General features: G+C 71.9%; 44 protein-coding genes and 1 pseudogene (2 of these 45 cut by a window edge). 12 read left to right on the forward strand and 33 right to left on the reverse strand.

The window, feature by feature from the left end; all coding sequences use genetic code 11:
- The 7 genes and pseudogenes from ACYVF7_RS36405 to ACYVF7_RS36435 form a co-directional block, all read right to left on the reverse strand.
- A protein-coding gene (locus ACYVF7_RS36405) for an NEW3 domain-containing protein (protein ID WP_460358325.1) crosses the window boundary here: on the reverse strand, positions 1 to 873 show its 5' portion. 84 nt of this gene lie to the left of the window's left edge; the window shows 873 of its 957 coding nt (coding positions 1–873); the start codon lies at positions 871 to 873; its stop codon lies beyond the left edge, outside the window.
- A gap of 36 nt (positions 874 to 909) precedes the next feature.
- Positions 910 to 1,571, reverse strand: a pseudogene (locus tag ACYVF7_RS36410) (GDSL-type esterase/lipase family protein); the annotation flags it as partial.
- A gap of 100 nt (positions 1,572 to 1,671) precedes the next feature.
- A complete protein-coding gene (locus ACYVF7_RS36415; RefSeq protein ID WP_460349653.1) occupies positions 1,672 to 2,073 on the reverse strand; it encodes a hypothetical protein in 402 nt (133 codons plus the stop codon).
- A complete protein-coding gene (locus ACYVF7_RS36420; protein WP_460349655.1) occupies positions 2,070 to 4,082 on the reverse strand; it encodes a glycoside hydrolase family 31 protein in 2,013 nt (670 codons plus the stop codon). Before ACYVF7_RS36420 ends, ACYVF7_RS36415 begins: the two co-directional genes overlap by 4 nt.
- On the reverse strand, positions 4,064 to 7,753 hold the full coding sequence (locus tag ACYVF7_RS36425) for a beta-galactosidase (protein WP_460349657.1): 3,690 nt from the start codon (positions 7,751 to 7,753) through the stop codon (positions 4,064 to 4,066). Before ACYVF7_RS36425 ends, ACYVF7_RS36420 begins: the two co-directional genes overlap by 19 nt.
- Positions 7,750 to 11,385 carry a beta-galactosidase gene (locus ACYVF7_RS36430; RefSeq protein WP_460349659.1) on the reverse strand — a complete coding sequence of 1,212 codons (3,636 nt, stop codon included), beginning with the start codon at positions 11,383 to 11,385 and terminating at the stop codon, positions 7,750 to 7,752. The genes ACYVF7_RS36425 and ACYVF7_RS36430 overlap by 4 nt, the downstream gene beginning before the upstream one ends.
- A gap of 70 nt (positions 11,386 to 11,455) precedes the next feature.
- Positions 11,456 to 14,437: a TIM-barrel domain-containing protein gene (locus ACYVF7_RS36435; protein WP_460349661.1), complete on the reverse strand. Its 2,982-nt coding sequence runs from the start codon at positions 14,435 to 14,437 to the stop codon at positions 11,456 to 11,458.
- A gap of 312 nt (positions 14,438 to 14,749) precedes the next feature.
- Here ACYVF7_RS36435 and ACYVF7_RS36440 point away from each other — a divergent pair, with 312 nt between their 5' ends.
- A complete protein-coding gene (locus ACYVF7_RS36440; protein WP_460349663.1) occupies positions 14,750 to 17,878 on the forward strand; it encodes an alpha-N-acetylglucosaminidase in 3,129 nt (1,042 codons plus the stop codon).
- A 175-nt stretch (positions 17,879 to 18,053) separates the two neighbouring features.
- On the opposite strand, the gene ACYVF7_RS36445 is transcribed toward ACYVF7_RS36440, so the two are convergent.
- The 13 genes from ACYVF7_RS36445 to ACYVF7_RS36505 all read right to left on the reverse strand — a co-directional run bounded on the left by ACYVF7_RS36445 (position 18,054) and on the right by ACYVF7_RS36505 (position 31,571).
- Positions 18,054 to 18,989: a Ppx/GppA family phosphatase gene (locus ACYVF7_RS36445; protein ID WP_460349665.1), complete on the reverse strand. Its 936-nt coding sequence runs from the start codon at positions 18,987 to 18,989 to the stop codon at positions 18,054 to 18,056.
- A gap of 10 nt (positions 18,990 to 18,999) precedes the next feature.
- Positions 19,000 to 19,851, reverse strand: coding sequence for an HpcH/HpaI aldolase/citrate lyase family protein (locus tag ACYVF7_RS36450; RefSeq protein ID WP_460349667.1), 852 nt, complete (start codon positions 19,849 to 19,851; stop codon positions 19,000 to 19,002).
- A gap of 122 nt (positions 19,852 to 19,973) precedes the next feature.
- Positions 19,974 to 21,161, reverse strand: a complete 1,188-nt coding sequence (locus ACYVF7_RS36455) for a CaiB/BaiF CoA transferase family protein (RefSeq protein ID WP_460349669.1) — start codon at positions 21,159 to 21,161, stop codon at positions 19,974 to 19,976.
- Positions 21,158 to 22,501, reverse strand: coding sequence for an ADP-ribosylglycohydrolase family protein (locus tag ACYVF7_RS36460; protein WP_460349671.1), 1,344 nt, complete (start codon positions 22,499 to 22,501; stop codon positions 21,158 to 21,160). Before ACYVF7_RS36460 ends, ACYVF7_RS36455 begins: the two co-directional genes overlap by 4 nt.
- Complete coding sequence (locus ACYVF7_RS36465) at positions 22,498 to 23,634, reverse strand: ADP-ribosylglycohydrolase family protein (protein WP_460349673.1); 1,137 nt, start codon at positions 23,632 to 23,634, stop codon at positions 22,498 to 22,500. Before ACYVF7_RS36465 ends, ACYVF7_RS36460 begins: the two co-directional genes overlap by 4 nt.
- Positions 23,631 to 24,656, reverse strand: coding sequence for an ADP-ribosylglycohydrolase family protein (locus ACYVF7_RS36470; RefSeq protein ID WP_460349675.1), 1,026 nt, complete (start codon positions 24,654 to 24,656; stop codon positions 23,631 to 23,633). The genes ACYVF7_RS36465 and ACYVF7_RS36470 overlap by 4 nt, the downstream gene beginning before the upstream one ends.
- A 15-nt stretch (positions 24,657 to 24,671) precedes the next feature.
- Positions 24,672 to 25,715: an ADP-ribosylglycohydrolase family protein gene (locus ACYVF7_RS36475; protein WP_460349678.1), complete on the reverse strand. Its 1,044-nt coding sequence runs from the start codon at positions 25,713 to 25,715 to the stop codon at positions 24,672 to 24,674.
- Positions 25,712 to 27,010: an ABC transporter substrate-binding protein gene (locus ACYVF7_RS36480; protein ID WP_460349680.1), complete on the reverse strand. Its 1,299-nt coding sequence runs from the start codon at positions 27,008 to 27,010 to the stop codon at positions 25,712 to 25,714. Before ACYVF7_RS36480 ends, ACYVF7_RS36475 begins: the two co-directional genes overlap by 4 nt.
- Positions 27,011 to 27,023: 13 nt before the next feature.
- Positions 27,024 to 27,842, reverse strand: a complete 819-nt coding sequence (locus ACYVF7_RS36485) for a carbohydrate ABC transporter permease (protein WP_460349682.1) — start codon at positions 27,840 to 27,842, stop codon at positions 27,024 to 27,026.
- Positions 27,839 to 28,780 carry a carbohydrate ABC transporter permease gene (locus tag ACYVF7_RS36490; RefSeq protein WP_460349684.1) on the reverse strand — a complete coding sequence of 314 codons (942 nt, stop codon included), beginning with the start codon at positions 28,778 to 28,780 and terminating at the stop codon, positions 27,839 to 27,841. The genes ACYVF7_RS36485 and ACYVF7_RS36490 overlap by 4 nt, the downstream gene beginning before the upstream one ends.
- The gene (locus ACYVF7_RS36495; RefSeq protein ID WP_460349686.1) at positions 28,777 to 29,784 is read right to left on the reverse strand and encodes a LacI family DNA-binding transcriptional regulator; all 1,008 of its coding nucleotides are present in this window, start codon (positions 29,782 to 29,784) and stop codon (positions 28,777 to 28,779) included. The genes ACYVF7_RS36490 and ACYVF7_RS36495 overlap by 4 nt, the downstream gene beginning before the upstream one ends.
- Before the next feature lie 259 nt (positions 29,785 to 30,043).
- Complete coding sequence (locus ACYVF7_RS36500; protein ID WP_460349688.1) at positions 30,044 to 30,670, reverse strand: TetR/AcrR family transcriptional regulator; 627 nt, start codon at positions 30,668 to 30,670, stop codon at positions 30,044 to 30,046.
- A gap of 55 nt (positions 30,671 to 30,725) precedes the next feature.
- Positions 30,726 to 31,571 carry a class I SAM-dependent methyltransferase gene (locus ACYVF7_RS36505; RefSeq protein WP_460349690.1) on the reverse strand — a complete coding sequence of 282 codons (846 nt, stop codon included), beginning with the start codon at positions 31,569 to 31,571 and terminating at the stop codon, positions 30,726 to 30,728.
- A 158-nt stretch (positions 31,572 to 31,729) separates the two neighbouring features.
- Between ACYVF7_RS36505 and ACYVF7_RS36510 the strand changes: the two genes are divergently transcribed.
- Both ACYVF7_RS36510 and ACYVF7_RS36515 read left to right on the forward strand, forming a co-directional pair.
- Complete coding sequence (locus ACYVF7_RS36510; protein ID WP_460349692.1) at positions 31,730 to 32,545, forward strand: SAM-dependent methyltransferase; 816 nt, start codon at positions 31,730 to 31,732, stop codon at positions 32,543 to 32,545.
- Positions 32,546 to 32,575: 30 nt separating this feature from the next.
- Positions 32,576 to 33,448, forward strand: a complete 873-nt coding sequence (locus tag ACYVF7_RS36515) for an ADP-ribosylglycohydrolase family protein (RefSeq protein WP_460349694.1) — start codon at positions 32,576 to 32,578, stop codon at positions 33,446 to 33,448.
- Positions 33,449 to 33,472: 24 nt separating this feature from the next.
- On the opposite strand, the gene ACYVF7_RS36520 is transcribed toward ACYVF7_RS36515, so the two are convergent.
- A complete protein-coding gene (locus ACYVF7_RS36520; RefSeq protein WP_460349696.1) occupies positions 33,473 to 34,345 on the reverse strand; it encodes a helix-turn-helix transcriptional regulator in 873 nt (290 codons plus the stop codon).
- Between the two features lie 166 nt (positions 34,346 to 34,511).
- On the opposite strand from ACYVF7_RS36520, the gene ACYVF7_RS36525 reads away from it, so the two are divergent.
- Both ACYVF7_RS36525 and ACYVF7_RS36530 read left to right on the forward strand, forming a co-directional pair.
- Positions 34,512 to 35,696 carry an RNA-guided endonuclease InsQ/TnpB family protein gene (locus ACYVF7_RS36525; RefSeq protein ID WP_460358327.1) on the forward strand — a complete coding sequence of 395 codons (1,185 nt, stop codon included), beginning with the start codon at positions 34,512 to 34,514 and terminating at the stop codon, positions 35,694 to 35,696.
- A 144-nt stretch (positions 35,697 to 35,840) separates the two neighbouring features.
- On the forward strand, positions 35,841 to 36,620 hold the full coding sequence (locus ACYVF7_RS36530; protein ID WP_460349698.1) for an NAD(P)H-dependent oxidoreductase: 780 nt from the start codon (positions 35,841 to 35,843) through the stop codon (positions 36,618 to 36,620).
- 68 nt (positions 36,621 to 36,688) lie between these two features.
- Here the strand turns inward: ACYVF7_RS36530 and ACYVF7_RS36535 are convergent, their stop codons facing one another.
- The 6 genes from ACYVF7_RS36535 to ACYVF7_RS36560 form a co-directional block, all read right to left on the reverse strand.
- A complete protein-coding gene (locus tag ACYVF7_RS36535) occupies positions 36,689 to 37,003 on the reverse strand; it encodes a hypothetical protein (RefSeq protein ID WP_460349700.1) in 315 nt (104 codons plus the stop codon).
- 671 nt (positions 37,004 to 37,674) lie between these two features.
- Positions 37,675 to 39,387, reverse strand: a complete 1,713-nt coding sequence (locus ACYVF7_RS36540) for a glycoside hydrolase family 6 protein (protein ID WP_460349702.1) — start codon at positions 39,385 to 39,387, stop codon at positions 37,675 to 37,677.
- A 115-nt stretch (positions 39,388 to 39,502) separates the two neighbouring features.
- Positions 39,503 to 42,424 carry a glycoside hydrolase family 48 protein gene (locus ACYVF7_RS36545; protein WP_460349704.1) on the reverse strand — a complete coding sequence of 974 codons (2,922 nt, stop codon included), beginning with the start codon at positions 42,422 to 42,424 and terminating at the stop codon, positions 39,503 to 39,505.
- A 77-nt stretch (positions 42,425 to 42,501) separates the two neighbouring features.
- Positions 42,502 to 43,530: a LacI family DNA-binding transcriptional regulator gene (locus tag ACYVF7_RS36550; RefSeq protein WP_460349706.1), complete on the reverse strand. Its 1,029-nt coding sequence runs from the start codon at positions 43,528 to 43,530 to the stop codon at positions 42,502 to 42,504.
- 242 nt (positions 43,531 to 43,772) lie between these two features.
- Positions 43,773 to 44,549, reverse strand: coding sequence for a CPBP family intramembrane glutamic endopeptidase (locus ACYVF7_RS36555; RefSeq protein ID WP_460349708.1), 777 nt, complete (start codon positions 44,547 to 44,549; stop codon positions 43,773 to 43,775).
- Positions 44,546 to 45,298, reverse strand: coding sequence for an enoyl-CoA hydratase-related protein (locus ACYVF7_RS36560; protein WP_460349710.1), 753 nt, complete (start codon positions 45,296 to 45,298; stop codon positions 44,546 to 44,548). The genes ACYVF7_RS36555 and ACYVF7_RS36560 overlap by 4 nt, the downstream gene beginning before the upstream one ends.
- A 162-nt stretch (positions 45,299 to 45,460) precedes the next feature.
- Here ACYVF7_RS36560 and ACYVF7_RS36565 point away from each other — a divergent pair, with 162 nt between their 5' ends.
- Positions 45,461 to 46,285: an alpha/beta fold hydrolase gene (locus ACYVF7_RS36565; protein ID WP_460349712.1), complete on the forward strand. Its 825-nt coding sequence runs from the start codon at positions 45,461 to 45,463 to the stop codon at positions 46,283 to 46,285.
- A 158-nt stretch (positions 46,286 to 46,443) separates the two neighbouring features.
- Here ACYVF7_RS36565 and ACYVF7_RS36570 read toward each other — a convergent pair whose 3' ends face one another.
- The 3 genes from ACYVF7_RS36570 to ACYVF7_RS36580 all read right to left on the reverse strand — a co-directional run bounded on the left by ACYVF7_RS36570 (position 46,444) and on the right by ACYVF7_RS36580 (position 50,509).
- Positions 46,444 to 48,369: an ATP-binding protein gene (locus tag ACYVF7_RS36570; RefSeq protein WP_460349714.1), complete on the reverse strand. Its 1,926-nt coding sequence runs from the start codon at positions 48,367 to 48,369 to the stop codon at positions 46,444 to 46,446.
- A gap of 3 nt (positions 48,370 to 48,372) precedes the next feature.
- Positions 48,373 to 49,971, reverse strand: coding sequence for an acyl-CoA carboxylase subunit beta (locus ACYVF7_RS36575; RefSeq protein ID WP_460349716.1), 1,599 nt, complete (start codon positions 49,969 to 49,971; stop codon positions 48,373 to 48,375).
- Positions 49,972 to 50,056: 85 nt separating this feature from the next.
- The gene (locus ACYVF7_RS36580; RefSeq protein ID WP_460349718.1) at positions 50,057 to 50,509 is read right to left on the reverse strand and encodes a MarR family winged helix-turn-helix transcriptional regulator; all 453 of its coding nucleotides are present in this window, start codon (positions 50,507 to 50,509) and stop codon (positions 50,057 to 50,059) included.
- Between the two features lie 100 nt (positions 50,510 to 50,609).
- Here ACYVF7_RS36580 and ACYVF7_RS36585 point away from each other — a divergent pair, with 100 nt between their 5' ends.
- Genes ACYVF7_RS36585 through ACYVF7_RS36595 form a run of 3 tightly spaced genes read left to right on the forward strand, consistent with a single transcriptional unit; the run spans position 50,610 to position 52,887 of the window.
- On the forward strand, positions 50,610 to 51,656 hold the full coding sequence (locus ACYVF7_RS36585) for an alpha/beta hydrolase family protein (protein ID WP_460349720.1): 1,047 nt from the start codon (positions 50,610 to 50,612) through the stop codon (positions 51,654 to 51,656).
- Positions 51,653 to 52,045, forward strand: a complete 393-nt coding sequence (locus ACYVF7_RS36590; RefSeq protein ID WP_460349722.1) for a PPOX class F420-dependent oxidoreductase — start codon at positions 51,653 to 51,655, stop codon at positions 52,043 to 52,045. The genes ACYVF7_RS36585 and ACYVF7_RS36590 overlap by 4 nt, the downstream gene beginning before the upstream one ends.
- A gap of 50 nt (positions 52,046 to 52,095) precedes the next feature.
- Complete coding sequence (locus ACYVF7_RS36595; RefSeq protein ID WP_460349724.1) at positions 52,096 to 52,887, forward strand: Clp protease N-terminal domain-containing protein; 792 nt, start codon at positions 52,096 to 52,098, stop codon at positions 52,885 to 52,887.
- Positions 52,888 to 52,958: 71 nt separating this feature from the next.
- Here the strand turns inward: ACYVF7_RS36595 and ACYVF7_RS36600 are convergent, their stop codons facing one another.
- Positions 52,959 to 53,726, reverse strand: coding sequence for a TetR/AcrR family transcriptional regulator (locus tag ACYVF7_RS36600; protein ID WP_460349727.1), 768 nt, complete (start codon positions 53,724 to 53,726; stop codon positions 52,959 to 52,961).
- A gap of 168 nt (positions 53,727 to 53,894) precedes the next feature.
- On the opposite strand from ACYVF7_RS36600, the gene ACYVF7_RS36605 reads away from it, so the two are divergent.
- Positions 53,895 to 54,188: an NAD(P)-dependent oxidoreductase gene (locus ACYVF7_RS36605; protein ID WP_460349729.1), complete on the forward strand. Its 294-nt coding sequence runs from the start codon at positions 53,895 to 53,897 to the stop codon at positions 54,186 to 54,188.
- Positions 54,185 to 54,532, forward strand: coding sequence for an NAD(P)-dependent oxidoreductase (locus tag ACYVF7_RS36610; protein ID WP_460349731.1), 348 nt, complete (start codon positions 54,185 to 54,187; stop codon positions 54,530 to 54,532). Before ACYVF7_RS36605 ends, ACYVF7_RS36610 begins: the two co-directional genes overlap by 4 nt.
- A gap of 35 nt (positions 54,533 to 54,567) precedes the next feature.
- On the opposite strand, the gene ACYVF7_RS36615 is transcribed toward ACYVF7_RS36610, so the two are convergent.
- On the reverse strand, positions 54,568 to 56,070 hold the full coding sequence (locus ACYVF7_RS36615) for an MDR family MFS transporter (RefSeq protein WP_460349733.1): 1,503 nt from the start codon (positions 56,068 to 56,070) through the stop codon (positions 54,568 to 54,570).
- 436 nt (positions 56,071 to 56,506) lie between these two features.
- On the opposite strand from ACYVF7_RS36615, the gene ACYVF7_RS36620 reads away from it, so the two are divergent.
- On the forward strand, positions 56,507 to 57,520 hold the full coding sequence (locus ACYVF7_RS36620) for a pectate lyase family protein (RefSeq protein ID WP_460349735.1): 1,014 nt from the start codon (positions 56,507 to 56,509) through the stop codon (positions 57,518 to 57,520).
- Positions 57,521 to 57,613: 93 nt separating this feature from the next.
- On the opposite strand, the gene ACYVF7_RS36625 is transcribed toward ACYVF7_RS36620, so the two are convergent.
- Positions 57,614 to 57,671, reverse strand: partial view of a glycosyl hydrolase 53 family protein gene (locus tag ACYVF7_RS36625; protein ID WP_460349737.1) — the end only. 965 nt of this gene lie beyond the right edge of the window; 58 of the gene's 1,023 nt are visible here — the last part of the coding sequence; the start codon falls outside the window, past its right edge — the gene reads right to left on this strand; its stop codon occupies positions 57,614 to 57,616.

The raw sequence follows: 57,671 nt of genomic DNA on the forward strand, positions 1-57,671 counted from the left end.
GGCGTCGCCGGTTCCGCTCGCCGAGGCGACCGTGGCCTCGCCGACCCGCTGCCACGTGGTGCCGTCCGCACTGGCGTCGGCGGTGTAGGCGGTGCCGGCGCGGGTCAGCCGCAGCCAGGCGGGGTGGTAGCTGGAGCCGCCGCCCGCCCAGGTGTCGAGCCGTCCGTCGCCGTCGGAGTCGGTCATGAACTCCACGCCGTTCTGGGCGCTCATGGTCAGGACCGCGTAGCCGCCCTTCTCCGGCGCGGTGAGGTCGTTGGCGACGGCGAGACCCGCCTTGGCCGAAGGCCCGCTGCCCTGCTGGCTCACGACGCGCGCCGTCACCGTGCCGGCGGGTCCCAGGACGCCGTGGCGGTAGACGACGGCCTTCTCATCGACCCAGCCGGACAGGTCCCGGCCGCCCGCCCAGATCGCGAACTGTTCGCCGTTCTGGGCGTACTGCCCGTCGGTCGTCGCATGGGTCAGGTACGGAGCCCGTACTCCGTTCGGGGTGGGGACGACGGTCGCGTCGATGCCGTCGGAGACCCGCTCGGTGCGGCCGGCCGTGTGGAACGTCGTCTCGGCACGGACCTCACGGGTGTCCCAGGCGGTGTCCGCCGGCGCCGTCAGCGTCCATTTGACGCTCGTGCTCGCACCGGCCTCGAGCACCGGAACGGCGGCCGGGCCATCCGGAACGGCCGTCCATCCGGCCGGCGGCCGAAGCGCCGTGCGCACGTGCGTCACCCGGGTCGTGGCGGTGACGGTCGTGGTCACCTGGACCGGCGTCCCCGGCCGTACGGTGACCTTCTCGGGGCCGATGCGGACGTCGGCCGTGGGGCAGTCCCGGGCGGCGCCGAGCGTCCGCAGGTCGACGGCCCGGGCGAACGCCTTCATGCCGGCGTCGTTCGGATGCAGGTGGTCGCCGGAGTCGTACACCCCGGCGATGCGCGCCGGGTCGGCCGGGTCCCGGACGGCGGCGTCGAAGTCGGCGAAGCCGTCGAACACCCCGCCCGAGTCGCGGACGAAGGCGTTCACCCGCTGCCGTGCGGCCTCCTTGTCCGCGGTCCACCAGTCGCCCCAGCCCTTGAACGGCACGACGGTCGCGCCGATGACCTTGAGTCCCCTGGCGTGGGACCGGGCGGCGATCTGCTTCATACCCGCGATCACCTGGTCGGCGGTGGCACCGCCCCAGCTGAGGTCGTTGACGCCCTCGAAGAGGATCACCGAGGTGGCGTTCGCCCGGCCGAGTACGTCACGGTCCAGCCGGTCGAGTGCGGAGGGATTGCCGTCGCTCCCCCCGGTGATCCGGTTGCCGCTGATGCCGGCGTTGAGGACTCCGGCCGCCGGCGGCACCGCTGGAGGCGCGCCGCCAGGTAGTCGGGCCAGCGCCGGTCGGCGTCCGAGGTCGACGCGGCGCCGTCGGTGATCGAGTCCCCGAAGGCGACCACGGCTCCGCCCGCGTCCTCCGGCACGACGTCCACCTCGGTCACGAACGGCCAGCTGGACGTCATGACCGGATAGGCGGCCCCGCCCGCGTCCGCCGCGTGGTCGCCCGCCCCGGACGCCGTCCAGTACACCGTCTGCAGGGCCATCCAGTGCTGGCTGACGTGCGTGAGGCGACCGGGGAAGTACAGGCTCACGTCCAGATCCGCCTGCGGCGGGACCCGCAGGCGCACCGGGTCGCTGACGACCTCACCGCCGGCCGGGACGGTGACCTGCCGCGCACCGCCGAAGCGCAGCTCGCGCAGCGAGCCGCCGGACCACGGCACCGCCGCTCCGCAGCGCCACGGTCGCGTGCCCGATGGTCAGCGGATCGGTCGTGAACCCGTTGGTCAGGTGGATGCGCACCTTCGACCCGCCCACGCTGACGTGCACGGGCATTCGCACGGTGGTCTCGGAGGTGCCGGGGTCGTACGAGGCGTGCTGGGCGGTCGCCCACGTCCCGGTCCACTCGCGGGAGGTCTTCGCCGTCCGCGCGTGCGGCGGGGATGCGGATCCCCGCCGGGGAGATGCGAGCGCGGACGAGGGCGACGATAGCGTCAGGGCGGTCACCACCGCCGCCGCCACGGCCGTCACGGTCCGATGCCAGGTCATGAGGCGGCTCCTTCATGGGTGGGCCGCAGCGCCGCGAGAGCCTTCGCGGCCCCCTTGGCGCCGAGGTCGACGAAGACCGGCGTCACGCCGAGCGGCGCCGGGTAATCCGTGAGGGTCGTGGGTCCGTGGACGATGACGCCGCGCCGGACGTCGCGCCAGACACCGGACGGCAGGAACACGTCCCGGGTGGTCCCCTCCCCGAGTTGCGGCGCGGCCAGCACGGCCGGGCCGAGCATCCACTCGTCGGAGACGGTGTAGGACGGGGCGTCCCCGGGGTGGTCGAAGAACAGCGGACGCATGATCGGATCGCCGGTGGCGATCGCGTTCTCGACCTGGTCCCAGATGTAGGGCGCGAGGCGTTCGTGCGTGCCGATGGCCGCCCGGAACCGATCGATGGTCTCCGGGTCGTAGGCGACCCATCGGCCGGTCGTGGCGTCCTTCACCCCGGCCGGCGAGGTGGAGGCGTACATCAGCGGCATCATGGACGCCGCCTGCGCCCACCGGACCAGGACCTCCTTGGTGGGCGGCGGGTACCCCAGCGAGCCGCCGATCATGTCGGTCTCGACGAACGGGTAGCCGATGGTGGAGACGGCCAGGTTCGCCGCGACCGCGGCGTGCAGGCCCGCGAACGTCGTCGGCTTGTCGGCGGTGCGGGTGGCGAACCCCTCCGCCTGCGCGGCGTTCCACGGCACCCGCAGGCCGGCGCCCTGCAGATCGAAGCCGTCGGCCAGTTCGGTGCCGTAGCGCACGTAGTCGGCGCGGGTGGCGCCGGGGTAGGCGGCGCATCGGTCGTCGAAGAACTCCGTGTCGAACTTGAACCCGGTGACCCCCTGGCGCACCTGGGCGTGCAGGCCGTCGGTGTACCACTGGCGCGCGGCCGGGTTCGCCAGGTCGATCAGCCCGGTCGGGCGGCCGTTCCACCAGGTGAACAGGCACGGCTTCGACGGGTCGGACGGGTCCTTGAGCAGGTAGCCGTGGTCGGCGGCGTAGGAGAAGTCCGCGGCGTACTCCGGCATGTACAGGCCGGTCCAGATGCCGAGATCGAGCTTGAGGCGCCGCAGCTGCCGGGACAGTCCGGGCAGGTCCGGGAAGCGCTGGGCGAAGTCCGGCGCGATCACGCTCTCCTCGATCTGCGCGGCGTGGCCGTCGAGGCCCGCCCGGCGCAGGCCGCGCGCCCAGTCCAGCACGTTCTGCCCGCTCTGCTCGCCGTAGAGCTGGGCCCAGGAGTTCCACAAGGGGGTGACGAACTGCGCGTACGGGGTGTCGGATCGCCGTGGCCGGCCGACGATCGCGATCTCGTCGTGGTAGACCTCGGCCGGGGTGTCCTCGACGAACACCGTCGAGGTCGCGGGCGCGCGGCCGGTGACGGTGAACTCCCCGAGACCGTTGCCGCCGGAGTTGATCCGCACGTCCATCGGCTCGTCGGTGTTCACTCGCAGCCCGGCCGCGCTGGAGGTGTACCAGAAGGGCGCCACCACCTGGTACGACGCGGGCCCGAACGCCGTGTCGACCACCTGCCCGGAGTCGAGCGGCCACGGCTGGACGGTCTGGTCGGTGTTCTCGCCGTGCCCGTACCAGTGCCCGGCGCTGCGCAGGTCGTACGCGGTGCTCAGGACGTCGCCGGTGGCACCGCGCAGCGACCAGCTCAGGTCATAGCGGTCCGAGCGCAGCGCGATCGTCAGGTCGACGGTCACGCCGGGCAGGTCGGTGGCGGCGGTGAGGCGCAGCGTGTCGCCGTGCCGTTCGCTGCCGGTGACCCGCCCCACGATGTGCCAGTCGGCGCCGATCCGGAACCGCAGTGCCCCCGGGGCGGTGGCCAGCACGGTCCGGCCGGCCCGGACCGTCGTGAGCGTGAGCGGGGCCGTCGCGACCTGGATCGCGTATCGGGTGTTGCCCAGGGTGATCGGCTCCGTGTCCGCGGCGGCGGGGACCACGCCGGTCAGGGGTGCCAGGAGCGCCGGGGCCAGGAGCGTCCGTACGGCCGCGCGCATCACGTGCCGCTCCCGCACGTCACCTTCGCGTCGGCCCAGTCGGCGTGGTCCAGCGCGTTGCCGTCATCGGCGTCCCCGGCGACGAGCTCGATGCGCTGGGCGCCGTCCACGGGAACGTCGACGACGCGGGTCGGCGTGTCCCGGTCGATGCGGCCGCTCTGGTAGACCGGCACCCCGTCGGCGAGGACGGTGTAGGTGACGGTCGCGGGCCCGTCGCCGCGCCCGTACGTCTCCTGGTCCAGGCCGAGCGCCGCGTGGAACGTCGTGCAGCGGCCGCCGAGCCACACCTGGACACTGCTGGGGGCGTGCACGCCGAGGCCCTTCCGGTACACCGTGTCGTGCAGCGTGAGGGGCTTGCCGTCACCGGCGGCGTCCTCTCCGTTGCTCTGGTCCCGTTCGACCGGGCCCCAGCCGTTGCTCGCGGACTGGAACGGCAGGTCGCTGACGTAGTGCTCGCCCGGTGACAGCGGGGGCAGCGGCACCGCGACGACGCGTTCGCCGGTGGCCGACGCCTGTCTTCCGGCCCTGGTGAAGGAGGCGCGGGCGCGGACGACGCCGACCACGCCGGTCTTCTGCCCGGCCGGGACGGTGACCGTCCAGGCGGCGGAGGCCGACGTGCCCGGCCGGAGGGTGCCGAGGCGGACCGGCTCCGCCGGGGTGGCGGTCCAGCCGTCCGGCAGGCTGAGGGACACGGCCGCGCCGGTCAGCGAGGGGCCGTTCTTCGGCGCCGTCACCGTCGCGGTGACCTTCTGGGCGCCTCCCGGCGTGAAGGCGTCGGGCGCGTCCACGGACACCTGGGCGGGCGTCGTGGGGTCGGCGTACTTCCGGGCGTCGTACCCGGGCCCGGAGACGTCGGCCACGCGCAGCGGTGCGGTCTCGTTGCCGAGCACGGTGAGGCCGACCTTCCCGAGACCACCGCTTCCGGCGTCCGTGCTCCAACTCGCGATCGCGACGGTGTTGGTGCCGCGCGGGCGGAGGATGCCGGTCGGGAGGGGGAAGGTGTGCTGCGGGCCGGTGTCGTTCACGTACTGGCCCATCAGCCAGCCGTTGACGTAGATGAGCGCCCGGTAGTGCCGGGACGGGTCGTCGTCGATGGTCAGGCCGACGGACGTGTCCTGGCCCTTCGGCAGGTCCAGCCGGAAGGTACTGCGGTACCAGGCGACGCCCGGCGTGGCGTCCGCCTTGGGCAGCGAGACGTTCGCCCACGACCGGTCGGGGTGGCCGGGCAGCGTCCAGCCCGCCCGCTCGCCGTACAGCCCGCCGGTGTTCATCGGCCCGCGCGCGGTGTCGACGGGCCGCTCACCGCCGCGCTGGCCCTGGATCCGCCAGGTGATCTGCGCTCCGGACCCACCGAGGTAGGCCTCGGTCAGGCCGCGCGGCTGCTTGTGGTCGTCGCTGTTCCAGGTGAAGTCCTCGTTGTGGCCCATCGTGCCGACCAGGACGGCGACGACGTTGTCCTGCCCGCTGCGCAGCGCGCCGTCCGGCAGGCTGAAGGCGTGGTGGCCGGTCTGCGCGGTACCGAGGAACCTCCCGTTGAGCCACACCGAGTAGGCGCCGACCTTCCCCGACGGAGCGCTGGGGTTGGTCGCGAACGCGGAGAGCGAGAGGGACTTCTCCGTACCGGTGGCGCGGAAGTGGCCGCGGTACCAGGTGTAGCCGTGGTGGAAGCCGTACTCGTCCTGGTACAGCACGGGGAGGGTCCCCGGTTGGGTGGGGCTGTCGGTGCTCAGCTTGTCGGCGAACGTCCAGGAGGAGTCGTCGAAGGAGGGGTTCGCCTCGGGCGTCTCGGGCGCGTACTTCCAGCCGAGCGTGGGCAGCGTGACCGGGCGCGGGCCCGGCACCTGGCCGAGGAGGCCGCCCGACGCGGTGGGCTTCACCGGCAGCGGCGCGCCGTTCCACGTGACCCGGCGGACCGTGGCGGGCGCGAAGATCTCTAGCGGACCGGCCTGGCCGGCGTCACCGCCGAGCGCGAGGGTGCCGCCGGTGATGGACGCCGAACGGACGAGGTGCGTTCCGCGTTCGAGCACCGGACCGGCCGCGGTGTCCTGCCGCCAGAACCGGGCGGCCTCGTCATCGCTGCCGAGGAGGAGCAGCAGGTCGGGGCGGCCGCCACCGTGCACGAGCACCCGGGTGAGCCCGGAGTGGGAGTAGTCCAGGCGCAGGTCGCCGCGGGCGGGGTCCCAGGCGGCCTGGGCCTTGCCGTCGAGCACGGTGACCGTCGGCTCGCTCGTGTACCGGAGCACGGTGCGTCCGTCCGTGCCGTCCTGGCCGTACAGGACGACGACGTCGCGGTCGCCGACGTGGGCGCCGGTCATCAGCTCGCTGGTGGAGTACACGAGGCGCTGACCGCCGAAGTCGTACCCGGCGAGCAGGACCTTGGCGTCCTTGCCCTTCAGCCGGGCCGTGACGTCGTACGTGCCGTCCGGGGTGTCCCAGGAGAACGTCGTGGTGTCGTCGGACCCGGCGTTCGGGTCGGCGTGCCGCAGGTAGAGGAACCGCGTCTTCGTCTCGGGATTCACGCGGGCCTCCAGGTGGACGTCCGCGTTCGATGAGGCGGGCGCCGTCGCCGGGTCGGTCCGGGCGAGCGGCGCGGTCGTCGTGTAGAAGAGCCCTTGGCGCTTCAGCTCGTCGTAGTTGACGCCGGTCTGCCGTGCCTCGCTGATCGGCGCGCCGTAGTCGTAGGACGTGTAGACCTGGCGCGGGTCGGCGAGCCAGCCCCAGTTGGTGCCGCCGTAGGCCATGTAGAGGTTCTCGATCGTCGTGCCCTGCATGACCTCGTGCTTGTAGACGACCTTCTGGAACGGCGGGCCCATCGTCTGACGGCAGCCGTCGTACCCCTTGTCGCCCCAGGTCTGGAACCAGCCCGTGCCCGACTCGAAGACCCCCAGCGGCGCGCCGGGGGTCTGCCGGTTCAGGGTCGGCAGCCACCAGGTCCCGTTGCAGAACGAGACGTACTGGTCGTACTCCCCGGCGAAGTCGAGCCCGTCGCCGCCCGCGAACTGCGGGGACGGTTCGTTGCCGACGAGCGGCACGGTGACGCCGTCGTGACGTACCTGGTCGGCGAGCCGCACGATGTGCGCCCGCCCGTCGGGGTCATAGAACTCGTTCTCGACCTGGTCGAGCAGCACGGGACCGGTGCCGTTGGTGACCTGGTGCCGGGCGAGGATCCGGTCGATCTGGGACAGCCACTCGCGGGCCGCCGCCAGGTAGTCCGGGGCGTTGGAGCGGGCCTGGCCCTTCTGCGTCAGCAGCCATCCGGGGAATCCGCCGCCGTCGGTCTCCGCGTTGATGTACGGGCCGGGCCGGGCGATGACGTACAGGCCCGCCTCCTGCGCCATGTCGAGCAGCCGGTCCACGTCGCGTACGCCGGTGAAGTCGTAGACCCCGGGCGCCGGGGAGTGGTAGCCCCAGTCGAAGTAGATGGACACGGCGTTGAACCCGGCCGCCTTCATCTTCTGCAGCACGTCACGCCACAGGTCAGGGCTGGGCAGCCGCCAGTAGTGGAACTCCCCCGACCATAGGAAGACCGGTTTCCCGTCGATCTTCACCGCGTACTTGTCGTAGGTGACGGTGTGGGCGCTCGGCGGCTCGGCCAGGGCCGGCGCGCCGGGCGCCATCGCGGTCAGGGTTCCGGCCGCCAGGAGCAGCACGGTCATCAGGAGACGGGTCCAGCGGAGTAGGGCGGTCATGAGCAGCTCACCTTCGCGTCGGCCCAGTCGGCGTGGTCCTGGGTGGCGTCGTCGCCGCCGTTGGTGACCACAAGGTCCAGCCAGCGGGTGCCGGTGACGTCGACGCCGATGTCGGTGCCGGGATCGGAGCCGCGCACGACCGGGCCGTCGTAGCGGACCTGGCCGTCGGCGACCACCTGGAAGGTGACGCTGCCGCCGTCGCCGACCTCGTCGTCCACGCCGACGGTCGCGGTGAACCGCGTGCAGCCGCCGCCGAGGTACACCCGGACCTGGCTCGGGCCGTGCACGCCGAGTCCCTTGGCGAACGTCCTGCCGCCGAGCGACAGCGTCCGGCCGTCGCCTGCGGCGTCCTCGCCGTTGGACTTGTCGCGTTCGACCGGGCCCCAGCCGTTCACGGCACGGACGAGGGGGAGGTCGCTGACGTAGGCATCGCCCGTCGGGCCGGCGGGCGGCACCTGGACCGCGGCCTCGCCGGTCAGGTGGCCGTGGCCGGTGTCGGCCGTCGCGGTCAGCACCGCGTAGGAGACCGGATCGGCCGGTGGTGTCACCGTGAAGCGCGTCGTCACGCTCCGGCCCGCGCCGACGCCGGCGAAGCGCGCCGGGCCGTCGGGGCGTACCGTCCAGCCGTCCGGGGCGGTCAGCGTCAGGTCGACGTTCCCGGCCCTCGCCGCGGTGAACGTCACCGGCACGGACACCGGTGTTCCGGGCCGCAGGAACGCGTCGGCGGACACGGCGACGCGGCCCGCCGCCGCGGGCATGGCGTAACGCGACGCGCTGTACGAGGGCGCGGCCACGTCCCGCACCGGGACGCCTCCGGCGTGCGCCCCGTCCTCGACGAGCTTTACCGAGCCGGGGCCGGAGCCGTCGCCGGACCAGACGGCCAGCGCGATCGTGTTACGGCCGTGCTCGTGCAGGATGCCGTTCGGGACGACGAACCGGTGCTGTGGGCCGACGCCCGGCAGGTACCGCCCGATGAGCCAGCCGTTGACGTAGATCGCGGTGCGGTGGTCCTTCCCGGTGTCGCCGCCGAGGTCGAGGGCGACGGCGGTGTCCTGGCCGCGCGGCAGGTCGAGGGTGGCCGTGGTGCGGTACCAGCGGACGCCGGGCCCGGTCGCGTAGGGCAGGGTGACGCTCCGCCACCGGCCGTCGGGATACCCGGGCAGCGACCAGCCGGCGCGTTCGCCGTACAGCCCGCCCGCGTTGAACGGGCCGCGTGCCGCGTCGACCGGGTCCTCTCCCCCGCGGTTCCCCTGGATCCGCCAGCCGATCGTGGTGGCCCCGCCGAGCAGGTCCGCCGACAGCAGGCCGCGCGGTTCCTTGGAGTAGTCGTGGCCCCATTCCTCGTTGTGGCCCATGTTCTCGACGAGGACCGCGACGACGTTGTCGGCCTTGAGGGTCCCCGCCGGGATGTCGAACGTGTGCCGGCCGTTCCCGGACTCGCCGAGGTAGCGGCCGTTCAACCACACCGCGTACGTGCCGTGCGCGCCGGTCGCGGCGTTCAGCGCGAGCGCGGTCTCGTGGCCTCCGGCGCGGAATCGGCCCCGGTACCAGACGTCGCCGTGGTGGAACCCGTACTCGTCCATGGCGAGCACGGGCGGGGAGCCGGCGAGCGACGGATGGTTCGCGGTGAGGTGGCCGGCGACCGTCCAGGTGGAGTCGTCGAAGCCCGGCGCCGCCTCGGGTGCCTCCTCGCGATACTTCCAGTCGGTGAGGGTGGGCAGCCGCACGGGCCGCGGCGCGTCGCCGAGGCGGCCGGTGAGGGATCCGCCGGCCGCGGCGGTGACGGCGACCGGGCGGCCGTTCCAGGTGACCTTCCGGGCCGGGGCGATGACCTCGATCGGCCCGGCGCCGCTGGTGTCGCCGGTCAGGGCGAGGGTGTCGCCGTCGAGGGCGGCGGTGCGCACCAGATACGGTCCGCGCACGAGCACGGGCCCGGCGGCGGTGTCCTGCCGCCACCACGCCGCCGTCTCGGCGTCGTCGGCGATCAGCAGTTCGAGGCCGCCGACCAGGACCCGGGCCAGTCCCTTGTGCGTGTAGTTCAGCCGAAGGTCGCCGCGTGCGGCGTCCCACGTGGCGGTGACGTCACCGGCCAGCACCTTCACGTCGGGGCGCTTGGCGTAGCGCAGCACGGTCTCACCGGCCTCCCCGGCGCGGCCGTACAGCAGCGCGACGTCGCGCCCGCCGATCCGGGCGTGCGTCATGATCTCGGAGGTGGAGTAGACGAGGCGCTGCGCGCCCAGGTCGTAGCCGGCGACCAGCAGCTTGGCGTCCCGGCCGCCGATCCGGACGGCGCCCTGCTGCGGCACGCGGGGATAGTCGCCGTCCCGGCCGGACAGCGACAGTGTCGTCTCGTCGGTGTCCTTCGCCCGTGTGTCGGCGTGGCGGACGACGAAGAACTGCGTTCCGGTGTCGGGGTTGACGCGGCGGTCGATCCGCAGCGCCGGGTCGGTCGGCTGCGGAGCGGCGGCCGGGTCGGTGCGGGCCAGCGGGGCAACGGCGTTCACGAGGTACCCGAGGCGCTTGAACTCGGCGTACTTGTCGGTGAGCTGCCGCGATTCGGAGATGGCCGAGCCGTAGTCGTAGGAGCTGTAGACGGCGTTCGGGTCGGGCAGCCAGCCCCAGCTGGTGCCGCCGTAGGTCATGTAGAAGCTCTGGCCGGTGATCCCGGCGGCGATGTTCATCTTGCCGAACACGCGCGTGAAGTCGGTGCCGGTGAGGGTGCGGCAGCCGTCGTAGCCGGTGCCGCCCCACGGGTCGAACGCCCCGCCCTGGGCCTCGGGGATGAGCAGGGGCCGGTCGGCGGCGTAGGCGGTCTTGACCCAGGAGTAGTCGGGAAGGTCGTTCCACTGGTCCGGCTTGGTGCAGTCGAAGCCCTGCGGGTAGGCGTCGAAGCCGTACAGGTCCGGCGCGCCCTTGCCGCTCACCCAGTTGCCGTTGGCGCCGCCGTCGTTGACGAAGGTCGGCACGTCGATGCCGTCCTCGCGGGCCCAGGTCTTGAGGTCCTCCATGTAGTCGGCGTCGTGCCGCCCGCCCTGGTACTCGTTCTCGACCTGATAGAGGACCACCGTTCCGGTGCCGTGGGTGAGCTGGTGCCGGGCGACGACGGCGTCGATCCGGCTCATCCACTGCCGGGCCGCCTCCAGGTATCCGGGCTCGGAGGTGCGGTTCACCCCGGTGCGGGTGTTCAGCCAGGACGGGAAGCCGCCGCCGGACAGCTCGGCGTTGATGTACGGCCCGGGGCGGGCGATGACGTACAGGCCCGCCCGCTCGGCCTCGCTCAGCAGCCGGTCCACGTCCCGTACTCCGGTGAAGTCGTACACGCCGGGCTTCGGGGAGTGGTAGCCCCAGTCGAAGTACAGCGACACGGCGTTGAACCCGGCCGCCCTGATCTTCTGGAGGACGTCGCGCCACTCGTCGGGGCTGGGCAGCCGGAAGTAGTGGAACTCGGCGCCCCACAGGTACAGCGGCCGTCCGTCGATCTTCAGCGCGTACTTGTCATAAGTGATCGTGTGGCGGGTGGTGGTCGAGCGCGGCGGGGAGTCCGCCCGTGCGCGCGCCGCCGGAACGAACAGCGCGGTCACGAGCAGGAGCAGGGCGAAAAAGGGCGTGAGAAGCCGAGGCTTCCGCGTCATCGAGGTTTCCGATCTCCCCCGAGCGGTAATGCCGGCGGGCCGGGCCCCTCGGCCCGCCGGTAGGGGCCGGTCAGGAACTGACCGAGAAACCGGTGAAAACGGCCTGGGTGGTCTGGCCGGGGTAGTTCAGGTTGACGGCGCTGGCGACCAGGCCGGCGTCGCCGGTGCCGGCGGCGGAGGGCACCTGTGCCGTGCCGACCTGGTCCCAGCTCTGGCCGTCCTTGCTCGCGTACGCGGTGTACGTCGCGCCGTCGCGGGTCAGTTTCAGGTAGGCCGGATGGTAGGTGGCGCCGCCGCCTGCCCAGGTGTCGAGCTTCCCGTCGCCGTTGGAGTCCGTCATGAACTCCAGGCCGTACTGGTTGGTCATGATGAGGACGGCGTAGCCGCCCTTCTCCGGGGCGGTCAGGTCGTTGGCGATCGCGATGCCGGCCTTGGCGGACGGGCCGCTGCCGTTCTGGCTCACCACCTGCGTCTGCACGGTGGCCTTCGGGCCCGCCGCGCCGGGCCGGTAGATGACGCCCTTCTCGTCCTTCCAGCCGGACAGGTCCTGGCCGGACGCCCAGATGGCGAACTGGTCACCGGCCTGGGCGTACTGCGCGTCGGTGGTCGCGAACGTCCGGTATGGGGCCGCCACCGCGCCGGGTGCGGGCTTGACCTCGGCCTGCACGGTGTCGGAGACCTTCTGCCCCTTGCCGTACGTGGCTGTCGCGCCGATGCCGTGCGGGCCCCAGGCGGCGCCGGCGGCCGGGGTCACGGTCCAGGTGGTGGTCAGCGTCTTGTCGTAGCCGAGGGAGCGGGCGGTGGCGGGGGTGGTCGCCTTCGCCGTCCAGCCGGCGGGCGGCGACAGGCGGGTCGTGACGTTCGCCAGCTTCGGGTTGCCCCAGTTGGTCACCTGGGTGGTGAGGGTGAACGGCTTTCCCGCGCCGGTGGACGGCGCGTCCGGAGCGATCCGGATGCTCGCGGCCGTGACGCCTTTGCGCTTGAGGGCGCGGATCGCCGTGCCGGCGCCCTTGGCCTTCAGGTTCACGAACGCCGGGGTGACGTCGAGCGGGGCGCCGTAGCCGCGGAGGGTCTTCGGGCCGCGGATGACCGTGCCGTGGTTGACGTCGAACCACGCACCGGTCGGCAGGAACACGTCGCGCGTGACGCCGCTGCTCAGCTTGGGCGCGGCCAGCACCGCCGGGCCGAGCATCCATTCGTCCTTCACGGTGTACGCCGGGGCGTCGTTCGGGAAGTCGAAGAACAACGGGCTCATGATCGGATCGCCGGTGGCGACGCTGTTCTTCACCTGGTCCCAGATGTAGGCGGCGAGCCGGCCGTGCGCCTGTACGGCGTCGCGGTAGCGGTCGATCGTCTCCTGGTCGTACGCGACGGGCTTACCGGTCGTGACGTCGTTGGTGCCGGCGGGCGAGGCGGAGGAGTACATCAGCGGCATCAGCGCGGCCGACTGCGCCCAGCGGATAAGGACGTCTTTCTTTGGCGCGGGCTGGCCGCCGGAACCACCGATCATGTCGGTCTCGACGAACGGGTAGCCGATCGTGGAGATGGCGAGGTTCTGGGTGGCCGAGGCGGCGAGGGAGTTCCAGCCCGTGCCCTTGTCGATCTGGCGGATGACGAAGCCGGTCTTCTGGGATCCGCTCCAGTGCGTCCGGATGCCCGCGCCCTGCAGGTCGAACTGGTCGGCGAGCTCGGCGCCGAGCCGCTGGTAGTCGGCGCGCTTGTAGCCCTGGTCGGGCGCGCACGTGTCGTCGAAGAAACGGGTGTCGAACTTGAAACCGTCCACCCGGTAGGTGCTCATCAGCTTCTTGAGGTTCGCTACGTACCAGGCCTTGGCGTCGGGGTTGGCCAGGTCAACGATGCCGGCGGTGCCGTTCCACCAGCTCACCTTGCAGGGCTTCGTGCCGTCGGCCTTGTCCTTCAGCAGGTAACCGTGGTCGGCGGCGTACTGGTAGTTCGTGGAGTCGAGGTTGATCCAAAGCGTGACCCAGATGCCGAAGTCGTAGCCCATCGCGTGGATCTTGTCCGACATCGCACGGGCGTCGGGGAAGGTCTTCGGGTCGAAGGTCAGGTTGCCGTAGTTGGACTCCCACTTGTCGTCGAGCTGGATGGTGTGCCCGGGGATGCGGTTGTCGTGCAGCTTCTGGGCCCAGTCCAGGATCTTGTTCTGGTCGTCCTTCGTGTAGAACTGCGCCCAGGAGTTCCACAGCGGCTTCGCGTACTGGGTGTAGGTGGCGTCGCTCTTCGCGGGCTTGCCGACGACGCCGGTGTGGTCGCGGTACACCTCACGGGGGTTCGCCTCGACGAACACGGTCGCGTTGTACGTGCCGCCCGAGTCGATCGTGAAGCGGCCGAGGCCGTCGCTGCCGTCGTTGATGGCGACGTCCATGACCTCGCCGGTGTCGACGAGCAGGCCCGTGGCGCTGGAGGTGTACCAGAACGGGTCGACCATCTGGTACGACGCGGGCCCGAACGCGTTGTCGTGCACGTGGCCGGTCTCCAGGGGCCAGGGCTGGTCGGTGCCGGGGCCGCCCTGCGGGGTGGTCGTCTCGCCGTGGCCGTACCAGTGCCCGGCCGACTTCAGGTCGTACGCCAGCCCGAGCTGATCGGCGGTGCCGCCCTTGACGCTCCAGGACAGAGCGTACCGGTCGGCCTTCGGGGTGAGCACCGCCTCGGCCGTGACGCCGTTCTGCGTGGTGGCCGCCTGGACGCGCAGGACGCCGTTCTTCCAGGTCCAGCCGGTGACCTTGGTCGCCCGCTGCCAGGCGCCGCCCGAGTGGAAGCGCAGGCCGCCGGTGGTACCGCCGGCCGTGGCCAGCACCGTACGCCCGCCGCGCGCGGTCGTGATGTTCAGGGACCCGGTGGCGATGTCGACCGAGTAACCCGGCGCGCCGGACGACGCGGGCACGGTCACGGTGACGGAGTCGTGGGTGACGCGCGGGCCACCGGCCGGTCCGGCCGTGGCGTGCGCGGGTGATACGGCGATCAGGCCGCCGAACGCGAGTGACGCGAGGGCGAGGCCGATCCTGGCCAGCCGGTCATGCCATGACAGCACCCGATGCCTCCTAGCGGGGTTCTGCGGGCTGGCCACCCCGAATCCGGCCCTGCAAGGTCGTGATTTTTTCTGCTCATACTTCGGTCCGAGCGATCACATGTCAACACCCCTCGCCGAGACGGCCACTCGCGCCAGCAATCCATTTATGCCGCTCACCTCCCAAAAAGCGCCCGATATGCCGATTTAACATCTCGCCTAGTTGACGAGGAGACTGCTTGGCGGCGTACGATCATGCTCGATACGGCACTGAATCAATCACATATGAGCACGGCGGCCGGGGGGCCGGGCCCTTGAGACTCCCCAGGAGCTTCGATGCGTGCATCACCGTCCACCTCGCGGACCGCTGTCGTCCTCACCGCGCTGCTCGCGGTGCTCGGGGTGCTCTCCCCCGCCGCGCGCGCCGCATCGCCGCCCGCCGGAATGCGTGCGGCGCGTGCCAACGGCTCGTTCGACGTCAGCCCCGCCCACGCGGCGCTGGCCCGTCTCATCCCGGGGCACGACCGGCAGGTCGAACTCGTCCCCACCGCTCGCGGCGCCGAGGACTCCTTCCATGTCTCCGGCCGGGCCGGGCACATCGTGATCGAAGGCACCAGCTCCGCCGCCCTGCTCACCGGCTTCGGCTGGTACCTCAAGAACGTCGCCCACGCCGACATCTCCTGGAACGGCGAGCAACTCGCCCTGCCGCGCCTGCTGCCCGCACCGTCCGCGCCGGTCACCCGCGCGGCGAACGTCCCGCACCGGTTCGCGCTCAACGACACGGACGACGGCTACACCGGGCCGTACCGGACCTGGGCGGACTGGCAGCGCGAGATCGACGTGCTGGCCCTGCACGGCATCAACGAGGTCCTCGTCTACACCGGCGCCGACGCGACGTACTACGACACCTTCCGCGACTTCGGCTACTCCGACGCCGAGATCCGCGCGTGGATCCCGGCCCCGGCGCACCAGCCGTGGTGGCTGCTGCAGAACATGTCCGGCTTCGGCGGCCCCATCTCCAAGAGCCTGATCGAGCGGCGTGCCGCCCTCGCCAAGAAGATCATCGGGCGGCTGCGTGAGCTCGGCATGACCCCCGTGCTGCCCGGCTTCTACGGCACCGTGCCGCCGGGCTTCGTCGCCAAGAACCCCGGCGCCCGGGTGGTCCCCCAGGGCACCTGGGGCGCCTTCACCCGCCCCGACTGGCTCGACCCGCGCAACCCGTTGTTCGCCCAGGTCGCCGCGGACTTCTACCGGCGCCAGAGCGAGCGGTACGGCGACAGCACGATGTACAAGATGGATCTCCTGCACGAGGGCGGGCAGCCGGGCGACGTCCCGGTCGGCGAGGCCGCGCAGGCGGTGCAGGCGGCGCTGGAGAAGGCGCACCCCGGAGCGATCTGGACCCTGCTCGGCTGGCAGACCAACCCGCGCCCCGACATCCTGTCCGCGGTCGACCGGAGCAAGGTGTTCATCGTCGACGGGCTGTCGGACCGGTTCCCGTCGGTCACCGACCGGGAGAAGGACTGGCAGGGCACGCCGTACGCCTTCGGCAGCATCTGGAACTTCGGCGGCCACACCACCATCGGCGCGAACACCCCCGACTGGGTGAGCCTGTACCCGCAGTGGCGCACCAAAACGGGCAGCAGGCTCGCCGGGATCGCGATGATGCCCGAGGGCGCCGACAACAACCCCGCGGCGATGGCGCTGTTCACCGAGCTGGCCTGGACGACCGACCCGGTCGGGCTGGACGCATGGTTCGCCGGCTATGCGAAGGCACGGTACGGCGGCGACGACCCGCACGCCGCGGCCGCCTGGCAGGTGCTGCGCCGCACCGCGTACGGCACCACGCGCGCCGACTCCTGGAGCGAGGGCCAGGACGGCCTGTTCGCGGCGCGGCCGAGCCTGAGCGCCGCGACCGCCGCCGCGTACTCGCCACAGCAGATGCGCTACGACGCCACCGCGTTCGATCAGGCGCTCACCGAACTGCTGCGGGTCGCGCCCGCCCTGCGGAACAGCTCGGCGTACCGGTACGACCTCATGGACGTCACACGGCAGGTGCTGTCGAACCGCAGTCGCCTGCTGCTGCCGCAGATCAAGGCCGCGTACGACGCCGGGGACCGCTCGCGCTTCGAGGAGCTGACCTCGGTCTGGCTGCGCTGGATGACGCTGATGGACCAGGTGGTCGCGACGGATGGTCAGCACCTGCTGGGCAGCTGGCTCGCCGCCGCCCGCGCGGCCGGATCGACCGCGGCGGAGAAGGACCGGCTGGAGTACGACGCCCGCTCGATCATCACGACCTGGGGCGGCCGCGACAGCAGCGAGCAGGGCCTGCACGAGTACGCCAACCGCGAGTGGGCGGGCCTGGTCGGCGGACTGTACCGGCAGCGCTGGAAGACCTACTTCGCCGAACTCGACGCCGCCCTCGCAGCCGGACGCGCCCCGAAGAGCATCGACTGGTTCGCGATCGACGACGCCTGGACCCACGGGCACCAGCGGTACGCCACCCGCACGACCGGCGACATCGGCCGCGTCGCGCGGACCGTGGCGGCGACGCTCGCCCGGGACCCGCACCAGACGGCGCTGACCGCGTCCGCCGACAGGACGTCCGTCGCCGTCGGGCAGACGGTCACGCTGACCGCGTCCTTCACCGATCGCAACGGCTTCGCCTCGGCGCAGAACGTGAAGCTGTCCCCAGCGCTGCCGGCCGGGATGACCGCCGAACCGCTCGGCACGGTCACGACGGCCTCGGTCGGGCCCGGTGAGACGTTCACCGCCCGCTGGAAGGTCACCCTGACCGGCGGCGGCGATCAGGTGGTCGCGGCACTGCCGGTCACCGCCACCTACACGACCGGCGGGACCAAGGGTTCGACGTCGGGGGCGGCGAAGGTCATGACGGCCACCGGCGTACGACCGCCGCTGAAGACGGTCTCGTTCAACGACGCGCTCTTCGGGCAGGCCGGCGACGACCTCGCGATCGAGGGCGCCGGGGCCGACCTGTGGGGCGCCACCAACGAGTTCGGCGCCGCCTACCTCGACGACTCCCTCGGCGCGGACGGCACCGTCACCACGAAGGTCGTCACTCAGGACCGGACCGGAGGCTGGGCCCGCGCCGGGATCATCGTCCGCGACGACCTGACGCAGCAGGGTGCGGCGGGCTACCTGAACCTCGCGGTGACCCCGGACAACGGCTGCCTCCTGTCCTGGGACTCCGACGGCGACGGCCGGTTCGACTCGATCAAGCAGGACACCTCCATCGCCGCCCCGGCCTACCTGCGGCTGGTCCGCAAGGGCTCGGAGTACACCGCACAGTGCGGCACCGACGGCACGACGTGGCGGACCCTCGGAACGGTCACCGTCGCCGGCGTGACCGCGACGCAGGACGCGGGAGTGTTCATGACCGCCGCGAACGGCTGGACGGGCACACGGGGCATGGCGCAGTTCCACGGCCTGAGCGTCACCAGCGGCTGACTCCGGCCGCCGAGCGGCTCACCTCGACCATGTGTCCGGTCGAGGTGAGCCGTTCACATCCGCTCATTCGTGGCCGTCGCCATCTCGGCTCCCGGCCGGCTCCGCTCATCCTGGGCCTGGGGTGGACGAATCGGCCGAGTGCAATGGCGCGCGCGGTGAAGGCTCGGCGGCCGGGTCAGGACGGGTCGGGCAGTGCGTCCAGGTGGCGCAGGATGACGCCCTCCCGCAGCGCCCAAGGGCAGATCACGACCTCGGGCAACTGGTACAGGTCCATCGCGGCGTCCGCGACGATCGCCCCCGCCACGAGCTGGGGCGCCCGGCCCTCCGAGACGCCCGGCAGCTCGGCGCGCTCCGCGACGTCCATCTCGGCCAGCCGCCCGGCCCACTCGGTCAGATCGCGATGACTGAGCACCCGCCGGACCAGCGTGCCCTGGCCGGTGGGGGCGGCGCCGGCGATCCGCGCGAGCTGCTTGAACGTCTTGGAGGTCGCCACCGCGTGGTCCGGCATGCCGCGCCGGGTCACCCCGGACACCTCGCGGGCGATCGTGGCGCGGACGTACTTGCGCAGGGCCCGAACCTCGTCGGGCGACGGCGGGTCGGCGGTGAACCAGTCCCGCGTCAGCCGCCCCGCGCCCAGGGGCACCGAGGTAGAGAAGTCCGGGTCCTCATCGGCGCCCGCAGCGATCTCCAGCGAGCCGCCTCCGATGTCCAGGACGAGTAGGCGCCCGGCCGACCAGCCGAACCACCGCCGGGCCGCCAGGAAGGTCAGCCGCGCCTCCTCCTCCCCGGAGAGCACCTGAAGATCGACGCCGCTGTCGGCGCGTACCTTGGCGAGGACGTCCTCGCCGTTGGCCGCCTCGCGCACGGCCGAGGTGGCGAACCCGATGAGCCGCTCGACGCCCTTGTCCTCGGCGATCCGCATGGCCTCGTCGACGAAGCCCCCCAGCAGCCCCGCCCCCTCCTCGGACAGCCGGTCGCCGTCCTCCAGATGCGCGGCGAGCCGCATCTCCTCCTTGTGGGAGAAGGCCGGCAGCGGCGCGGCGCCGAGGTGCGCGTCGACCACCAGCAGATGGACCGTATTCGATCCGACGTCCAAGACACCCAGTCTCATGGTCCGCACGCTATCCAACCGTCGAAGCGGTGTGTCGCCCGCCGTTCACAAAACGGTCATCTGCCGCGAGCACGGCCCGCGCCTGCCGGACGATGGCGATGTCGACGAAACCACCGTCGGGGAGGGCGACGGCCCCCGTTCCCGTGGCCTGTCCCTCCTCGTAGGCGGCGACGATCCGGCGGGCGGCGGCGATCTCTTCTGGCGTCGGGCGGTACATTTCGGCGATCACCGGCAGCTGGGCGGGGTGGATCGCCGCCCGGCCGCGGAAGCCCAGGGCGCGGCCGAGACGGCAGGAGGCCGCGAGCCCGTCGAGGTCCCGGACGTCGGGGTGGACGGACTGCACCGGGGCCGGCAGGCCGGCCGCCCGCGCGGCGACGACGATCCGCGACCGCGCCCAGGCCAGGCCCGCCTCGTCGGTCACGCCGAGGTCCGCCTTCAGGTCCGCCTCGCCGAGCCCGACGCTCGCCACCGCCGGGTCGGCGGTCGCCAGCTCGTGGGCCCGCTCGACGCCCAGCGCGGACTCCAGCAGCAGGTGGAGGGCGGTGCCCGGGACGAGGGCCGCGATCTCCCGCACCTGCTCCACTGATTCGATCTTCGGCAGGCGGACGCCTTCCGTCGCCGGGAGCAGCTCGCGCAGGGCCGCCAGGTCGGCGCGGCCCCACGGGGTCCGGACGTCGTTGACGCGGACCTGGACCGGGCGCGGCGGGTCCGCCAGCAGCCCGGCGACGTGCTCCCGCGCCTGGTCCTTGTGCGCGGGAGCGACGGCGTCCTCCAGGTCGAGGATCACCACGTCGGCGGCGGTGGCGAGCGCCTTGGCCACCCGGTCGGGCCGGTCGGCCGGGACGTACAGCAGGGTCGGCATCTCAGACCACCCCCAGTCCCACAGCAGGGTCGATCCCTGGATCGCACGGCAACGTCGGCACCTCAGGTCACTCCCGGTCCCACGGCAGGGCCAGCCTCTTGATCACACGGCGGGTCGGCACTTCAGATCACCCCGCGGGCGCGCAGCGCGTCGATCTCGGCGGTGGTCAGGCCGGTCTCGGCGAGGACGCGGTCGGTGTCGGCGCCGTGCGCGCGCCCGGTCCACTGGAGCGCCCCCGGCGTGGCCGACAGACGGAACAGGACGTTCTGCATGCGCAGCGGCCCGAGGTCCGGGTCGTCCACGGTCGTGATCGCCTCCAGCGCGGCGAGCTGCGGGTCGGCCATGATGTCGCGCACGTCGTAGATGGGCGCGACCGCCGCCTCGGCCTTCTCGAACTCGGCGAGGACCTCCTCCCTGGTCCGCTCGCCCACCCACCCGGCGACCGCCGCGTCCAGTTCGTCGGCGTGCTGCGCCCGCCCGGCGCCGGTGGCGAACCACGGCTCGTCGACGAGCTCCGGCCGGCCGACGAGCCGCATGACGCGCTCGGCGATGCTCTGCGCGGAGGTGGAGACGGCGACCCAGGAGCCGTCCGCGCACCGGTAGGTGTTACGCGGCGCGTTGTTGACCGAGCGGTTCCCGGTGCGCGGCGGCACGAGGCCGAGCTGGTCGTACGCGGTCGGCTGGCCGCCGAGCACGGTCAGGATCGGCTCGAGGATGGACAGGTCGACGACCTGGCCGTTGCCGGTGAGGTCACGGGCCCGCAGCGCCGTCATCACCGCGTACGCCGTGGCGAGCGCCGCGATGCCGTCGGCCAGCCCGAACGGTGGCAGCGTCGGCGGCCCGTCCGGTTCGCCCGTCATCGCGGCGAACCCGCTCATCGCCTCGGCGAGCGTGCCGAACCCGGGACGCCGGGCGTACGGGCCGAACTGGCCGAATCCGGTGACCCGGGCGAGGACGAGGCCCGGGTTGGCCTCCTGGAGCCGCTCGTACGGCAGGTTCCAGCGTTCGAGGGTGCCGGGCCGGAAGTTCTCGATCACGACGTCGGCGTCGCGGACGAGGCGGAGCAGGACCTCCTGGCCCTCGGGCGCGGACAGGTCGAGCGTGATCGTGTGCTTGTTGCGGCCGAGCATCTTCCACCACAGGCCGACGCCGTCCTTGGCCGCGCCGTGCCCGCGCGCGGGGTCGGGCCTGTGGGGGTGCTCGACCTTGACGACCTCGGCGCCGAAGTCGCCGAGGAACATCGCGGCCATCGGCCCGGCGAACAGCGTCGCCAGGTCCAGGACGCGGACTCCGTCCAGCGGGCGGGTCATCGTCGCGGCTCCGCGAGCGCGGCCGTACGGGCGGCGAGGTCGCTGAGGCGCACGCCGTCGAAGCCGGTCAGGCTGCTGGCCACGCGGTCGCGCAGCGGCCGGGTCCACTGATCGGGCAGTCCCCCGGCGCCGAGCAGGGCCCCGGCGACCGACCCGACGGTCGCGCCGTCGGAGTCGGTGTCCCAGCCGCCCGCCACCGCCGCCGCGGTCGACCGGGTGAAGTCCCCGCCGCCGTGTACGAGGGCCGCGGCGACCAGGGCGGCGTTGTTGATCGAGTGCACCCAGTGCAGGTCGCCGTGGCGTTCGTGCAGCCCGTCGGCGACCCGCTCGAAGTCGGACTCCTTACGGGCGGAGGCGACGGCCTCCCGTACGGCCCGGGCCAGGCGGGAGTCGGGCGGCACGACCGCCAGCCCGGCCTCGATCACCTCGTCGACGGCGCCGGCGACGAGGGCGGTCGCGCACATCGCGGCGGCGAACATCGCGCCGTACACGCCGTTGGCGGTGTGGCTGAGCCGCGCGTCCCGGTGCGCCATCGACGCGGCGGCGGCCGGGTCGCCGGGGTTGACCCAGCCGTACACGTCCGCGCGGATCTGCGCGCCGATCCACTCCCGGAAGGGGTTCCGGTACGACGCGGTGCGGGGCGGCGCGACGCCGAGCAGCAGGTTGCGGTACGCGACCCGTTCGGCGGTGAACACCCGCCCGCCGGGCAGTTCGTCCAGCCAGGCCTGCGCGACGTCGCCGGTCGTGAACCCGCGCCCGTACCGCTCGAGGACGGCCAGGGCGAGCATCGGGAAGTTGAGGTCGTCGTCCTCCGGGGTCCCGTCCAGGTTCTCGGCGAGGCTGTTGACCGCGCTGCGGCGGTTCCACGGCCAGCGCTCGGCGACCTCCGCGGGCAGGCCCTCGGCGGTGAACCAGCCGCGGATCGGCCAGTTCCCCGTCGCCTCGGCGATCTCCCGGATGCCCTCGCGCGGGATCTTCTCCACGGGCTTGCCGAGCACGCACCCGGCGGCGCGGCCGAGCCACGCCCCGTGCACCCGGTCGTCCGCGGCGGGGCGCGGGTCGCCCGCCGGCCAGTCCGGGCAGGCGGCGACGATCTCGGACAGCTCGGTCGGCTCGTCGTACGGCGACGGCACCGCCGCGAGCTCGTCGAGCAGTTGCTCGGCCAGGGCGCGCAGCTGCGGCGACGCGGGGTCCGGCGAGGCGCCGGCGCGCGGCGGCGCGTCGTGGCCGCCGGCGGCGTGCCAGCGCGCCGCGATCTCGGCGGCGTCCCGGCCGTCCTGCGCGGCCTGGCGGAGCTCGTGCCCGATCAGGTCCTCGGGCTGGACCCAGGTCAGCCTCATGACAGCAGCTCCCCGAACGCCTGCTCGTGCGCGCGCCGCCGGGCCAGGTCGGCCTTGTGCACGCGCTCGGCCACGGCCGCGATCGCCAGGCCGGGCGCCTCCAGGTCCAGGCGGCTGGCGACGGCGACCTCGTTCCGCCAGTCGGCGGGCACGGCGGCCGCGCCGCCCAGCGCCCCGGCGATCGCGCCGCCCATGCTCGCGATCGAGTCGGCGTCGCGACCGTAGTTGACCGCCCCGAGGACGGTGTCGCGGTATCCGCCCCCCGCGATGAGCAGGAAGGCGAGGGCGAGCGGCAGCTCCTCGATGCTGTGCGTGCGGCTGGGCCGTCGCGCGCCCAGGCCCTGGTCGCGGTAGGTGTCGGCGACCGTGTCGAACGGCCGGACCGCGTCGCGCAGGCCCTCGAACGAGCCCTCCCAGTGCGCGACGCCGCGCGCCCGCTCGCACACCGCCTCGATCGCCGCCCTGGTGCCGTCCTTGGCCAGCCGCACCGCCGTCGCGACGACGGAGTCCGGCGTCGCCCCGGGCCGCATCGCCTCCGCCACGGCCGCCGCGAGCACCCCCGCCGCCTCCCGGCCGTAGCTGGACTGGTGCGCCCCGGCCAGGTCGATCGCCTCGGCGTACGCGCCGTCGGGATCGGCCGCGTTCACGACTCCGACCGGGGCCATGTACATCGCCGCCCCGCAGTTGACGATGTTGCCGACGCCCGCCTCGCGCGGGTCGACGTGGCCGTAGTGCAGCCGCAGCGCCAGCCACTTCTCGGCGAGGAACACGCGCTGCAGCGGCAGCGCCTCCGCCTCCAGCTCGGGGATCCAGCGCTTCTCCCCCATCATCTCCGGCACGAGGTACTCCGCGGCCGAGTACGCGTCCAGATGGCCGCCCGCCCGCTCGTACACCCGGACCAGGGCGTGCGTCATGAGGGTGTCGTCGGTGACGTGCCCGTCGCCCTTGTGGTACGGCGCGATCGGGCGCGCGTTACGCCAGTCGTCGAAGTACGGCGGCACGATCCCGGTGACCCAGCCGTCGTAGCGCTCCCGGATCTGCTCAGGGGTCCAGCCCTCCGTCGCGCCGCCGAGCGCGTCCCCGACCGCCGCGCCCACGAGCGCGCCGACGGCCCTGTCCTGCAACGGAGTCATTCCGATCCTTCCTGCTGAGCGGCCCCGAACGGGCCGCTGAGTCCGTCGGCGATGGCGATGAGGTCGGCGCCCCGCAGCTCCGGCAGGCAGCAGCCCGCCAGGTGCCGGGCGCGCTCCCGCCAGGTCTCCGGCAGGTCGGCCCAGCCGGTGGCCGCGCCCGTCAGCGCGCCGGTCAGCGCGGGCGCCGAGTCGGCGAGCGCGGCGAGGCAGGCGGCGGCCGGCACGGCCTCGGCCAGGTCACCGCCTGCCGCGCGCGCCAGGGCGAGCGCCACCGGCACGGTCTGCGCGGCCGCGACGCCATAGCTGTACACGTGGTCCTGCAGGGCCGCGTCCAGGCTCGGGACGAGCGCGAACGCGTCACCGGGCAGGTCGAGCGCGAGGGCCGCCGCCCGGTGGATCGCGGTGCCCTCGGGCAGTTCCGCGAGCGCGGCCGCGACGGCGTCGCCGACCGGCGCGCCCGCCACCGCGACGGCGACCGCCGCGGCCATCGCCCCGGCCCCGTGCACCCCGTCCTCGGCGTTGGTGATCTCCGCGTCGGCGCGGGCGGCCCGGGCCGCCGCATCCGGATCTCCCGGGTGCGCGGCCCCGAACGCGACCGCCCGCACGGCGGCGGCGTCGTCGAAGAAGTGCGGGTTGTCGTGGCCGCTGGCGGGCGGGCCGACTCCGCGCGCCAGGTTGTCCAGCGCGGTGCGCACCGAGATCCTGGCTCGCACGTCCTCGCCCAGCGCCGCGAAGGCCACGCGGCGGTCGGTGCCCAGCGTGCGGGCGGTCCAGGCGAGCCACTCGGCGTCGTCGGACGGGCCGACGGCGAGGGCGGCCACCGGCTGGTTCAGCGCGAACGGCACCGGCAGCGTCGTGACCCGATGGTCCTCGGCGAATCCGTCGAGTTCCCGGCCGAGCCGGCGGGTCCACGGCGCCAGCAGCGCCCAGCGGTGACGTGCGGCGGGCCAGCCGGCGGCGTCGCCGATGGCCAGGCCGGCGAAGGCCCCACGGATCCGATCGCGTCGGTCCCCCGATGACATCTGTGTCCTCCTCGCCTAGCCGTTCCGCGTGTCGGCGTCCGCCGACGGGCCGGGGACCTCCCGGGCGCCGGCGGCCTGCCGGGCGTCGGTCAGGGCGTCGGCGACCTCGCGGACGTCCCGGCCCGCCACGAACGGCAGGCAGGCGCCCCGGACCGGGCCGATCGCCCGCGCCCAGCGCTTCGGGACTCCGCTCTCGCCCCGCCCCGCGCCCGCCAGCGCCCCGGCGATGGCGGCGGTGGTGTCGGCGTCGCGGCCCAGGCTCACGGCCGTCACCGCGGACTCCTCCACGTCACCGCCGCCGGCGAGGTACGCGGCGAACGCCAGGGCGACCGCTTCGGGCGCCAGGTCGGTCCAGGGGTAGTGGCGCGCGACCACGGCGTCGTGCAGGTCGGCCGCCAGATGGTGCCGGTCGGGGGCCGCCGCGATCCGCACGGCCGCGCGGACGCTGCGGGCGGTCCAGGAGTCGTCCGGGACCGCGCTCAGCCCGCCGGCCACGACCTCGCCGGGCGCGGCGCCGGTCATCGCGACGGCGACCGCCGCCGCGACGGCCCGGCCGCCGTGGAGGCCCTCGCCGCTGTGGCTGACCGCGCCGTCGACGGCCACGAGGCGGGCCGCCTCGGCCGGGTCACCCGCCGCGAAGATCCCGTACGGCGCGGCCCGCATCGCCAGCCCGTCGGACCAGCCGTGCTGATGCCAGCGCCCGGTCAGCGGCGGAAGCAGACCCTGCCGCAGGGCCTGGGCCGTCCCCAGCTCGGAGAAGCCGGCGCCCTTCATCGGCCCGTCGATCGGCAGGACGTGCTCCCGGTAGGCGGCGACGACGTCCTCGGCGGTGAGCCCCGAGCCGTGCGCCCGCAGCAGCGACGCCGCGAAGATGGCGTACTCGGTGTCGTCGGTGCCCGCCGGGCCGCCGTCCGGCCCTGGTTCGAGCTCGGTGAGGCGGCCCCAGCGCCGGGTGATCTCCTCGGGCGTGAGGTTCTCCGCAGGCCGTCCGAGAGCGTCGCCGGCCGCCAGGCCGAGCAGACACCCCCGGGCGTGGTCCCGGAACTCCCCGTCGCTCACTTGTTGTAGCGCTCCAGGACCTTGTTGCCGTCGTCGGTCAGCTTCTTCGCCAGGTCGTCGAGGGAGATCTTGTTGGCGAAGTAGGACTGCAGCGCCGGCGTGGCGACCTTGCTCTTGAACTCGTCGAAGCCGTTGACCTTCAGGTACGGGGCCAGGACGAGGCTCTTGGCCGAGGCGGTGGCGACGTTCCAGCCGTACTTGTCACCGGTCAGCGTCGGGTCCTGCGCGGCCGTCTTGCTCGTCGGGATCAGCCAGTCGCCCTTGGCGAGGTCCGCCTGGTGCTGCCCGTTCAGGAACCAGGAGATAAACTTCATCGCCTCCTTGGGGTGCTTGCTGTCGGCGGCGACCGAGAGCGTCTGGGAGATCGCGCCCTGCTGCGTCGTCTGGCCCTTGAGCGGCGGGATCGTCACCCACTGGAACCCGTTGGGTGCCTGCTCGACGACCTGCTGGCGCAGGTAGATCCCGGCCGGCACCATCGCGTACTTGCCCGCGTAGAAGCCGGGCAGCGGGTCGGTGGTGCCCATGCCGAGCGTCGACGGGTCGGCCGTCTTGTCCTTGTACAGCTGGTCGTGGATCCGCTGCAGGACCTCCTTCTCCTGCGGGCCGACCTTGACGGTCGTCTTGCCGCCGGAGGTCTGGAAGAAGGTGCCGCCGAAGTTCAGCGAGAGGTTGAGCACCTTGTTCACCGGGGCCTTCAGCGGCCAGGCGATGCCGTACCGCTTGCCGACGGTGAGCTTCTTGGTGATCTGCTGGAACTCGTCCCACGTCCACGGGTTGTCGACGGTGGGGATGCGCACGTTCGCCTGGTCGAGCATCTTCTTGTTGGCGAGGATGACCTGCGACTCCTGCAGGAACGGCACGCCGTAGACGCCCTGTCCGCCCTTGCCGTCGAAGGTCGCGGTGCCCCAGGCGGCGTCCGGGATGTCGTTCTTCAGCGCCGGGGGGATGAGCTTGGTCAGGTCCGTGAGGTACCCCTGGGACGCGAAGCCCGCCAGCGCGGAGGAGTCGTCGTGGATGACGTCCGGCGGGTCGCCGCCCTCGAAGGCGGTGACCAGCTGATCGTTGACGGTGTCCCAGCTGCCCGGGGTGTACTGCACCTGGATCTTCGGATTGGCCGAGTTCCACTCGCTGACGAGCCGCTTGTTGGCGGCGATGGAGTCCTTCTGCCAGGCCAGGCTGAGGAACTTCAGTGTGACCGGCTTCCCGGAGTCGTTGCCGCTCCCGGAACACCCGGCGGCCAGGCCGATGGCGGTGGCAGCGGCGACCGCGAGCGCGGAGCGAAGACCGCGACGCATTGGGTACCTCCTGTTATCCCTTGACGGCGCCGGCGGTCAGGCCCGAACGGAGCCGGCGTTGGATGATGGCGAAGAAGACGAGACTGGGAATGGTGGCGAGCAGGGACGCCGCCGCCAGCGGGCCGAGCCGGGCGGCCTGCTCCGCGCCGGTGAACCGCACCAGCGTCAGCGGCAGGGTCGCCTGGTCCGGGTCCTTGATGATCACTAGCGCGAAGAAGAACTCGTTCCACGAGGAGATGAAGGAGAACAGCAGGGTGGCGACGACCCCGGGCGCGAGCAGCGGCGCGATCACGCCGGCGAGGGTCTTCCACCGTCCGGCGCCGTCGACCGCGGCGGCCTCTTCCAGCTCGCGTGGCACGTTCCGGACGTAGCCCTGCAGCATCCACAGCGCGAACGGCAGCACGAAGGTGGTGTGCACGAGGATCAGCCCGGTCAGAGTGTTCACCAGCTCCAGCCGGCGCAGGATGATGAACAGCGGGATGATGGTCAGCACCACCGGGAAGACCTGGCTGACCAGCACCCAGCCGATCGCGACCCGGTTCAGCACGGAGCGGCGGCGGGCCAGCGCGTACGCCGCCGGCAGCGCGATCACCACGGTGAGCGCCGCGACGGAGACGGCGACGATCAGGCTGCGGCCGGCGGCGCCGGTCAGGTCCTGCGCGGCGAACGCGTCGCTGAAGTTCCGCAGCGTCGGGTGGTGCGGGATCCAGCGCGGATGCAGGTTCGCCATCTCGCGCGGCGTCTTGAACGCCGTCGACAGCAGCCACAGCAGCGGGAACGCCAGGAAGACGAGGTAGCCGAGCAGCGCGAGGTACTTCAGGGATGTTCTCACCGGGCGCTCTCCCTCATCTGGCGCCAGAGGTAGAAACCGAGGACGACGAGCACGACGAGGGTGATCGCGACGCCGAGCGCGGCCGCGTACCCGAAGAACCCGTAGCGGAACGCCTCCTCGTACGCGAACAGCATCGGCAGGCGCGTACGGCCGCCCGGGCCGCCCTGCGTCAGCGCGTAGACCATCGCGAACTGGTTGATGTTCCAGACGAAGTCCAGCGACGTGATCGAGACGATCACCGGCCGAAGCTGCGGCAGCGTGACGCTCCAGAAGCGCCGCCACACGGTCGCGCCGTCGACGGCGGCCGCCTCGTGCAGTTCCTTGGGCACGCTCTGCAGACCCGCCAGGAGGACCACGGTGGTCTGCGGCATTCCGGTCCAGACGCCGACGACGATGATCGCCGGCAGGGCAGTGCCGAAGTTGTTCAGCCAGTCCACGTTGTGGTTCAGGAGATGCAGGTCCTGCAGCGTCGCGTTGAGGATGCCGGCGTTGGGGTGGTACACCAGCCGCCACATCAGCCCGATCACGATCGGCGGCATCGCCCACGGGGCCATCGCCAGCACGCGGGCGAGCCCGCGGAGCCGGAGGTTCTGGTTGAGCAGCAGCGCCAGGCCGAGGGCGGCGAGGAACTGCAGCACGGTGACGCTGACGGCCCAGATCAGGCCGATCTTGAACGAGGACCAGAAGTCCGTGTCGGCGAGGACGTCGCCGAAGTTCTTCAGGCCGACGAAGGAGATGACGGCGTTCCGGCCGCCGCGCGCGTCGGTGAACGACAGGTAGATGCCGTAGAGCAGCGGGCCGACGCTGAACAGCAGGACCGGCACGAGCGCCGGAAGCAGCAGGACGAGTGTCCCCCGGTCGCCGCTGCCGCGCGGCCTCGTCCGGGGCCCCGGGCGGCCGGTCCGCGTCGGGCGGACCGCGGTCTGCGTGGCGGTCACGCGGCTCCCTCCGTCGAGGCGCGCACGGCGAGCGTGGGCTCGATCGTGACGATGCGGGGCTCGGCGACGCCGTTGTCCAGCCGGTCGAGCAGCAGCTCGGCGGCGCGCAGACCGCGCTCGGCCGACCCGAGCCCGACGCTCGTGAGCGTCGGCCACGCGGCGGTCGCGAGTTCGGTGTCGTCCATGCCGACGAGCGCGACGTCCTCCGGCACGCGCAGGCGCTCCGCGCGCAGCACGTCGAGCGCGCCGAGCGCGATCAGGTCGTTGGCGCACAGGATGGCGTCCGGCCGGGACCGTTCCAGGAGGCGATGGGCCGCCGCGGCGCCCTCCGCGCGGTAGAAGTCGCCGACCTCCACCAGGTGCGGGTCGTACGGCAGGCCGAGGCCCTCGAGCGCGTCGGCGTACGCGGCGGCCCGCGCCGCTCCCGGGACCGTGTCGAGCGGGCCGTTGAGGAAGCCGATGCTCCGCCGCCCGAGGCCGTACAGATGTTCCAGCGCCAGCCGCACGCCGGCCCGCGAGTCGGTCCGTACGTTGTCGACCGGCGTCCCTTCGGGGATCGAGCCGATCACGACGACGGGCGCCCGTGCGGCGATCAGCAGGTCGAGATGCTGCTCGGTGATGCCGCGCAGCGGGCTGATGATGAGCCCGTCGGCGTAGCGCTCGCCCAGCCGCCGGAGCACGTCCATCTCGTCGTCGACGTCGCCGCCGGTCGAGTGCAGGACCAGCCGGTACCCGGCGGTCTTCAGCACGGGCTGGATCTCCCGCACCATCGCGACGTACGTCGGGTTGCCGATGTCGGCCATCGCGAACGCCACCTGGTGCGTGCGGTTGGACTTCAGCGAGCGGGCCACGGCGTTCGGCACGTAGCCCAGCTCGTCGGCCGCCGCCATCACCTTCCGCACGGTGTCCTCGCGGGTCGGCAGCCCGTTCAGCACACGTGACACCGACGCGATCGAGACGCCCGCACGCGCGGCGATCGTCGTGATCGTCGGCCCCTGGGCCACGGCGTCCTCCCCGCTCGTACGTGAGCCGAGGAAACGCTCACGAAGGTCGATCCGGTTGCCGTAAACGTTTACAGCTGGCCCGGACGGGAGCCGTAAACGTTTACGGAAGTGAGGAGTATGAAACCGGCCGGAAACCATCCCCGTCAAGGGGTACGCCCGAAATCAATGACACAGCGTCGCCGTACGGTGGCGGAGCAGAGGCCACGCGGTAGACCGGCACCCGCCTTTACGTAGTAAGTCCCGGCCGGATCGGCGCAGGTCAGCGGCCGATACCGGCGAGCACGGCGGCGACCAGCGCGTCGACCTCCGCCGGCTCGACCGGCATCGCCTCCGGCACCAGGCCGCCGCCGAACAGGAGCGACAGGACCGCCTCGTGGCAGACGCCGACGATCATCCTCGCCGCGGCGTCGACCTGCGCCTCCGGGGCCAGACGGCCCAGGTCCCGCTCCGCCCGCAGATAGCCGATCAGCCTGCCCCGCCAGTGCTCCCCCGACCCGACCAGGTCCCCGAACCTGGTCAGGGTCTCGGGCTGGGCGAGGAGACCGGCCATGGCCGGCAGGATCGCCCGGTGCAGCGCCATTCCGTGGGTGACGTAGGCCCGCAGATTGGCCTCGATCGCGCCACTGCCCGGCTCGGGGAGGGCCGGCAGGCCGCGTTCGACCGCCCGCACGCGGGCCCGCAGGGCGTGCGCCAGCAACTCCTCCTTGTCGGCGAAGTGGTTGTACAGCACGCCGTCCGCCACCCCGGCCGCGCGCGCGATCCCTCGTACGGTGAGCCCGATCGTCCCGCGTTCGGAGATCATGCGTTCGGCGGTGGCGATCAGGTGCTCGCGCAGGCTCTGCTCGCCGCCGCCGTCGCGGAGCACCGCGGCTTTTCTCGGTGACATCAGCAGGCATCGTACGGGCGGAGCGCCGGTGTCGGGGCCCGGCGCGGCGCCGGCGTCAGGATCCGGCGGGGCGGCGGGCGGTCACCAGCCATGCCGTCCCCCGCAGCCGGACGCCGTCGGGCCGGGCGAAGGGCACGAGGGCGGCCGTGAGCGCGTCCCGGGCCTTTGCCGCCGCCTCCGGGCCGGCCTGGTCCATGTGGTACTTGACGGGCCCCCAGCCGCGGATGAACTCGGCCGCGTCGGCGCCGTCCCGGCCCCAGACCTGCTCCGTCTCGACGCGCGTGCAGTCGACCTCACCGAACCCCGCGTCGGACAGGACCTCCCGGACACGCGCGGGGTCGGCGAACGACGTCGGGCCGGTGCCGTCCGGTCCCGTCGGCCGTGGCAGGTGGGCGGCCATCGCCCCGAAGACGGCGCCCAGGTCCGTGCCTTCCATCCGGGTCATGCACACGAACGCGAGCCGCCCGCCCGGCCGGAGCGCCCGGCCGATGTTGGCGAACGCGGCCACCGGGTCGGCGAAGAACATGACCCCGAACCGGCTGATCGCCGCGTCGAAGCCGCCCGCCGGGAACGGGTGGACCTGGGCGTCCGCCCGCTCGAAGGCGACGTTGGCCACGCCCTCCTCGGCCGCGCGGGCGCGCGCCGTGGCGAGCATGGGCGCGGACAGGTCGATCCCATGGGCCCGCCCGGACCGGGCCGTGCGGGCGGCGAGCCGGGTCAGCTGGCCGTTGCCGCAGCCGACGTCGAGCACCCGCGCCTCCGCGGTCATCGCGGCCGCGTCGAGGATGAACCGGTTGAACCCGCGGTTGACGGCGTCGTAGCGGTCGGCATGACCCGCCCAGTGCTCGCCCTCGTACCCGTTCCACGCCTCCGCCTGGGCGGTGTTGACGATCTGAGCCATCGAGGCCCCCTCACTTCCGAACGATATGAACACACGTTCATGAACGTGTGTTCATACTGATGTCGACGCTCGCCGCCGTCAAGGGGCAATAGCGGTACACGCGGAGAAACCGGCAGGATGGGGACTCCGTCCGTCGAACGGCATCGAGGAAGGGCACCGTGACCGACAGCTCATCCAGCACCGGACCAGCCCCCACGCCGGAGATCGACACCACCGTGCCGCACTCGGCGCGCGTGTGGAACTACTGGCTGGGCGGGAAGGACAACTACCCCGTCGACCGGGCCGCCGGTGACCGGTACCGCGAGATCTTCCCCGGGATCATCGACACGGCCCGCGCGTTCCGCCATTTCCTCGCCCGCAGCGTCCGGTATCTGGCCGGGGAAGAGGGCATCCGGCAGTTCCTCGACGTGGGGACGGGACTGCCGACGGTCGACAACACCCATGAGGTCGCCCAGCGGGTCGCGCCCGAGTGCCGCATCGTCTACGTCGACAACGACCCGCTGGTCCTCGCGCACGCCCGCGCGTTGCTGACCAGCTCGCCCGGGGGCCGGACCGACTACGTCGACGCCGACCTGCGCGAACCCGAGAAGATCGCTCAAGCCGCGGCCGAGACACTCGACCTGACCCGTCCCGTCGCGCTGATGCTCATGGGCGTCCTGGGCCACGTGGCCGACCACGAGGAGGCGCGGTCGATCGTGCGGCGGCTGACGGACGCCCTGCCTTCCGGCAGCTTCCTGGCGCTGGCCGACAGCATCGACGTCGGAGCGGCGCACCGGGAGGCGGCCCGCAGCTACGAGGACAGCGGCGCGGTGCCCTACTACCTCAGGACGCCGGACCAGATCACCGCCTTCTTCGACGGACTCGAGCCGGTCGAACCCGGCATCGTGCCGATCCAGCGCTGGCGCCCGGAACCCGACCCGTTCGGCCCTCCCGCCGAGGTGGCGACGATGGGCGGCGTCGCCCGCAAGCCCTGACGGCGGGAACGTCCGCTACGGTGGCGGGCGATGACCGTTCTGGACTCCCTTGCCGGACTCTCCGTAGGCGACGCGTTCGGCGCCCAGTTCTTCGCCGCCGAGAACAGACCGCTGATCCTCGACGAGACGGCGGTGCCGCCCGCTCCCTGGCCGTGGACGGACGACACCGAGATGGCCTGCAACCTGGTCGACGTCCTGCGTCGGCACGGGGAGGTGGACCGCGACGCCCTCGCCGCCGCGTTCGCGGATCGTTACGACCCCTACCGCGGGTACGGGCCGGGCACGGTGGTCCTGCTGCGGGCGCTGCGCGACGGAGAGTCGTGGCGTACGGTCTCCCCCGCTCAGTTCGGCGGCGGCGGTTCGATGGGCAACGGGGCCGCGATGCGGGCCGCGCCCCTCGGCGCGTACTATCCCGGCGACCTCGAACGGGTGGCGCTGGAGGCCACGGCGTCGGCCGTCGTCACGCACGCGCACCCGGACGGCATCGCCGGCGCCGTCGCGGTGGCGGTCGCGGCCTCGTACGTCACGCGCGGTGACGCGGACGGGCTGATGGACGTCGTCCTCGCGCACACCCCGCCCGGCGCCGTGCACGACGGCGTCCGCAGAGCGGCCGGTCTGCTCGGCCGGACCCGCGAGGAGGCGGCGTACGAACTCGGCAACGGTGCGCGCGTCCTCGCGCACGACACCGTGCCGTTCTGCCTGTGGGTCGCCGCCCGCCATCTCACCGACTTCGAGCGGGCGGTGCGCACCTGCGTCGCCGTCGGTGGGGACATCGACACGACGGCGGCCATCACCGGCGGCATCGTCGCCGCCCACACCGGCGCCGGCGGCATTCCGGAATCCTGGCTGGCGGCCCGCGAGCCCCTGCCGGGCTGGGTGACCGGGTCGGGCGCAAGCCCCTGATCCTGGCGGAGGTGTTCTCGGACGTTACCGGCGCCCGGCCCGCCGTTCGTCTCCGGCCGGTGCGATCCAGGCCTCCAGGAGTCGCAGCGCGGTCTCCGCGTCGCCGCCCTGCTCCGGCAGGTGGACGTAAAGCTGCTGGCCTGGCTGACCGTCCGACGCGGGAACGTGCAGCGTCTCGTACCGCAGCCGCAGCTCTCCCACCGCCGGATGACGGAACCGTTTAAGGCCTCTCTCGCAGACCATGACATCGCCGGCCGCCCACATGGCCCGAAACTCCCGGCTGTGCACCGACAGCTCTTCCACCAGCTCCGCGAGTCCCGGGTCGTCGAGATCCCGCCCCACGGCCAGCCGCAGGACGGCCACGGTCTCCCGGGTACGCTGTCCATGATCGGGGAAGGTCTCCCGCGACCGGGGATCGAGGAAGAGGTACCGGGCCTGATTACGGTCGCGCGCGCCGTCGTCGAGCCCGCCGAACAGCTCGGAGCCCAGCCGGTTCCACGCCAAGAGGTCCAGCCGGTCTCCCATGATGACGGCGGGCATGCCGGTCATCCCCTCGAGCACGCGCCGCAGCTCCGGGCTCAACCGCTCCGGCCGCGGAGCGGGGCGGGGACGCGCCCGCCGCGTCCTGGCCAGGCGGCGGAGGTGATCACGTTCGGTGCCGTCGAGATCGAGCACGTCGGCCAGGGCGTCGAGCACCTCATCCGACGGCTGGGTCGCGCGACCCTGCTCCAGCCGTACGTAGTAGTCGACGCTGATCGCCGCGAGCTGCGCCAGCTCCTCCCGGCGCAACCCGGCGACCCGGCGGCGCGGGCCTACGGTGAGCCCCATGCTCTCGGGGCTCACCCGTGCCCTGCGCGCACGTAGGAACGCCCCGAGCTCCCTGCCGTCGTCATTCATCTGAATCTCCGAGGTAACCCCGCCCTTCAGAGCGGGGAGGAATCGGACCCCTGCGGAGCAGGGCATGGGTAGCCGAATCGCTGCCACGGCGATTCGGCGTCCACCACGCGAACACCCGCACACGGTCACACACTGACGCTATAGTTTGCGGACTGTGACCACTCGCGTGAAGCGTGCTTTCAAGCATCGCTTCTATCCGACCGATGCGCAGGCAGCGGAGCTGTCGCGCACGTTCGGATGCGTGCGCAAGGTCTACAACATGGCGCTGGAGGCCCGCACCGAGGCCTGGAGGCTGCGCCGGGAACGCGTCGGCTACAACGCCACGTCGGCGATGCTGACGGCGTGGAAGAAGACCGAAGAGCTGGCCTACCTCAACGAGGTGTCCTCGGTCCCGCTCCAGCAGGCCCTGCGGCACCTGCAAACCGCGTTCACGAACTTCTTCGCCAAGCGGGCCAGCTATCCGCGTTTTAAGGCAAAGAAGAAGTCCCGCAAATCCGCGGAGTACACCACCAGCGCATTCCGTTGGCGGGAGGGGAAACTCACCCTCGCCAAGATGACCGAACCGCTCGACATCGTCTGGTCCCGTCCCCTTCCCGAGGGCGCCAAACCCTCAACGGTGACCGTATCCCAGGACGCGGCCGGACGCTGGTTCGTTTCCCTGCTGTGCGAAGACCCCGGCGTGCAGCCGCTGCCAGCCGACGACACCGCTGTCGGGGTCGATGCCGGACTGGAGCATCTGCTGACGCTGTCCACCGGAGAGAAGATCACAAACCCCCGGTACGAGCGCCGGGACCGTGCCAGGCTCGCCCGCGCTGCGCGACAGTTGTCCCGCAAGGCCAAGGGGGATGGTTCCAACCGGGCCAAGGCCCGGCGTAAGCTCGCCCGGATCCACGCCCGGATCGCCGACCGGCGCCGCGACAGCCTGCACAAGCTCACCACTCGACTCGTCCGCGAAAACCAAGTGATCGTGATCGAGGACCTGACCGTCCGGAACCTGCTGAAGAACGGCAACCTGGCCCGCGCCATCGGTGATGCCGCGTGGTCGCAGTTCCGCAGCATGCTGGAGTACAAGGCCCGCTGGTACGGCCGCGAGGTGATCGCGGTCGACCGCTGGTTTCCCTCCTCCAAACTGTGCTCGGTCTGCGGCGCCTTGGCCGGTGAGATGCCTCTGGGCGTCCGTACCTGGACGTGCGGCTGCGGCACGACCCACGATCGGGACGTGAACGCGGCGAAGAATCTTTTGGCCGCCGGGCTGGCGGTGTCGGCCTGTGGAGCCGGTGTAAGACCTCAACGGAGTTCTCCGGTGGGGCGGTCGGCGCTGAAGCAGGAAGCCCTACAGCGCGAGTTGTAGGAATCCCCCTCGTTTACGAGGGGGAGGAAGTCAAACCGACCACTATGCGCGCGAACAAACCGGCCCTGTCAGTACCAGGATGGCGAGTCCGCCGGAACCGGAGGGTTCTGGCACCACCCGACCGCAGTGCGGGAGAACGGTGACATGAGCAACATCCTCATCGTCAGCGCCCATCCCGAGCCCCGTTCTCTCAACGGCGCACTCACCGCGTTCGCCGCCGACGAGCTTCGGCGGGCGGGGCATGAGGTGCTGGTGTCCGACCTGTACGCCATGAAGTGGAAGCCCGCCGTCGACGCGGATGACTTCCTCGACCACGATCCGGGCGAACGACTCGACGTCATCGGCGCCTCCGGCCGCGCCTACACCGACGGCCGCCTGTCGCCGGAGATCGCCGCCGAACAGGACAAGCTCCTGTGGGCCGAGGCCGTGATCCTCCAGTTCCCGATGTGGTGGTTCTCCATGCCGGCGATCCTCAAGGGCTGGGTGGACCGGGTCCTCACCTACCGGTTCGGGTACGGCACGGGCAAGGTCGGCCGCGCGCTGTACGGCGACGGAACGCTCGCCGGGAGGCGGGCGATACTCTCGCTGACGATCGGCGCGGACGAGCCGTCGTTCTCGGCCCGCGGCGTCCACGGGCGGCTGGACGACCTGCTGTTCCCCATCCAGCACGGCATCCTCTACTACACGGGCATGGACGTGCTGTCGCCGTTCGTCGCCTTCGACTCCCTCACCGTGGACGAGGAGCGGTTCGGGCGGCTGACGGACGCCTACGCCGAGCGGCTCCGGACCCTCTTCACGGCCGAGCCGGTGCCGTATCGTCCGCTGAAGGGCGGCGACTACACCCGGAGCATGGAGCTCAAGCCGGGCCTGGAGCCGGTCGGCACCGGCGGTCTCGCGATCCACCTCCGCCCGGACGAGCGGTGAACGGCGGTGCCGCCCGCCGCCGTCAGGCGCGGCGCGCGGCACCGCCGTCCGGGCGCACCGTCTTAACGTCAGGGGGTGCAGGTGTACGTCGTCCAGTTCTTCGTGGACTTGGCCTTGATGATCCAGGCGATCGTCTTGCCGCGCTTCACGTAATGGCACTTGCCGCCGAACTTCAGGGTCTTGGTGTTGATGGGCACCTTCGCGATCGTGAAGTCACCACAGTTGTGGTAGTGCATGGAGATCTTGCCGCCGGCTTGCTTGGCCGTCGACGTGCCACAGCGCCAATGCGGATCGGCGTGTGCGGCCGGGGAGACGGTGGCCAGCAGTCCGGCCGTCATCGCCACACTCGCGAGCGCCGTGCGGGTGATCCGAAGATTCTTCATGTGATCACATTCTCGCGACCGGAAGAGCCGCTACCAGAGCCCGCAGTCTCAATCTGACCGCTCCGCACTGGGCTCGCGGACCCAGTGACCGGCGGCGGGTGGTGAACGGGACGCCGGGGTCGCCCGGCGCTCCCACACCGTTCGGTGGCGGCCCCGGCGTTCCACTCGTCCAGTCGTTCCCGGTGCGCGGAAGGTTGCCGTCGGATCGCGATTTTTCGGGCACGACGAGAGGGCGCCGGGGTCGCGGCGCTCCCACCGTTGGGTCGACCCCGGCGCCCCGTCTGGCGGTCGCCTCCCGGGGACGGCGACACACCGTCCCCGGGATGCGAGCCCCCGGCCTCCGGTCAGCTCGGAGGGATCAGGTAGGGGGTGAGGTAGGACTGCTTCGTGGTGTTGACGGTGGTCCAGTCGTCGTTCAGGATTCCGCCGGTGTCACGGCCCGTCCGACGATGGGCACGAGGGCCAGGGCGAGCAGGGCGACGATGGTGGTCAGGACGCTGGGAACACGTCTGAGCGGCGAGGTCAACGAGACTCCCTCCGGCGGTTGGAACGCGGGACGAGACGGCGCGGCATGTCTTCGCCCGTGGAGGGCCGGGCGGAGGCGCCATGAGGCAGCGCCTCCGCCCGGCGTCGGTGGCGCGGGTCAGACCCGCGTGACGGTCACCGGCGTCTTACGACACCGGCGGGTAGGCGTTCTGCATGAGCTGGTGGAACTGCGCGGAGAACCAGTGGCCGGACAGAGGCGCGTCCGGCAGGGCGCCGCTCGGGCTGTTGCCGTTGCGCACGTTCCCGCCGTAGTTCGGGTCGCACATCTGGTCGAAGCCCTTCCCCTCGTCGTTCGGGATGGACTTGCTGGAGCCGTCGGACTCGCCCGGCGGCTTGACCCACGCGTAGGCGTCGAAGCCGGCGGCCGGAGAGGCGGTCGGCCGTGTCCCGAGGCCCGCGCCGGACTGGTTGCACCAGTCGCCGACGTGCGGCCGGCGGTCGACGCGCTCGGCGTTGACCTGCGTGTTGATGTCGCTGGCCGAGCTCGGCCCGGTCGGGCGGGCCGCGCCGCCCCAGCCGTTGCGGGAGGTGTCGATGACCATGCCGATGGACGACGAGAAGCCGTCCGAGATCAGCTGCTGGCGGAACGCCGCCCCGAAGGTCGACTCGTCGACGTAATAGTTCCAGTCCACCCACTTCGACTGGCGGGTCTGGCTGTTGACCGGCAGGTACGGCTCGGTGGTCGGCGAGTAGTTGGCGGTGTTGATGACGAAGCCGTCGACGCTGTTCACGCCGGCCGTGGTGCCCTTGGCGACGGTGGCGAACAACTGCGCGGCGGGGTTGAAGTTGCTGTCCCAGCCGAGCCAGCCGTGGTGCCCGGCGTCGAGGTAGGTGTAGACGTTGCTGATCGCGTGCAGCTTGTTCAGGGCGTACTGGACGCCCTTCACGTAGTTGCCGTTCTGCTGCATCGTCTGGCACGCGGTGGTCGCGGTGTTGCCGCTGACGTTGGTGACGAGGTTCGGCAGCGAGTCGGGCTCGATGTAGGTGACGATCTTGAGGTTCGCGTACTTCGAGTCGCTCATGATCGACGCGATGGGATCGATGTACTCAGTCTCGTAGCGGCTGAGATCCCCCGCGCCGAGCTCGCCGTTGGAGGCCAGGGCGGCGCAGTCACGGCCGGGCAGGTCGTAGATGACGAACTGCGCGTAGCTCGCGCCCTGGGAGACCGCCGCGTCGAGGTGGGCGCGCAGGCCCATGCTGCTGCTCGACCCGGCGATGGTGGCGATGCGGTCCAGCCATACCGCGGTCGGCTGGTTGGCGATCGCGCTGCCGCCGTCGCCCTTGGCCTCGGCCGACCACTCGGGGTTCACGTAGCCCTTGCCGCCGGTGAACGGGTTGTCGGCGTGGGATCCGCCCCCGCCTGGCGGCGTGGGGGTCGGGGTGGGGGTCGGGGTGCCGCCGCCGGAGGACCCGTTGCAGGCGGTGCCGTTCACGGAGAAGGACGTCGGGGCGTCGTTCGTCCCGGAGTAGGACCCGTTGAAGCCCAGCGACGTCGACGCGTTGGTGCCGAGGCTGCCGTTGTAGGACAGGCTCTTGACCGTGACGTGCTTGCCGGACTGGGAGAACGTGCCGCTCCAGCCCTGGGTGACCTGCTGGTTGCCGGCGAAGTCCCACTCCAGGGTCCAGGAGCTGAGCGGGTCGCCCAGGTTGGTGATGCCGATGTTGGCCGTGAAGCCGTTGCTCCACTGGTTCACCGAGTAGGTGACCTGGCAGCCGACGGCCGCGTGGGCCCGGCCCATGCCGAACAGCACGGATACGAGGCCGAGCACGAGCGCGGCGATCGCCACGCCCGCCCGGTCCATCCGCAGCGTCAGGCCGCGGTGGGGGTTGACTTTCATCGGGGTGTGTCCTCCTCGGACGGGTTTTGGGAGCGCTCCCATCTGGTGACTCCGCGGCCATCGGGGCCGCCGGGTCGGGCCCCGGGGACGCGGGCCGCGTCCCCGGGGCGCTCGTTCACTGGTCGAACAGCTGGCCGTAGGTCGCCATCGCCATGGCGATGTCCGCCTGCGCCCAGAACCGGTGGTAGTTGAAGCTCGGCGCCGCCCCGCCGTTCAGGTACGACTGGACCTTGGACCAGGCGGGGTCCTGCTTGTACCAGGAGCGGATCGACAGGAACGTCGCGCTGCTGTCGATCTTGTCGCCGTTCGGCATCGTCCCGGTCCAGCCGGACGGCACGTACACGCCGTCGTGGTTGGTGTTGGAGGTGCTGTACGCCTGGTTGAACCGGTTGTAGTCCGTACGGGTCTCCGGCACCGAGATGCCGATCCCGTCCTGGTCCTTGCTCCACATGTCGTCGAGCAGGGTCTGCGCGGTCGACTTGGCCGTGGTGTCGCCGGACTTGGCCGCGTAGTACGCCAGGGTCTTGGCGTACGCCGCCGTCACGCCGACGTCGTTGGTGTAGTCGGCGATCGTGACGTGCAGGCCCGCGTTGGAACCCGGGCTGGAGGCGTTCCAGGTGTCGGGCTGGCCGCTCCAGTGCAGCGTCGAGGGGATCTGGTAGGTCCCGTCGGCGTTCAGCTTGGTGTTGGCCGTCGCCCAGGCCGCCCACTTGCTCAGCAGGGTCTTGGCGGTGCTGTCCCCGGTGACGTAGTAGTACTCGGCGACGCGCTCCATCGACCACGCCTGGAAGCCGAACCACTGGTTGCTCGGCGGGTCGTGGTAGACCGGCTCCCAGTCGTAGGCCATGCCGTAGAAGGTGGAGTCGCAGGCCGGCGGCGTGCCGTACGCCCCGCCCCAGCTGTTGGTCGCCCCGCCGGCGATCGCGCCTTCGGAGGACTGCAGCCAGCGGTAGAACTCCAGCTGCCGCTGCAGGCTCTTCTTCCAGTCGTCGACGCCCGTCGCGGACTTCGGCGCCATCGCCGAGTCGTTGGTGAGGGCGTACGCCGCCATCGGGTTCTGGTAGCCGGAGTGGGAGGCGCCGTCGCCGATCCGCCACGCCCAGCCGGCGCTGGTGTCGGTCGCGCCGCCCCAGGCGTAGTACCACGACAGCAGGTAGTGCTCGCTGTCCTTGCCGGTGCCGGCCGGGCAGCTCGGGCTGGTGCAGTTACCGATCTTCTTGAAGTACTTGTCGAAGAAGGAGTACCGCAGGTAGTCGCCCATCTTGCCCGCCTTGGCGACCGTGGCGGACACGTCCGAGCCCTTGCCCTGCTGCTTGGCCCAGGTGTCGGCCCAGTACGCGGCCTGGATGGCGCGCGCGTCGGCGTCCGGGGCGTCGGTGTACTTCCACTGCTTGGAGTAACTGGAGTCCTTGATGAACAGGTCCAGGTAGCCGTTCTTGCCGCCGTAGGCGAACTTGTCGCAGGTCGGCTGCGGGATGGTCTCCCAGACCGACTCCTGCGGGCCGCGCTGGTAGCTGTTGATGTAGGACGGCGCGTTGGTCTTCGGGCCCTCCTCGCAGCCGCCGCCGGGGGTGTCGCCGTAGCCGTAGGTGTTGTCGACGTCCTGCAGCCAGTGCATGCCGTACACGTCGTCGGTGCCGTACGCGGACTTCAGCTCGGCGGCGATCGGGTCCTGGCCGACGGACACGCTGGAGTCGATCTGCGACGGGTACTGCTCCGGCAGGTCGTGCTCGGCCGCGTACGTCGCGGGCTTGCTCGCGTTGTAGAAGCTGTTGGTGGGCTGGTCGGCGTGGGTGGGGATCATGTACTTCTCCATGAGCGCCCACGCGTTGTTGAACTTGCTCCAGTCGCCGGTGACCTTCCCGTACACCGCCTGCATCCAGATCAGGTAGCTGTAGGCCTCGGAGGTGGTCTCGTGCCCCTGGTCCGGCGCCTCGACCATCAGCGTCTCCACCGAGTGGTACGGGATGCCCTCCTTGCTGAAGTAGCCGTTGGCCGGGTCGGTGATCTTGTTGTAGAGCGTGAGGAAGCGGTCCTCGTACGCGCCGTTCGACTTGGTCTCGGTGACCGTGACGCTCGCCGTGTCGTACCCGGTGGCCTTGGCGGTGAAGGTGGCCGCGCCCGTGCTCGAGGCGTCCGCGGTGACCGTGACGTTCTGCGCGGTCGACCAGTTGGACGACGTGAAGGTCAGCGTGCCGCCCGCGGAGACCGTGAGGCCGGTGTTGCCGCTCGCCCGCGCGACCGTGACGGTCACGTTGCCGGACGGCTGGCTCGACAGCTTCACGCCGAACGTCCCGGTCTTGCCCTGCTGGACGGCCAGCGCGGACGGGCTCGCGACGACGGCGGGGCCGCTGGCGACGTGCACGCCGACCGGCGTGGACTCGGCGGTGGCGCCCTGGCTGTCATAGGCCTTGGCGTACAGCGAGTAGTCCCCGGCCGGCACGCTCGCCCAGTTGAATGAGTACGGCGCGGAGGTGGCGGTGCCGAGCAGCGTCGTGTCGTTGTAGAACTCGACCTTGCTGATCGTCGCGCCGTCGTTCGCGCTCGCCGTGGCGGCGAGCGGGATCGTCGCGCCGGAGGTGTACGTCGAGCCGGCCGCCGGGCTGGTCAGCGCCACGGTCGGGGCCTTGTGCGCGCCCGTGCAGGTGGTCCCGTTGAGGGAGAAGGACGTCGGGTTGGCGTTCGTGCCGCTGTAGGTGAAGTTGCCGCCGACGCTGACGGTGCCGTTGGTGGCGATCGCGCCGTTGTAGCTCAGGCTGGCGACGGTGACGTCCTTGCCGGACTGCGACCAGGTGCCGCTCCAGCCCTGCTGCAGGGTCTGGTTTCCGGCGTAGGAGTACTTCAGGGTCCAGCCGTTGATCGCCGGACCGAGGTTGGTGATCGTGATGTTCGCGGTGAAGCCCGAGCCCCAGTCGTTGACCGAGTAGTCGACCTTGCACTGCACATCGGCGGCGTGCGCTCCGGTGCCGGCGACGAGCACGCCGGCCAGGAGCGACAGGACGACCAGGAGCGGTCGCCACCTCTGCCGTCTCTTCATGGGCGGAATTCCTCCTGACGGGGGGCACCACCGGCCCGCCGGGCCGGCTGCTGAGGGGGTCGGCCGGACCGGCCGGGTCACGCGGAGTCGCGGATGATCAACTTGGTGTTGAGCACGACGCCCTGGCCGACGGGCGCGTCGCCGGCGATGCGGCCGAGCAGCTCGCGGGCCATCCGGACGCCCATGTCCTCGATCGGCTGGCGTACCGTCGTCAGCCGTGGACGGACGCGTCCGGCGATCGGCGAGTCGTCGAAGCCGACGACGGCCACGTCGTCGGGCACCCGGCGGCCGGTACGGCGCAGGGCGCGCAGCGCGCCCACGGCCATCTGGTCGGAGGCGCACAGCACGGCGTCGATGTCGGGCCTGCGGTCCAGCAGGCGGTTCATCGCGTGCTCGCCCGACGCCTGGTGCAGATCTCCGTAGGTGATCAATCCGGAGGTGAGCAGGCCGGCGTCGCCGACGGCGGCGCGGTAGCCGGCCAGGCGGTCGACCCCCACGGCTCGGTCGGGCGGCCCGGCGATCGTCCCGATCGTCTGGCGCCCGCACTTGAGCAGGTAGTCGACCGCCGTACGGGCGCCGCCGCGGTTGTCGGCGTCGACGTACGGCAGCGGCGTCGTCCAGAGGGGACGCCCGGCCAGCAGGACGGGGACCCCGGTCTGGCGCAGGGCCATGGCGGGGGCCCCGTGCGCGCTGATGAGGAGCACGCCGTCGGCGCGACCGCCGCGCAGGTACTCGGCGACGGTGCCCCAGCGGCCGGACCGCCCGACGACCAGGACGACGAGCTCGCGTTCGTCGCCGAGCTCGCGCCGGACGCCGGAGAACAACCGGGCGAAGAACTGGTCGGTGAAGACGCGGGCGTCGTCCTCACAGACGACGGCCGCGATCGACCCGCTACGGCGATCCGCGGGGGCGGCGCGGTGACGCACGTAGCCGAGCCGTTGCACGGCCTCTTCGACGCGGGAGCGGGCGCGCGGGCTGACGCGGGCGGTGCCGTTGATGACGCGTGACGCTGTGGCGGGTGAAACTCCGGCGAGGGCGGCGACGTGGGCGAGCGTCGGCGTCTCGACGGCGGTGCAGGAGGGTGCGGAGAGTTCCCTTCCAATCACGGAAATGACTCCCTTCAAGCGCTAACGGCTCGAGTGGCGGGGGTGTGGGAGCGCTCCCACCATCCAAGGCGCGAGAAAGGGTTGTCAAGAGGAATGTATCAACCGTGTAAACGGGGAGTTTCGCGGCGGCGATCACCGCACGTCCGGCCCCGCATCCGAGCAGGAGGGTTGCCCGCGGGGCCATCCGGCCGGACCGGCGATCCGCCGTGAAAATCCATGAAAGAGGAAGAAAGACGTGGCGTTCAGGGCAGCCAGGACACGTGTCCGTGCAGCAGGGTGTAGCCCACGAACGTGACGGCGTCGATCAGGGTGTGGGCGACGATGAGCGGCATGGCGCGGCCCCATCGCCGGTACAGGACGCCGAACAGCAACCCCATGATCAGGTTGCCGGCGAAGCCGCCGAACCCCTGATAGAGGTGGTACGAGCCGCGCAGCACCGCGCTCAGCGTCAGGGCCCGGCCCGGCGACCACTCGAGCTGCGACAGCCGGTGCAGCAGGTACCCGGCGACGATGACCTCTTCGAGGATGCCGTTCTGCGCGGCGGACAGCAACAGCACCGGGATGCGCCACCACACGGCCGGCAGCTGGGCCGGGACGACGGCGAGGTTGGCCCCCGAGTAGTACGCGGCGAGGTAGAACGCGAGGCCCGTACCGCCGACGACGGCGGCCAGCGCCGCGCCCCGCAGGAGGTCCTGCAGCGGCCGGCGACGGTCCACGCCCAGCGTCCTGAGGGACTCGCCGGAGCGCGCCAGCAGGTAGGCGACGAGCGCGACCGGCGCCAGCGCGCTCGCGATGCCGAACAGCTGGAACGTCAGGTCGATCCAGGGCCGTCCGGGCGCGTACGAGCCGACGATCAGGGCCTTCTGGTGCGACAGCGCCTTCGGCCGGGTGAGCGAGGCGATCAGCTGCAGCAGGGCCTGGACGCCGCTCGCGCCGAGGGAGACCGCGAAGACGACCCAGATCTCGGCGGTGAGCAGCCGCCGGCTCAGCGGCTCGGCGCGGACGTCGGCGACGGTCACGGGATCCACCGCGGGTCGCGCTTCTCCAGAAATGCCGCGATGCCCTCCCGCGCCTCCTCCGAGGCGAACCGCTCCGCGGACAGCTCGGCCATCCGCGCGAAGTCCTCCTCCACCGACGGGCCCGGCACCGTGCGCGGCAGCCGCTTGGCGAGGGCGAGGGCCTCCGGCGCTCCGCGCAGCAGCATCCCCGTGTAGTGGGCGACGGCCGCGTCGAGCTCCTCCGGCGGCACTGCGCGGTTGAGCAGCCCGATCTCCCGCGCCCGCCGGGCGTCGAAGACCTCGCCGGTCAGGAAGTACTCGGCGGCGGCACGCTGATCCATCCGGCGCAGGCAGGTCACCGCGATCATGGCGGGCACGACGCCGAGCCGCACCTCGCTGAAGGCGAACGTCGCGGTGTCGGGCGCGATCGCGATGTCGCAGGCGGTGACCAGCCCGAGCCCGCCGGCCCGCGCGGGCCCGTTGAGCCGCGCGACCACCGGTTTCGGGCTGTCCCAGACGAGCGTCAGCAGCCCTGGGACGTCCGGTGGAGGCTCGCCCGCCGACTGCTCCTTCAGGTCCGCGCCCGCGCAGAACACCGGCCCGGTGCCCGTGAGCACGACGACGCGCACGCCGTCGTCGGCGGTGACGGCGGTGAGTGTCTCGCGCAGCTCGGTGACGAGCCGGCGGGACAGCGCGTTGCGGTTCCGCGGCGAGTCGAGGGTGACGGTCGCGACGCCGCCCTCGGCGGTGAGACGGACGAGCGGTTCCATGGATCACATCCTGGTGCATCGGCGGCCCGTACGCGCCACGGGGTGCGCGGACCGCGGCATGCGGGCGGCGTCCGGGCGGTGAGCCGCCACCCGGCCCGGGAATCTCGTGGTCGCGGGCGTGGTGGGCGGATGCGGCCCGAGAGGATCACTACGGTGGTTTGCATGGAACTTGACGAACGTTTTGACTGGCAGGGTCGGCAGATCGCCTGCGGGCGGACGGGCTCCGGCCCGGCCGTGGTGTTCTGCCACGGCACGCCGTTCTCGTCACGGGTGTGGCAGCCGTTCGCCGAGGCTCTGAGCCGCGACTACACGGTCCACCTGTGGGACATGCCCGGCTACGGTCGCTCATCGAAACACGCCGAGCACCCGGTCGACTTCGGCGCACAGGCCGAGGCCTTCGCGGCCCTGCTCGCACACTGGGGTCTCGACCGGCCGCACGTGATCGCTCACGATTTCGGCGGTGCCGTCTCGCTCCGCGCTCACCTGGCCGAAGGCGTCGACTACGCCTCGCTCATGCTCGTCGACGTCGTCGCCATCCCGCCCAGCGGCTCCCCTTTCTTCACGTTCGTGCAGGATCACCCGGACGTGCTCGGCGAGCTACCGGCCTACATCCACGCCGCCATCGTGCGCACCTACATCCAGGGCGCGAGCCACCGTGGTCTCCGCGACGCCGATCTCGACGCGCTGGCGCAGCCATGGGCGGGGCAGGACGGCCAGCCTGCGTTCTACCGGCAGATCGCCCACTACGACGAGCGTTTCCTCGAAGAGAACGAGCGGCAACTCGGCCGCATCGACATGCCGGTACAGATCCTGTGGGGCGCGCAGGACACCTGGATCCCCACCGCCACCGCCGAACGGCTGCGGGGACTGATCCCCGGAGCCGACCTCTCGCTGATCGATGGCGCCGGCCACCTGGTCCAGTACGACGCGCCCGTCGCGCTCACGGACCGGATCCGCAGCTGGCTCACCGGCGTGGCAAGACGCTAGGGCGTGTCCGGTGGATCTTCGCCCGGCTGCGCGGCGTTCAGAGCGCGCCTCGCCGCGTTGTCGTCGGTCGGCAGCCAACACCAGGCTGCCTCCCTCCTCCGCCTTGCGAGGCACACTCTGAACGCCGCTCGCTACGAACAAGATCCACCGGACACGCCCTAGCCTTCGGCGACGACGGCGAGGACGGCGCCGGTCTCGACCTGGCGGCCGACCTCGGCGTGCAGCGCCGTGACGACCCCGGCGGCCGGGGCGAGGATCTCGTGCTCCATCTTCATCGCCTCCAGCCACAGCACCGGCTGCCCGCGCTCGACGGTCTCGCCCTCGCGCACCGCGACCCGGACCACCGAGCCGGGCATCGGGGCGACCAGCGTGCCCGGCGCGACCTGCTCGGCCGGGTCCGGCAACCGCTCGACCGCGGTGAGGGTCACCGGCCCGAGGACGGAGTCCACGTGCACGCGCCGGTCGTACGACGCCACGGCGAACCGGAGCCGTACGCCGTCGTCGTCGAGGACGACCTCGCCGGGCTCGGCGGACACCAGCGTGACGGTCGGATGGTCGTCGGCGGCCAGGCCGTCGCGGGTGAGGCGGTAGGCGACCTCCGCCTCCTCGAAGACGGTGCGTTGCGGCTGGGACGTGACGTTGCGCCAGCCGCCGGGCAGGCCGCGCAGCACCGGGGCCGCCCGGCGGTTCGCGGCGGCCCGCGCGAGGGCGGCGGCGAGCGCCGACAGGCGGACGGCCTCCTCACCGGCGAGCGGCGCGGTCGTGGGATGGCGGTCCAGGAAGCCGGTGTCGGTCGCGCCGAGGAGGAAGGCCTCGTGCCGCAGCGTGGTGACGAGCTGGTCCCGGTTGGTGACGAGGCCGTGGACGCGGGCCCCGGCCAGGGCCGCGGCCAGGCGGCGCACGGCCGCGGCGCGGGTGGGCGCGTAGGCGATGACCTTGGCAAGCATCGGGTCGTAGTGCGTGGAGACGACGCTGCCGGAGACGACGCCGGAGTCCAGCCGCAGGCCGTACCCCGAGGGGACGGCGAACTCGGCGTCCACGCCCGGGATCGCGAACGCGTGCAGCGGGCCGCTGTGCGGCCGGTACCCCTCGGCGGGGTCCTCGGCGTAGAGGCGCGCCTCGATCGCGTGGCCGCGCCGGCGGGGCGGGTCGCGCAGCACGGCGCCCTCGGCCACCTCGATCTGCAGCGCGACCAGGTCCACGCCGTACACGCACTCGGTGACGGGGTGCTCGACCTGCAGCCGGGTGTTCACCTCGAGGAAGTAGAAGCCGCCGTCGGGGGCGAGCATGAACTCCACGGTGCCCGCGCCGGTGTACCCGATCGCGCGGGCCGCCGCGGACGCAGCCTCCGACAGGCGCTGCCGCAGCGCGGCGTCGACCGCCGGGGACGGGGCCTCCTCGATCACCTTCTGGTGGCGGCGCTGGATGGAGCACTCCCGCTCCCCCAGCGTCCAGACCGTGCCGTGGGAGTCCGCGAGGACCTGCACCTCGATGTGGCGGGCGCCGGTCAGCAGTGGCTCGCAGAAGACCGTGGGATCGCCGAACGCCGAGGCGGCCTCCCGCCGCGCAGCCTCGACGGCGCCGGGCAGCTCGTCGGCGGCCCGGACGACGCGCATGCCCCGGCCGCCGCCGCCCGCCGACGCCTTGACCAGCACCGGGAAGTCGGTCACCGTCTCTGGGTCCAGCTCCGGCAGGACGGGCACGCCCGCCGCCTTCATCAGCCGCTTGGCCTCGATCTTGGAGCCCATCGCGGCGATCGCCTCCGGGGACGGGCCGACCCAGGTGAGCCCGGCGGCGACCACCGCGTCGGCGAACGCGGCGTTCTCCGACAGGAAGCCGTAGCCGGGGTGGATCGCGTCCGCGCCGGACGCCTTGGCCGCCGCGACGATCGCCTCCTGGTCGAGGTACGTGTCGGCGGGGGTCGCGCCGGGCAGACGCACCGCCAGGTCGGCCTCTGCGGCGTGCGGCAGCGACGCGTCGGGGTCGGAGAAGACGGCGACCGTGGTGATGCCGAGATCGCGGCAGGTGCGGAACACCCGGCGGGCGATCTCGCCACGGTTCGCGACGAGCAGTCGTGAGATCATCGCCTACATCCTGAAGACGCCGAAGCCCTGCGCGGGCTCGGCGGCGGGGGCACTGTTGATCGCGGACAGGCAGAGGCCGAGGACGGTGCGGGTGTCGCGCGGGTCGATCACGCCGTCGTCGTACAGCCGCCCGGACAGGAAGAACGGCAGTGACTCGGCCTCGATCTGCTGCTCGACCATCTCCCGCATCGCGGCGTCGGCCTCCTCGTCGTAGGCCTGCCCGCGCGCCTGGGCGGCCTGGCGCCCGACGATGGACAGCACGCCGGCCAGCTGCGCCGGACCCATCACGGCGGACTTGGCGCTCGGCCAGGTGAACAGGAAGCGCGGGTCGTACGCCCGGCCGCACATGCCGTAGTTGCCCGCCCCGTACGACGCGCCCATGACCACGGTGAGGTGCGGCACCCGGCTGTTGGACACCGCGTTGATCATCATCGCGCCGTGCTTGATGATGCCGCCCTGCTCGTACTCGGCGCCGACCATGTAGCCGGTGGTGTTTTGTAGGAACAGCAGCGGCGTGCCGCTCTGGTTCGCCAGCTGGATGAACTGCGCGGCCTTCTGCGCCTCTTCGCCGAACAGCACGCCGCGCGCGTTGGCGAGGATCCCGATCGGGTAGCCGTGCAGCGTCGCCCAGCCGGTGACGAGGCTGTCGCCGTACAGCGGCTTGAACTCGTCGAAGTCGGAGCCGTCGACGATCCGAGCGATCACCTCGCGCGGGTCGAAGGGCACCTTGAGGTCCTCCGGGACGATGCCCAGCAGCTCGTCCTCGTCGTACGCGGGCGGGCGCGCGGGCAGCGGTTCGCGTCCTTGCTTGTGCCAGTCGAGCCGGGCGACGATACGGCGGCCGATCCGGAGCGCGTCGTGCTCGTCGGCGGCCATGTAGTCGGCCAGGCCGCTGGTGCGGGCGTGCATCTCCGCGCCGCCGAGGCTCTCGTCGTCGGACTCCTCACCGGTGGCCATCTTGACCAGCGGCGGGCCGCCGAGGAAGACCTTGGCGCGGTCCTTGACCATGACGACGTAGTCGCTCATGCCGGGCAGGTACGCGCCGCCGGCGGTGGAGTTGCCGAACACGAGGGCGACCGTCGGGATGCCGGCGGCCGACAGCCGGGTCAGGTCGCGGAAGGTGCGGCCGCCCGGGATGAAGATCTCCTTCTGCGTCGGCAGGTCGGCGCCGCCGGACTCGACCAGGTTGATCACCGGCAGGCGGTTGCGCAGCGCGATCTCGGCGGCCCGGAACGACTTGCGCATCGTCCACGGGTTGCTGGACCCGCCGCGTACGGTCGGGTCGCTGGCGCCGATCACGCACTCGACGCCCTCCACCACGCCGATGCCGGTGACCACGCTCGCGCCGACCGTGAAGTCGGTGCCCCAGGCGGCCAGCGGCGACAGCTCCAGGAACGGCGAGTCCGGGTCGATCAGCAGCTCGATCCGTTCCCGGGCCAGCAGCTTGCCGCGCTTCCGGTGCCGTTCGACGTACTTCGGGCCGCCGCCCGCGACCGCCTTGGCGTGCTCGGCGTCCAGCTCGGCCAGCTTGGCCAGCATCGCCGCCCGCCGGGCGGCATAGGCCGGGCCGGCGGTGTCGAGCGCGCTGGTGAGAACCGTCATTCCATCCCTCCGTCCAGGCCCCGTCCGTCGAGTATGGCCAACCGCACCGGCACAGCGGAAGATCACCGGGACGGTGAGTCGAATCTCATTCGGTCGCCTGGTCGGCCGCCTCCGCCTGGATGGCCTTGGCGAATCGGGCGAGGAAGGCGCGCAGGGTGTCGCGCTCCTCGGGGGTGAACTCCGCGAAGACGCGGCGCTCGATCGCCGAGGCCCGCGCGTCCGCCTTCTCGAGCGCCACCCGGCCCTTCTCGGTGAGCCGCGTCTCCAGCACGTTGCGGTGCCAGCGGTGCGGGGTGCGCTCGACCAGGCCGCGCTCCTCGAGGTTCTTCAGCACGCCGGTCATCGCCTGAGGGGTGACCACGCAGGCGCGGGCCAGGGCGGCGCCCGACATGCCGGGGTTGTCGGCGAGGACGTACAGCGCGGCGTACTGCGGGACGGTCAGCCCGGCGACCTTGACGGCGGCGTGCTTGGCCGCCATGAGCTCCTGCTCCACCCGCTTGAGGTCCATTCCGAGGCGTTCGTCCAGCGGCATGCCCATGTCCCGGATCATACAGACCCGACCAGTCGTACGTGTCTTGACAGATATCAAGACCTTGATAAGTTTCAGGCCCGTATCCATCCGAACGACACGGAGGTGCGTGTTGACCTTCTTGGACGATCCGGCGGCGTTGCCGGCGTTCATCGCCTCGGCCCGCTCACGCGCGGTGTCCGCAGGCCTGGACGCCTGCGAGTACGACGCCGTCACGGCGGGACTGACCGCCCTGCGCGACTGGCCGGCCGCGTTTCGGCGGACCGGCCGGGAGCACCTGGAGGCGGGTGAGCGGGCCGAGAGCGAGGGCCGGCTCGTCTCGGCGGGAGAGGCCTACCGGGACGCCGCGCTGTGGTTCCACTTCGCCACGACGATCCCCCACCCCGACCGGAACGGCCACGGCGAGTCCGCCGACGCGATGCGCCGCGCGCTCACCTGCCTGGACCCGACCTGGGAGCGGATCGACGCCGGCGACGTCGTCGGGACCCTGCGCCGGCCGCCCGGAGTCCCGCGGCCGCCGCTCGTCGTGGTGATCCCGGGCATGGACTCCGGCAAGGAGGAGTTCGTGTCCATCGCCGACGCGCTGCTGCGGCGGGGCCTGGCGACGCTGGCCATCGACGGCCCGGGCCAGGGCGAGCTCGCTCCCCGGACCGCGCCACGGCCCGACTACGACAAGGTCACCTCCACCGCGATCGACGCGATCGCCGACCGGGACGACCTGGACACCGGGCGGATCGGCGCGATCGCGCTCAGCCTCGGCGGCTTCTACGGAGCCGTTTCGCTGGCCGCCGAGCCACGTCTCCGGAGCGGCGTGCTGGTCAGCGGAGTCACCCGGCTCGACTGGGACGCGCTCCCGCCGTTCGTCACCGAGACGCTGACGCTGCGCACCGGCGGCGCCGACGCCGCCCGGGAGTTCGCCCGCCGTGTCGACGCGACCGGCGTGCCGGAGCGCGTCGAGCGGCCGCTCCTGGTCGTCGACGGCGGCCGGGACGTCATCCCGGGCGCGACCAACGGCGAGGACCTCGCCCGGCGCGCGCCGCGCGGCGAGTACCTCCTGATCCCCGAGGGCGACCACTTGGTGGCCAACGCCCGATGGACGTGGCTTCCCCTGGCGGCCGACCGGCTCGCCCGACACCTGACCGGGAGCGATCGATGACCACCACCATTCCCGAAACCCACCGGGATCTGCTCGAGCGCCCGCTGTTCGCCCATCTGGCCACGGCCGGGCCGGGCGGGCGCCCGCAGGTCACCCCGGTATGGATGCTCTGGGACGGCGAGCACCTTCGCTTCACCACGACGACCGACCGCCAGAAGTGCCGCAACGTCCGGCGCGAGCCGGCCGTCGCGATCTCCGTCAACGATCCCGACCGGCCGTACCGCTACCTGGAGGTGCGCGGCGTCGTCGAGGGCGTCGAACCCGACCCCGAAGGCGCCTTCTTCGACGTCCTCGCCCGCCGCTACGGCCTCTCCTACGAGCCGCCGCTGCCCGACGCGGACCGGCGAGTGGTCCTGGTGATGCGCCCGACGCACGCCACCTTCCAGTAACGCGTCAACTTGGGTTGACAGTCGTCCTGCCGTCAACCTATGTTGACGGCATGAGCGATGGAGTCCAGCTCGCCCAGGAGGCGAGCAGCCGCGACCCGGCGATCGGGTTGCGAGCGGTGCGCGCGCTGCGCGAACTCGCCGAGCGCCTGGAGGCGCTGCAGGTCGAGAACGCGCGTGACCAGGGATGGTCCTGGCAGGAGATCGCCGTCTGCCTCGGCGTCAGCCGGGCAGGCGGTCCACAAGAAGTACGGCGGGGGCCGGCGGATCCTCGGAAAGGAGCGGTAGCGATGTTCGAACGGTTCACCGACGAGGCCCGCCTGGTGGTGCGGCTCTCCCAGGATGAGGCTCGGCGGCTCGGCCATGCGTTCATCGGCACGGAGCACCTGCTGCTGGCCATCCTGGGCGTAGGTCACGGTCCGGCGGCCGAGGCCCTGATCGCCCAGGGCGTCACCGGGCCGGACCTGAGCAGGCGGATCATCCGGCTCATCGCCCCACCCGAAGACCAGCTCGACCCGGAGGCGCTGGCCACGATCGGCATCGATCTGGACCAGGTACGCCAGGCGACCGAGGCCAGTTTCGGGCCCGGAGCCCTGGAACCGAAGGCACGCCGAGAGGCGAGGAAGGGGCACATCCCCTTCACCAGGCGGGCCAAGAAGGTCCTGGAGCTGGCGCTCCGGGAGGCCCTCGCCCTCGGGCACAACTACATCGGCAGCGGGCACATCCTGCTCGGCCTGCTCCGCGAGGGCCACGGCCTGGCGGTCCACGCTCTCGCCAACTCCGGCGTCGACCTGGACGCCCTCCGCGCCGACGTCACGCGGCGCATCCCCCCGAAGGCGGCCTGACGAAACGTCGTCGAGCACGAGGGTCCGGCGCGGCCGGCCGAGCCCTCGTCCGGCGACGCGCCTCCGAGCGCTCAGTCGAGCCGCGTCCCCGCCCAGGCGTCGCGGGCGCGGCGCATGCGGGTCAGCACTTGCTCGCGCGACCGGTCAGAGGCCCGCGCCGCCCCGGCGAGATGGTCGGAGTCGTCGTGCCCCTGCACCAGCAGGGCGAAGGACCACAGCCCGGTCTCCAGCAGGCTCGCCGCCTGTTCGAGGTCGGCGACGACCGCGGCACGGGCACCGGCGGCATCGGTCGCGGCCTTCGCCTCGCGCCGCAGGGCGCGGAAGGCGACCGCCCACAGGCCCGTGATGGCGTTGGCGGCGATCTGCGGTGCCGGGTCGAGAGGGTCCAGTCCGGCTCGCCGGGCCATCGCCTCGGCGGCGACCTGAGCGAGGCGGTCCATCATGTCGCGCTGGGCCGCCCGCAGCGACGGTGACGACTCGACGACCTCGGCCAGCCGCAGCACCTGCCGGAAGTCGCCCCCCGCGGTCCCGGGGCGATCGAAGAAGCCGCCGATCTCGGCGATGAACGCCTGTTTCACGGCCTCGATCGGCGAGGCGATGGGCGCGGCCGGGCCCAGCGCCTCACGCAGCATGTCGGCGAGGTGGGCTTCGCGGTCCAGCAGCAGGGATTCCTTGGTCGGGAAGTAGTTGTAGACGGTCTTCTCCGACACCCCGCAGGCGGCCGCCACGTCGACGACCCGCACCGCGTCGAACCCCCGCTCGAAGAACAGGGCCGTCGCGGTGTCGGAGATCTGCTGCCGGGTCTGGCGCTTCTTACGCTCCCGCAGTCCGTCCGCCACCCCGTCTCCTCCTCGTCACCGGTACGCGGCCGGAACCACGGTAACAGAAATACTGCCACAGTATTTTTATAGCCACAGGATTTTTACTGGTACTGTACGTTCGTTCCTGGGGCACTGCCCTCGCGGCCCGAGCGCCGCCACGATCGCTCACACGGAAGAAAGGGCGTCATGAGCCGACTCATCGTCTTCGGTGCCGCCGGACGCACCGGGGAGGTCATCGTCCGCGAAGCGCTGCACGCCGGGCACGACGTCACCGCGGCCGTACGCGACCCTGGCCGTTTCAGCCCCGAGTCGGCCGTGGAGGCCACGGGGCGCGTCTCGGTGACCCGGGCGGACGTCCGCGATCCGGACCAGGTCCGTGCCGTCGTGGCCGGCCACGACGCCGTGGTCTCCGCGATCGGGCCGGCCGCAGTGCGCACGGCCTGTACTCCGTCGCCGCCCGATCGCTCGTCCCCGCGATGACGGCGACGGGCGTGCGCCGGCTGCTCACCATCTCCTCCGCCGGAGTCCGCGACGACGACCCGGGCTTCGCGCTGTGGTACCGCGCCGTCGCTCACACGCTACTCAAAGAGCTCTACGGCGACATGCGCCGGATGGAGACGATCATCCGCGAGAGTCCGCTGGACTGGACGTTCGTACGTCCCACGCGGCTGACGGACACTCCCGCCACCGGGGAGTACCGCGTCGGCGAGGGCGTCACCCCGCCGCGAGGCCGGATGATCTCCCGCACCGACCTCGCCCGCTTCATCGTCCGCGAGCTGGAAGAACGCCGCTGGTCACGGAAGGCGCCCACCCTCGCCCAATGAGTCGCGACCCTCCACGGGCGCGACTCATTGGCTCCTCAGTCGAGGGGGAGCGGCTCGGCCCGACGCGGCATCAGGGCCACCGCCACGACCCCGAGGACCGCCAGCACGACGAGCGTAAGGAAGACGTTGTGGGCCGCGTGGGAGAGCGAGGACCGGACGAACGCCACGGTCGCCCCGTCCCGCGCGCCGCCCCGGCCGGCCGACACCAGGCTGGCGGCGTCGACGTTCTTTCCCAGGCCGGCGAGCGCGGCCGGAGGATGGGCGAGCCGGCTCGCGAGGGTCCCGTTGGCGATCGCGCCGAACACCGCCGCGCCGACCGCGCTGCCGAGCGAACGGCCGAACATGTTGGTCCCCGTGACGACGCCACGGCGTTCCCAACCGACGACGGACTGCACGGCGACCACGGTCGGGCTCGACATGAAGCCCAAGCCGACGCCGATCACGAAGCACGCGCCGGCGACCTGCCAGACCTTCGCGTTCGTGCCGAGCGGGAGGCACAGGAGCGTCCCGGCCACCACGACGACGCCGCCGATCAACGAGGTGTCGCGGAACCCGATGCGCAGGTAGAGGCGTCCGGATTGGGAAGCGGCGATCGGCCAGCCGACCGTGAGCGCGGCGAGCGCGAACCCCGCGACCAGCGCGCTGGTCCCCAGCACGCCCTCCGCGTACGTCGGCACGTAGGAGCTGAGCCCGATCAGGACCGCGCCGACGGCCACGGCCGTGAGGTTGCCGCCGACCAGGATGCGGTGGCGGAACACCCACAGCGGCAGGATCGGCTCGACCGCCCGCCGCTCCAGCAGGCAGAAGACCACGAGGGCCGCCACGCCGACCGCGAAGATGACCAGGCTCGGCGCCGAGGCCCAGCCCCACGCCACCCCGCCCTCCAGCAGGCCGAGGATGACCAGGGAGCAGCCGATGGTGAGCAGGGCGGCACCGGTGTAGTCGATGCGGTGGGAGCGTCGTTCGACGGCCTCGGTGAACCGCCGCGCCAGCATGAAGGCGGCGAACGCGCCCAGCGGGAGGTTGATGAAGAAGATCCATCGCCAGGACAGGTAGTCGGAGAACACGCCGCCGAGGGTCGGCCCGACGACGGCGGAGATCCCCCAGACGCTGGCGAGATAGCCCTGGACCCGGGCGCGCTCCTCGACGGTGTACATGTCGCCGACCATGGTCATGCTCATCGGCTGGACGGCTCCGGCGCCGATGCCCTGCACGGCGCGGAAGATGACGAGGCTGAGCATGCTCCAGGCCGCCCCGCACAGCACCGATCCGAGAAGGAACGCTCCAATCCCGAAGAACATGATCGGCTTGCGGCCGAAGACGTCGGCCAGTTTCCCGTACAGCGGCACGGTGACCGCCTGGGTCAGCAGGTAGATCGAGAACAGCCACGGGAACTGCGTGAAGCCGCCGAGGTCGTGGACCACGGACGGCACCGCGGTCGCGATGATCGTGCTGTCCAGGGCGACGAGCCCGGTGCTGAGCATGAGCGCGGCGAGGACGGGTCCCCGTTCGGATCGAAAGCCCACTCCCTCTGCCATCGACGGGGGCCTTGTCGTCGTCACGTGGGTGTCCCTTCCTCCCGGCAGCACGAGACCGGTCCTCCCGAGAGGAGCGACCGGCCGTTAGCCCGCACAACCATCTCACTTCAGATCGCATTCCACCTCAACCCGGCACGTTCCGCTTAACGGACCATGGGCGACGAATCCGACCCGTCGGAGACTTCGCCGCCCGTACGCCCCGCACGGCGGGCGCATATACCCGCCCGGTGAAACTTTCACGGCGGTCGCCCGGCATCCGCCGCACGTCTCCCCTGGTGACCCGATGCCCGGGATGCCCGCGTGACCACCGAGCCGGTCGGTGCGCGCCGGTCCGCGCGCTCGTGTTGACGGTGCGGTAACAACGGCGCGACGCTGACCGTCAGGAAAAGCTTTTCCAGGCTCCCACCGCACCACCCACCCCCTGGAGGAGGTCCACGTGGGGAATCTCCAAGTAACGACCCGGGCCCGGCGGCTTCCGCTCCGTCCCCTGGGCGTGGCCGCCGCCCTCGGTCTCGCGCTCGGTGCCGGTGCGCTGACCGGCACGGGAGCGACCGCCACGACCGGCACGGCGACACATGCCGCCGCGGCGTACGAGTCCAGCCCGGTCGGGTTCGCGAGCCTGAACGGCGGCACGACCGGCGGCGCCGGCGGCACGACGGTCACCGTGACGACCGCGTCGCAGCTGACCGACTACGCCTCGCGCAGCGGCTCCTTCGTCATCAAGGTCAACGGCTCGATCTCGCTGTCGTCGATGACGAAGGTCACCTCGAACAAGACGATCATCGGCGTCGGCACCGCCGGGAAGATCACGGGGTACGGGCTCAACGTCGCCAGCGCCAAGAACGTGATCATCCGGAATCTGACGTTCACCGGCTCGGCCGACGACGCGATCAACGTGCAGTACTCCACGAACGTGTGGATCGACCACAACGACCTGTCGAACGCCTACGACGGCCTGACCGACATCAAGCGGGCGTCCGACTACGTCACCGTGTCGTGGAACCACTACCACGACCACGACAAGACCGCGCTGCTCGGCCACTCCGACAGCAACTCGTCCGAGGACCTCGGCCACCTGCGGGTGACCTACGTGCACAACTGGTTCGACAAGACGACCCAGCGGCACCCGCGGGTCCGCTTCGGCAACCCGGTGCACGTCTTCAACAACTACTACGGCGCCGTCACCAGCTACGGTGTCGCCTCCACCTGCAACGCCGGCGTGTTCGTCGAGAAGAACTACTTCGACAACGTCTCGAATCCGACGGTCATCCAGACCGGTGACTCGCCGGACGGCAACCTGAAGGCGGACGGCAACTACCTGGTGGGCTCGGGCAGCGTCACCACCCGCAACGCCTCCAGCGTCGCGAGCATCCCCTACTCCTACTCCGCCGAGTCCGCCTCGTCGGTGAAGGCCACCGTCACCGCGGGCGCGGGCGTCGGCAAGATCTGATCCGACCGGACGCGGGACGAACGGCCGTGGCGGGGATGCCCGCCACGGCCGTTCGGCGGGCCGGTTCGGCGGCCGGCTCGACGGCCGGCTCGGTCAGGCGTTGAGGAAGCCGTTCAGCGCCGTCGTGGGACGCCGGGTGGCCGGATCCCAC

The sequence above is a fragment of the Actinoallomurus acanthiterrae genome (assembly GCF_054775715.1).

Coding starts and splice junctions, on each gene's coding strand:
- ACYVF7_RS36415 (WP_460349653.1), bottom strand. CDS start 2,073: ATGACCTGGCATCGGACCGTGACGGCCGTGGCGGCGGCGGTGGTGACC.
- ACYVF7_RS36425 (WP_460349657.1), bottom strand. CDS start 7,753: ATGACCGCCCTACTCCGCTGGACCCGTCTCCTGATGACCGTGCTGCTC.
- ACYVF7_RS36430 (WP_460349659.1), bottom strand. CDS start 11,385: ATGACGCGGAAGCCTCGGCTTCTCACGCCCTTTTTCGCCCTGCTCCTG.
- ACYVF7_RS36440 (WP_460349663.1), top strand. CDS start 14,750: ATGCGTGCATCACCGTCCACCTCGCGGACCGCTGTCGTCCTCACCGCG.
- ACYVF7_RS36445 (WP_460349665.1), bottom strand. CDS start 18,989: ATGAGACTGGGTGTCTTGGACGTCGGATCGAATACGGTCCATCTGCTG.
- ACYVF7_RS36450 (WP_460349667.1), bottom strand. CDS start 19,851: ATGCCGACCCTGCTGTACGTCCCGGCCGACCGGCCCGACCGGGTGGCC.
- ACYVF7_RS36455 (WP_460349669.1), bottom strand. CDS start 21,161: ATGACCCGCCCGCTGGACGGAGTCCGCGTCCTGGACCTGGCGACGCTG.
- ACYVF7_RS36460 (WP_460349671.1), bottom strand. CDS start 22,501: ATGAGGCTGACCTGGGTCCAGCCCGAGGACCTGATCGGGCACGAGCTC.
- ACYVF7_RS36465 (WP_460349673.1), bottom strand. CDS start 23,634: ATGACTCCGTTGCAGGACAGGGCCGTCGGCGCGCTCGTGGGCGCGGCG.
- ACYVF7_RS36470 (WP_460349675.1), bottom strand. CDS start 24,656: ATGTCATCGGGGGACCGACGCGATCGGATCCGTGGGGCCTTCGCCGGC.
- ACYVF7_RS36480 (WP_460349680.1), bottom strand. CDS start 27,010: ATGCGTCGCGGTCTTCGCTCCGCGCTCGCGGTCGCCGCTGCCACCGCC.
- ACYVF7_RS36500 (WP_460349688.1), bottom strand. CDS start 30,670: ATGTCACCGAGAAAAGCCGCGGTGCTCCGCGACGGCGGCGGCGAGCAG.
- ACYVF7_RS36505 (WP_460349690.1), bottom strand. CDS start 31,571: ATGGCTCAGATCGTCAACACCGCCCAGGCGGAGGCGTGGAACGGGTAC.
- ACYVF7_RS36515 (WP_460349694.1), top strand. CDS start 32,576: ATGACCGTTCTGGACTCCCTTGCCGGACTCTCCGTAGGCGACGCGTTC.
- ACYVF7_RS36520 (WP_460349696.1), bottom strand. CDS start 34,345: ATGAATGACGACGGCAGGGAGCTCGGGGCGTTCCTACGTGCGCGCAGG.
- ACYVF7_RS36530 (WP_460349698.1), top strand. CDS start 35,841: ATGAGCAACATCCTCATCGTCAGCGCCCATCCCGAGCCCCGTTCTCTC.
- ACYVF7_RS36535 (WP_460349700.1), bottom strand. CDS start 37,003: ATGAAGAATCTTCGGATCACCCGCACGGCGCTCGCGAGTGTGGCGATG.
- ACYVF7_RS36540 (WP_460349702.1), bottom strand. CDS start 39,387: ATGAAAGTCAACCCCCACCGCGGCCTGACGCTGCGGATGGACCGGGCG.
- ACYVF7_RS36545 (WP_460349704.1), bottom strand. CDS start 42,424: ATGAAGAGACGGCAGAGGTGGCGACCGCTCCTGGTCGTCCTGTCGCTC.
- ACYVF7_RS36560 (WP_460349710.1), bottom strand. CDS start 45,298: ATGGAACCGCTCGTCCGTCTCACCGCCGAGGGCGGCGTCGCGACCGTC.
- ACYVF7_RS36565 (WP_460349712.1), top strand. CDS start 45,461: ATGGAACTTGACGAACGTTTTGACTGGCAGGGTCGGCAGATCGCCTGC.
- ACYVF7_RS36570 (WP_460349714.1), bottom strand. CDS start 48,369: ATGATCTCACGACTGCTCGTCGCGAACCGTGGCGAGATCGCCCGCCGG.
- ACYVF7_RS36575 (WP_460349716.1), bottom strand. CDS start 49,971: ATGACGGTTCTCACCAGCGCGCTCGACACCGCCGGCCCGGCCTATGCC.
- ACYVF7_RS36580 (WP_460349718.1), bottom strand. CDS start 50,509: ATGGGCATGCCGCTGGACGAACGCCTCGGAATGGACCTCAAGCGGGTG.
- ACYVF7_RS36590 (WP_460349722.1), top strand. CDS start 51,653: ATGACCACCACCATTCCCGAAACCCACCGGGATCTGCTCGAGCGCCCG.
- ACYVF7_RS36595 (WP_460349724.1), top strand. CDS start 52,096: ATGAGCGATGGAGTCCAGCTCGCCCAGGAGGCGAGCAGCCGCGACCCG.
- ACYVF7_RS36605 (WP_460349729.1), top strand. CDS start 53,895: ATGAGCCGACTCATCGTCTTCGGTGCCGCCGGACGCACCGGGGAGGTC.
- ACYVF7_RS36610 (WP_460349731.1), top strand. CDS start 54,185: ATGACGGCGACGGGCGTGCGCCGGCTGCTCACCATCTCCTCCGCCGGA.
- ACYVF7_RS36615 (WP_460349733.1), bottom strand. CDS start 56,070: ATGGCAGAGGGAGTGGGCTTTCGATCCGAACGGGGACCCGTCCTCGCC.